This window comes from Kutzneria sp. NPDC052558 (assembly GCF_044547355.1).
Lineage (GTDB): Bacteria > Actinomycetota > Actinomycetes > Mycobacteriales > Pseudonocardiaceae > Kutzneria.
In genome coordinates, this window is record NZ_JBIUAG010000038.1 from 56,324 (window position 1) to 101,844 (window position 45,521).

Genomic DNA, 45,521 nt, shown 5'->3' on the forward strand with positions numbered 1-45,521 from the left:
ACCGAGCGGCACGCCGAGGCCGAGCGGCAGTTCGCCGTGGTCGTGTCCGAGCTGGCCACGCTGCGGGAGAACGTCGGCGAGCGAGCCGAACGGGTTCGGCTGGCTCGTGGCGAGTTCCCGGACGTGGCCGCCCGGCGTGAGCACCTGATCTCCGTGGCCGACTGCGTCGATGCCGTCGCCACGGCCAGGGACGAAGCCGTCGCCGTGGAGAAAAGGCTGGCGGCACAACGGGAAGCCGTCGCCCAGGCCGCCGTCGCGGCCGGGTTTGACGACGTGCCCACGGCCATCGCCGCCGTGCGCTCCGAGTCCGCTGTCGCCGGCCTTGAACGGCGGCTGGACGAGGCGCAGAAGGTCGAGGACGCGGCGCGTGGAGTGCTGGCCGAGCCCGAACTGGCCGGCATCGACCCGACGACGGAAGTCGACGTCGTCACGGTCGAAACCGAGGCGGCGCAGGCTCGCGCCGCCCTGGAGGCCGCCGTGGCCACGCTGCGGTCGGCCCAGCAGCGCCGGACCGAACTGGCCGAACAGGGCGCCCGGCTGCGCTCGACGTGGGCCTCGCTCGGGCCGGTGCTGGCCGAGTACGACGAGCTGGACGCGCTGACCGACGTGGTGATCGGCCGGGGCCAGAACGCCCGGGCCATGTCGCTGCGGTCGTACGTGCTGGCCGCCCGGTTGGAGGAGGTCGCCGTCGCCGCCTCCAACCGGCTGCGCCGGATGAGCCAGGGCCGCTACGAGTTCGTGCACTCCGACGCCGCCGGTCCGCGCGGCACCCGGGGCGGTCTCGGGCTCGACGTGCTCGACGACTACACCGGCCGTGTCCGGCCGGCCAAGACGCTGTCCGGCGGCGAGTCCTTCCTCGCCTCGCTGGCCCTCGCGCTGGGCCTGGCCGACGTGGTCGCCGCCGAGACCGGGGGCGCGTTGCTGGACACCCTCTTCGTGGACGAGGGTTTCGGCACCCTCGACCCGGAGACCCTCGACATGGTCATGGACACGCTCGACGAGCTGCGGGCCGGCGGCCGCGTCGTCGGGCTGGTCTCGCACGTCGAGGAGCTGCGGCAGCGCATCCCGACCCGGCTGCGGGTCCGCAAGGCCCGCGCCGGCTCCCGATTGGAGGTGGTCGCCTAGGCAGCCGGCTCTCAGGGGACCCCTGTCCGCGGAAAGCGCGGACCTAGTCGAGCCTGGGTTGTTTCTGGGGGACGCCCCCCAGACCCCCGACCCGGGCTTCGCCCGGACTTCCGGATGTAGCCTCCCCATGACCTCTGGCAGCGGGCTTCTCGTGGTCGAGCAGCCAGCGCTTGATCTCCGAGCCCCAGCGGAAACCGCCGAGCGTGCCGTCGGTGCGCAGGACACGGTGGCAGGGCACGAACAACGTCGCGGCGTTCTGCGCGCAGGCCCCCGCGGCGGCCCGCACCGCGGAAGGTCGACCGGCCAGCTCCGCGTACTCCCGATAGCTGACCGGCTTGCCGGCCGGGACGGTGCGCAGCACGCGCCAGGCGTGCTCGCGGAACTCGCCGGACCGTTGCAGCACCTCGATGTCGTCGATCACCAGCAGTCGACCCGCGTGATAGTCGCGGACGGCCTTGGTGACGTGGCCGAGCTCGGCCCTCGGTTCGATCTCGGTCGGCCGTAGCGACGGCTGCACCTGCGGGAGCAGGTCGCCGAGATCGGCGGTCCAGCCCGAGGCCAGCACGACGTCGTCGGCGTTGACGACCGTGGTGAACGGCCCGATCGGGGTGTCCACAGTGGACGAGTACGCGGTGGTCACGTCGAACTCCTGGGGATCGGTGGGGTCGAGTGGGCGGCCCGCCACAGGTGCATGCCGGCGTACGAGCGCCAGGGTCGCCAGGCCCGGCCTCGGGTCGCCAGGCCGTCCGGGTCCGAGGGCAGGCCGAGGTTGGCCGCGCCCTTGAGCAGAGCCACATCGGTGGTGAGCAGGACGTCGGGGGCGCCGAGCACGCGCATCAGCACGTAGCCGGCGGTCCACGGCCCGATGCCGGGCAGGGCCTCGAGCTCGGCGCGTAGCTCCTCCGGGTCGCGGCCGACGTCGACGGTCAGCGTGCCGTCGGCCAGCGCCGCGCAGGTGGCCAGCACCGTGTCGATGCGTCGGCGTGGGCCGGTCAGCACCGACGCGCCTTCCTTGGCGATCGCCTCGGGGGTGGGGAACAGCCTGGTCAGCGTGCCGTCCGGGGCTTCGAGCGGCTCGCCGAGCCGTTCGGTGAGCCGGGCCAGCGCGGTGCGGGCGGCGGCCACCGTCACCTGCTGGCCGAGCAGGGCCCGCAGCACGATCTCCGGGCCGTCGACGGCTCCCGGCAGGCGGATGCCCGGCGTCTTCGCCACCGACGGCGCCAGGTCCGGGTCGGCCGCGAGCAGGTCGTCGCAGGCCATCGGGTCGGCGTCCAGGTCGAACAGGCGGCGCACCCGGGTGACCGCGCTGCCCAGGTCGCGCAGGTCGGTCAGGCGCAGGGTGCATTCGACGTGCTGCGGGGTCGGCGTCAGCCGGACGGTCGCGCTGCCGTGCGGCAGCCGCAGCGCGCGGGCGTAGCTGTCCTCGGTCGCCTCCTCCACCCCTGGGATCGCCCGGGCCTGGAGAAACGCGAGCACGCCCGTCGCGTCCATCGGCGGCCGGAACGGCAGCCGCAGCGAGATGACGCCCGGGGTCGCCTGCTGGTGCTTGCGCTTGGCCGCGCCGTCCCGCAGCTGGGACGGGGTGACCGCGAACACCGCCCGGACCGTGTCGTTGAACTGGCGGATGCTGGCGAAGCCGGCCGCGAACGCCACGTCCGAGAACGGCAGGTCGGTGCTCTCGATCAGCAGCCGGGCCGAGTGCGCCCGGTGCGCCCGGGCCAGGGCCAGCGGCGGGGCGCCGAGCTCCGCCGTCAGCACCCGGGTCAGGTGCCGCTCCGAGTAGCCGAGGCGGCGGGCCAGGCCCGGCACGCCGTCGCGCTCCACCACGCCGTCGGCGATCAGCCGCATGGACCGGGCCGCCAGGTCGGCGCGCACGTTCCAGTCCGGCGAGCCCGGGACCGCGTCCGGCAGGCAGCGTCGGCAGGCCCGGTAGCCGCCGGCCTGGGCGGCCGCTGCGGTCAGGTAGAACTCCACGTTCTCCCGCTTCGGGCGCACCGCGGGGCAGGAGGGCCGGCAGTAGATGCCGGTCGTGCGCACCGCGGTGATGAAGTGGCCGTCGAAGCGCGCGTCGCGGGAGGCGACGGCACGGTAGGCGCGTTCCGGATCGATGAGCACGGTAGGAATGCTGCCAGCGTTGACCGCCGCCGGCTGGCGGTTTTCGGACACGAGCGTCGGGCCGCGTAGACTGCTCCGTCGTGAGTCTCACCCTCGGCATCGTCGGTCTGCCCAACGTCGGCAAGTCGACCCTGTTCAACGCGCTGACCCGCAACGACGTGCTCGCCGCGAACTATCCGTTCGCCACCATCGAGCCCAACGTGGGCGTCGTCGCGCTGCCCGACCCGCGGCTGGACAAGCTCGCCGAGCTGTTCAAATCCGAGAAGATCGTGCCGGCCACCGTGTCCTTCGTCGACATCGCCGGCATCGTCAAGGGCGCTTCCGAGGGCGCCGGGCTCGGCAACAAGTTCCTGGCCAACATCCGCGAGGCCAACGCCATCTGCCAGGTCATCCGGGTGTTCGACGACCCGGACGTGGTGCACGTGGACGGCCGGGTCGACCCGTCGTCGGACATCGAGACGATCAACACCGAGCTCATCCTGGCCGACCTGCAGACCCTGGAGAAGGCGCTGCCGCGGCTGGAGAAGGAGGGCCGGACGCACAAGGACCGGCGGCCCGCCTTCGAGGCCGCCGCCAAGGCCAAGGAGATCCTCGACGCCGGCCGGACCCTGTTCCAGGCCCAGGCCGAAGTGGACGTTGCGCTGCTCAAGGAGCTCAACCTCCTGACCGGCAAGCCCTTCCTGTACGTGTTCAACGCCGACGAGGGCGTGCTCACCGACGAGGCCCGGCTGAAGGAGCTGCGCGAGCTCGTCGCCCCCGCCGACGCCGTGTTCCTCGACGCCAAGGTCGAGTCCGAGCTCATCGAGCTCGACGCCGAGTCCGCCCGGGAGCTGCTGGAGTCCATCGGACAGCTCGAGCCCGGCCTCGACGCCCTGGCTCGCGCCGGCTTCCACACCCTGGGCCTGCAGACCTACCTCACCGCCGGGCCCAAGGAGTCCCGCGCCTGGACCATCCCCCAGGGCGCCACCGCTCCCCAGGCCGCCGGCGTCATCCACACCGACTTCGAGCGCGGCTTCATCAAGGCCGAGGTCATCTCCTACGACGACCTCGTCGCCGCCGGCTCCGTCGCCGCCGCCCGCTCCGCCGGCAAGGCCCGCATGGAGGGCAAGGACTATGTGATGGCCGACGGCGACGTGGTCGAGTTCAGGTTCAACGTCTAGCCTCAAATTGGTGTGCTTATAGCGCTCCTGGTTGGAAGTGTCAAATGCGCTGGTCGGGGGGCATTCGAACGGGTCTGTCAAGCCGGTTGGTTCCAGCGGTTTCCCGGTCGTTTTCGGCCCTGTGCTGACTTGGCGCTGACCGCAGAGCCCCCGTTGCCCCAGGTGACGGGTGCTCTGTCCTGTTCGGTGCCGAGGGTGGAGCGTGCACCCCCTGTAGGGTGCCTGACCTGCGGTTACTGCGTACGGGTCGGGTTTATGCGAAGCCATGACTAGGACGGTTGTTGACCTTGCTGGGCATTGGCGACCCTGCGTAGCTTGCTTGGTACCGCTAGAGGTGAGGAGCTACGAATGGCCGAGATGAAGCTGACCAGGCTGGCTGGCACCTGTCAGGAAGACGACTGTCCCACCGTGTACCTCTCCGATCGAGGAACCCTTGTGCTGCAAGGAGATACGGTCACAGCGGCCGCCGGACTGAAGCTTGGATCCGGAGAACAGGCCGTAGAGCTTCCGGTGGCGCTCATTCGGGAGGCCCTGAGTGCCCTTGGACAGTAGCGGCCTGCGTTCACTGCTCGACAACTTCGAGCGTTCGGCGTTCCGGCTCGAAACCCATCAGACTTACACGATTCCATCTGAAGCGGAATCAGTCACGAGGTTCCTTGCTGGTGAACCGAAGCCTGAAGGGCTTTCGCGGCAGTGGCATGAGCGTGTACGAGCCAACGTGGCAAAAGGCAAGACCATGCAGCGCGCAAAGCTCGTAAAGCGGCCATTCACGGATTACACGCTCCTGCTGTTTGAATGGTCCATACCGGGCAATATGGCGGCAGGTGAAGACTATCGGATTGTCGACGTGACCGACCGGATGTTCGACCTGCCCGAGCAGGATTTTTGGATCTTTGACGACTCGGTAGTCGTTACGCTCAACTTCAATCCGGATGGCACCATGCGCGATCGAGATCTGGTCGACTCGGCGGACGTATCCAAGTACATTCACTGGCGCGACGTTGCCCTAACGAATTCTGTGCCGTTCAGTGAGTATCGAACCTGACCGGCAGCAGCAACAACGCAGGGATCTAGCCGAGACGCTAAGGAAACTGCGTAAGGCGGCCGGTCTCTCTGGCGAGAGGCTGGCCGCGCGTTGCGCTATGTCTCAGGCAAAGATCAGTCGCATCGAGCGCGGCAGGAGTACGCCATCGGTCGTTGATGTTGAACGAATCCTAAAAGCTCTCAATGTTCCACCAGAAGTGGCGAACGGGCTACTTGAGCTGGCGCGCGTCGCAAACGTTGAGTACGTTTCATGGCGAACGTATGCGAGTATTGGCATGTGGAAGAGGCAAGCGCAACTGAAGGCGCTTGCCGAATCGTCCGAGATGGTTCGCCACTTTCTGCCTGCAATTCCTTCGGGCCTGCTCCAGGTGCCTGGTTACGCCGAGTTGGCCGTAGCCCCCGCCATACGCAGTGCGCCCAAGCGTGATGTCGCCAAGGCGCTTCGGGCGCGGCTAGATCGCCAGGCGGTTCTAGAGAACACTTCTCGTCAGTTCATATTTTTGATGACAGAGCAAGCCGTGAGATGGCAATACGCCACCAGAACGGTCATGGCTAGTCAATGTCTGCACATGGCAAAGCTTGCTGAGCGCTCAAACGTGCAGATCTCCGTCATCCCTCTCGGTCGGATGATTAGCAACGGTCCGCTCAATATCTTCACGATCTACGATGACCGCCTAGTCTTGGCGGAACTCTTCTCCGGTGGTGTCGCCATGCGTGACCCGCAAGATATCGCATATCATCTCGACTTGTTCGATGACTTCTTGAGCTTCGCCTTACACGGTGATGATGCTACCAACTTCTTGCGGTCGATAGCGGACGAGTTTATGCAAGGCTGCGACTAGCGAGTTTATTCGAGTGCATGACTAAAACTCGCATCGGGCGGTGACCCTCTTCTACATTGGTGATGCGGCTCCGACGGCCGGCCTTCCTGACGCTTCCGTCGTAGCCCTCCACCGACGCGCGGAGAGGGTTTCTTGTGTCTGACGAAGAGGACATGGCGCCGCTCTACCGGCTGCTCATGCTGGGATTCCTGGCGCACACTCCGCAAGGCGTCGACGGCCCACAGGTCATCATGTGCGTCCGTCAGCGCATGGACCTCTACGACACTATCCGTGTCCACAGCCCGGAACAGGCGCAAGCCGTGCGATCCGTCAACGGCACCGTCACCGAAGAGGTGTCAGGGTCATTTGCTGAAGTGGTCGCCGAAGTCGAAGAATGGCCGATGGTCCTCACCGCGCACGGTGAGGGGATCGGGCGCTGACGATGCCGCACACTGACTACGGACAGGAGCAGTACGCCCAAGCGCGTCAGCGACGCGCCTCGTGTGTCCGGTGGATGCGGTCCCAATGCCAGCCAGGCTGTCAATGCCTCAGCGGCCTGCCCGAGTCGGTTCATGTTCCCGGTCAGCGGCAGGCGGCCGCGCCGGAAGACAGCAGTTGACATGTCTGACCTTGCGAACGGACAGGCGCTGACCGTGTTCGGAATCCTCGGTCTCGTCGCGCTGGGAACCACCGTGTTCGCCGCCGTAGGGGCTTACCGCTGGTGGCGTGATGCGCGAAAGCGTCGGCAAGGCGGGAGATGAACATGGCAATCGAGCGAAGCGCCGCTATCTATGACGACGTTATCCAACCCGAGCCGAAGGAGTCCGAGGCGAGCAGCGATGACTAGCACTGGCGAGGAAATCCAGCGCCAAGAGGAGCGCTGGGGAATCGAAGAAGACGACGACTGAAGGGGGAATACATGATGCGGGACTTGTATGACATCGACCTGAGCGGCGTGGTCGCCGTGCGGCTGTGCGGTGGCAACACAGGTGACCAGAGCGACGACACCAACGAATCGTGCGTGACGTTGGCGCTCATCCCCGGCACGGACGGCGCGATGGCGCTCGGTGACAGCAAGCGTCCGGACCTGCCGCCGTTGCGGTTCACCTCCGCTGAGGTGGACGCGTTCATCAGTCAGTATGTGGCCACTCGTGGGTTCACCCAGTAGGAGCGTGCCGCACTGGCACGGCTACGTGTTCAACGTGCACGGCACGGAGTTGAAGGATGCGGAGCGTCGGACGGAAACGCCGACGTTCCGCACCTCCGACCTTCCACCGCTGGCGACCCGTCACGGCCTGCTGAAGGCCCTGAGCCACGTGCGGGGGACGTTCACCAGCGCAGCGGACGCGATGGCCTGGTTTGCTGGCGAGTACGGCACACTGCCGCCGTTGCTGCGTCCAGAGTCGGCGGTGTTTCCAGCGCCGGACACGGCGGAGCGGCTCGCGGACGGCGCGCGGGTGCTCGACAGCGGCGTTGACAAGGTGTGGGGCTTCTGGGTGGTCGGCGGCCGGTTCCACAGCATCATGATCATCTGCTGCCCGAACAAGCTTGAGTCGAGCATCCCATGCCCGGCTCCGCCGTGACGCATGGCCGATGTTGTTCCTTGCCCACAGCGACGAGCCTCCTCCCTGTGAACTGTCCACAAGGGAGGAGGCTTCTTCGGTTGTGCCACAACGGAGGTTCTGTGGTGGGGCCTAATCGCTGGCCCGCGCCGCCCATCCGCGTTTACGGTTGCGGCCGTGCTGATCCGTGACGCCGAGGACCGTGACTGGCCCCTGATCTACCCGTTCTTCGCCCAGATCGTCGCCGAGGGGCGGACCTACGCCTATCCCGACGGTCTCACCCTTGAGCAGGCCCGTGGCTGGTGGATGGAGACCCCTCCCGGCCGCACTGTCGTCGCCGTCGACGGTCCCCACATCCTCGGCAGCGCCAAGATGGGCCCCAACCGTCCCGGCCGGGGCTCCCATGTCGCCACCGCCAGCTTCATGGTCAACCCCGAGCACCGCCGCCACGGCATCGGCCGCGCCCTCGGCCTCCACGTCATCGACTCGTGCCGCTCCGCTGGCTACCGCGCCATCCAGTTCAACGCCGTCGTCGAGACCAACACCACCGCCGTCACCCTCTGGCACTCGCTGGGCTTCCGCACCATCGGCACCGTCCCCGCCGCCTTCGACCACCCCGACCACGGCCACGTCGGCCTCCACGTGATGTGGCTGGACCTCAGCGATTCTTCGGATTGAACAGCGTGGTGAGGTCGATGCCGACCGGAAACGGCACGGGCCGTTCAAGGCTGCCCCGGAAGACGACAGCCGGCACGTAGGTCCTGGTGGGCGTGTCCAGCTCATGGACGTGCACAACCGGCTGGCCGTCCTCTTCCTCGATCAGCCAGTAGTGCTTGATCGACGCCTCCGCGTACTTGCGCAGCTTGACCGTTCGATCGCGGTGCCCGGACTCCGGCGACGTCACCTCCACCACAAGCGCGACATCAGCCGGTTCGAATGCGGTCCGGTCCCGTGCGTGGGGAACCTTGGTCGCGATGATGTCCGGCTCGAACCGGGTCCACTTGTCGAGGCGCACGGTGACCTGGCGATCGACCTCGACCGACGCCGGGGCCTGAGCAGCCAGAGCCGTAGTCAGCGACTGGACGACCAGGCTGTGCCACAGCCGCTGCGGGAACAGTCGGAAGACGAAGTAACCGTCGCACAGTTCGGTGTGGGCGGGAGTTCGGCGACATGGTCCAGATCGTCGGAGTGCCAACCCTGTGGACGTGGAGGGCGCATCCAGTCCGGTAGCGCGGTCATGCGTCAACGGTAGCCGGTGTGTCGGGGCTCAGGGGAGCCCCGACACGGTCGCTCACTGCTCGGAGTCGCGGTGCCGGGCGGCGTAGATGATCACGCCGAAGGCGGCGGCCAGGATGAGCAGGCCGGCCAGGCCGGCGACGATCAGGTCGCCGTAGCCCTGGGAGGACTGGACGGCCTGCGCAGGAGCGGGTGCGGCGGCTTGGGCCTGCACGGCGAACAGGACGGCGAGCACGATGGCGGCGGCGGTGGCGGCTGCGGTGCGAAAGAACTTGATCACTTCGAATCCCCTTGTACGGCTTCACCACAGACGACGCGCGAGAGCGGGGGAACGTTGCCCGGGTCGTGCAGGTCACAACCCGGACGGGTGACGGGGCGCGCGGTTCGATGAGACGGACGGGCGCCGCCCGATGGGTGGCCGGGCGACGGTGGCGGGGCGGATCCTGAGATTCGCCTGTGGAGTTGGGGAACGCGGCACGAAGCGAGGTGGGCTCGGCGTTGAAAGGGGTGTAAGGCCGACAAGGAGGGCCATCATGACCACTGCATTCGCCAACAACGGGGCGGCTTCGGCGCTGCCCACTCCGCCCACCGGCTGGCCGATCGGTTCCTACGACACCTACGAGCAGGCGCAGCGGGCGGTGGACTTCCTGGCCGACCGGGAGTTCCCGGTGCAGGACATCACCATCGTGGGCGCGGAGCCGATGCTGGTTGAGCGGGTCACGGGCCGGCTGACCTGGGGCCGGGTGCTCGGCGCGGCCGCGGCCAGCGGGGCCTGGTTCGGACTGTTCGTGGGCATCCTGCTGTCGCTGTTCACGGTGGGCGGCGGCTGGCTGCCGATCGCCATCGGCCTGGTCGGCGGCGTGGGCGCCAGCATGATCTTCGCGGCGATGAGCTACGCGTCGACCAGGGGCAAGCGCGACTTCGTGTCGCAGAGCCAGCTGGTGGCGCGCCGCTACGACGTGCTGTGCCAGCCCCGCAACGCGGAGGCCGGCCGCAACCTGCTCTACTCGCTCGGCTGACCGAGCACCTCCAGCACCCCGTCGATCTCGCCGGCGAGCGTGACGTCCAAGGACGTGACGCCGCCGGCGCTGTGCGTCGCGCACCGGAAGGTCAGGGTCCGCCAGCGGATGTCGATGTCGGGATGGTGGTTGTCGTTCTCGGCGATCTCGGCCACCCGCACCACCGCCTGGATCGCCGCCGAGAAGCTGGCCAGGTCCACTGTGCGAACGAGCGCGGCGCCGTCCTGCCGCCACTGGGCCAGCCGTCCCAGCGCCTCGGTCACCTGGTCGTCCGTGAGCAATTCCGCCATGTGTCCATGGTGGTCCCGACCCCGCCGGAACGCAGCGTAAGCTCCGGGTGAGCCACGGGAGTCCGGTGATCCGGGCTGAGAGGAGAGCGGGCGAGCTCTCGACCGTAAGCACCTGATCCGGGTCATGCCGGTGGAGGGAGGCACTACGGGCGACCTCGCGCGACGAGGTCACCTGGAGGAGAGTTTGGGCAGGACGGCACGGCTGGCCGCGATGGCGCTGGCCACCACGACCCTGGCGGGATGTTCGCTGGTCGGCGGCGGTGACACGACGGCGAGCCCGCACACGGTCACGCTGGTCACCCACGACTCCTGGGCGGTCGACAAGACCCTCTGGGAGGATTTCCAGAAGACCTCGGGCATCACGGTCAAGGTCAGCATGAACGGCGACGCGGGCGCCCTGACCAACAAGCTGGTGCTGACCAAGGCCAACCCGATCGGCGACATCGCCTACGGCGTGGACAGCACCTTCGCCTCCCGGGCGGTGTCGGCGGGGGTCTTCGCGGCCTACAGCAGCCCGGACGCGAACACGGGCCCGCAGCGCTACCAGTTCGACGACTCGCACCGGCTGACGGCGATCGACGTCGGCGACGTGTGCCTGAACGTGGACACGGCCTGGTACGCGGCCCACCAGCTGCCGGTCCCGACCGGCTACGCCGACCTGGCCGACCCGAGGTACCGGGGCCAGACGGTGGTCGAGGACCCGTCCACCTCCTCGCCGGGCCTGGCCTTCCTGCTGGGCACGGTCAAGCAGTTCGGCCCGGACGGCTGGCCGGACTTCTGGTCCCGGCTCAAGGCCAACGACGTCAAGGTCGACGCCGGCTGGGAGGAGGCCTACAGCCAGGACTTCTCCGGCTCGTCGGGCCGGGGCCCGCGCCCGATCGTGGTGTCCTACGCGTCCTCGCCGGCCGACGAGATCGGCCAGGACGGCAAGGTCAACACCAGGGCGCTGCTGAACACCTGCTACCGCCAGGTCGAGTACGCGGGCGTGCTGGCCGGGGCCAAGAACCCGAGTGACGCTCAGAAGGTGCTGGACTTCCTGGTCTCCCAGAAGTTCCAGCAGCAGGTGCCCAGCAGCATGTACGTCTACCCGTCCCGGTCGGACGTGTCGCTGCCGGACACCTGGAAGAAGGCGGCGCCGCTGCCGGACGCGCCGGCGCAGCTGCCGGCCGACCAGGTGGACGCGAACCGGGAGAAGTGGGTCCAGCAGTGCCGAACGCTGCTGCAAGGCTAGTTCTGCCGCTGCTGGCCCTGGTTCCGCTCGGTTTCCTGGGCCTGTTCTTCGCCTGGCCGGTGGTGTCGATCGTCGGCATCGGCCTGGGCGGCAGCGGCGTGACGGAGATCCTGGCCAGCGCCGACACCTGGCGGCTGGTGGCGTTCACGCTGGGTCAGGCCGCCGCCGCGACGCTGGTGGCGGTCCTGGCCGGCATGCCGTTGGCCTACGTCCTGGCCCGGTGCGAGGTGCCGGGCGTGGGCGTGGTGCGCACGCTGGTGCTGGTGCCGTTCGTGCTGCCGACGGTGGTGGTGGGCCTGGCCTTCCGGTCGCTGCTGCCGGACGGCGGCGTGCTCTCGATCGTGCTGGCCAACGCCTTTTTCAACGTCGCCGTGGTGGCGCGGACGGTCGGCGGCCTCTGGGCGCACACGGATCGGCGTGCGGAGGAGGCGGCCCGCGCGTTGGGCGCGTCACGGTGGCGGGCGTTCACGTCGGTGGTGCTGCCGGCGATCGCGCCGGCCGTCGGGTCGGCGGCGGCAGTGGTGTTTCTGTTCTGCGCCACCAGTTTCGGTGTCGTGCTGATGCTCGGCGGGGCCCGGTACCGGACCCTGGAGACCGAGATCTACCTCCGTACGGTGGATCTGTTCGATCTGCCCGGCGCGGCGGCGTTGTCGATCCTGCAAGTGGTCGCGGTCGTCGCGGTGCTGGTGATCGGGGCGGTCGCGCGCCGACGCCGTGAGACGGCGCTGCGGCTGCGCGGACGGTTCGAGACGGCGCGCCGGCCGGTCGGCGGCGAGTGGGCCGTGGTCGGGGCCGCGCTGCTGGTGGTCATCGCTTTGCTGGTCCCGATCGTCGGCCTCGTCGCCCACTCTCTGACCACAATGGACGGTTGGCGGGCGCTGTCCGGCACGGGTGTCGCCGGCACTTTGGAGGTGTCGGCCTGGGAGGCGGCCTGGAACTCGATCCGGGCCGCGACCGACGCCACGATCCTGGCGATGGTGCTCGGGGTGACCGCGGCCGTGGTGCTCTCGCAGCTGCGGCGGGGCCGTGTGGTGTTGGGCGAGACGCTGGACCTGGCGCTGATGCTGCCGCTGGGCGTGTCGGCGGTGACGGTCGGGTTCGGCTACCTCGTCACGCTCGGGGATCTGCCCTTCGACCTGCGCACATCGCCGTTGCTGGTGCCGTTCGCGCAGGCCCTGGTGATCACGCCGCTGATCGTGCGGACGGTGTTGCCGGTGCTGCGGGCCATCGACGAGCGGCTGCGGCAGGCCGCCGGCACGCTCGGCGCGGGCCCGTTCCGGGTGTGGCGCGAGGTCGACCTGGCCCTGGCCGGGCGGTCGCTGATCGCCGCGGCCGGCTTCGGTTACGTGGTGGCGCTGGGCGAGTTCGGCGCGACGAGTTTCCTGGCGCGGCCGGACGCGCCGACGCTGCCGGTGGCGATCGCGCGGCTGATCGCCCGCCCCGGCGAGCTGAACAACGAGATGGCGTACGCGGCGTGCGTGGTGCTGATGGTGGTCACCGTGCTCGCGGTCGTGCTGATCGAACGGTTGACGCCGGCGGTAGGGGAGTTCTGATGGCGCTGGAACTGCAAGGCCTGTCCGTGCGCTACGGCTCGATCGCCGCGGTGTCCGAAGCGGACCTGACCGTCGCCGACGGCGAGGTCGTGGCGCTGCTCGGGCCCTCGGGCTGCGGGAAGTCGACGCTGCTGCGCGCGGTCGCCGGCCTGGAGCGGCCGGCCGCCGGCCGGATCCGTTGGGACGGCGTCGATCTGGCCGGTGTCGCCGTGCACCGGCGTGACTTCGGGCTGGTGTTCCAGGACGGGCAGCTGTTCCCGCACAAGGATGTCGCCGCGAACGTGGCGTTCGGCCTGCGCATGCACCACGTCGACCGGAGCGAGCGGGCCAAGCGCGTCGACGAGCTGCTGGAACTGGTCGGCCTCAAGGGATACGGCGAACGGCGGGTGACGGAGCTGTCCGGCGGCGAACAGCAGCGGGTGGCGCTGGCGCGGGCCCTGGCCCCCAAGCCCCGTCTGCTGTTGCTGGACGAGCCACTGTCCGCTTTGGACCGTGCCCTGCGGGAGCAGCTCGCCGTCGACCTCGCGGCGCTGCTGCGGGCGACCGGCACCACCGCGTTGGTCGTGACTCATGATCACGACGAGGCATTCACGCTGGCCGACCGGGTCGCGCTCATGCAGGCCGGGCGGATTCGCCAGGTCGGGCCGCCGGACGAGGTGTGGCGGCGGCCGGCCGACGACGTGGTCGCCGGCTTCCTCGGCTGCACCACGTTCGTGCCGGCGCGGGCCGACCATGACCTGGTGACCAGTTCGCTCGGCGCGATCGCCCTGCCCGGGGCCGGCGACGGCACCGTGCTGCTCGGCCTGCGGGCCAATGCGCTGCGCACGGATCCGGGCGGCGTCGTGCACGGCGAGGTCGTGCAGCGCCTGCACCGGCGTGACCACGCCCGGTTGCTGGTGCGGCTCAGCGGCGACGGCGTGCCGACCGACCCGGTCGAGGCTGTCGCCCCGGTGGCCGGCGCGCCCGAGCCGGGCGACGCCATCCGGCTCGCCCTCGACGCCGACGGCATCGCCCTGACTGGCCGCTGACCTGCCCCAAAGCTCGCCAGTGGGTGTGACGCGCTTAACAGAATAGACGGAATGACGAATTTGGTCAGTTGGTCTACCGTGAAGATATGACCACGAGGACGCAACCAGGCCGCCGGGCTCTTGTCGTCGGGCTCGGCATCAGCGGCATCGGGACGGCACTGGGGCTCAAGCGGGCCGGCTGGCAGCCGGTGCTGATCGAGAAGGCGCCGCGGCGGCGCTCCGGCGGCTACTTCGTCGGCCTGTTCGGCGCGGGCAAGGCGCCGGCCGAGCGGCTCGGCATCCTGGAGCGGCTGCACGACCGGACCGCGTACGACGGCGTCAACCACGACATCGACCGCTTCGGCCCGTGGCGGCGCGGCTTCGGGTTCCGCGACCTCCCCGGCGAGCCGTGGATGATGCTGCGCGGCGATGTCGAGCAGGCCGCGTTCGAGGCGCTGCCCGACGACGTGGAGGTCCGCTACTCCACCGTGCCGACCGCGATCGAACAGGACGACGACGGCGTCACCGTCACGCTGGCCGACACCGTCAACGGCACCACCGTCACCGAGCGGTACGACCTGGTCGTCGGGGCCGACGGCCTGCGCTCCACGGTCCGCAAGCTGGCGTTCGGGCCGGACTCGCGCTACCTGCGCCGGCTGAACTACATGATCGCCGCCTTCGAGCTGCCCGGCGGCCTCGGCGACCTCGCCGAGCAGGACGGCTGCACGCTGCTGGAGGACGACCGGTCGCTGTGGGTGTTCCCGTTCGCCGACCACGCGCCGACGGTCCTGATGAGCTACCAGACCGACGATGTGGACGGCGAGTTCACCGAGCCGCCCGCGGTGCGCGTGCGCAAGGCGTTCGGACCCGAGCCGACCGGCGACGTGCTCGGCGCGGCGCTGGAGGCGTTGGAGGCCACCGACGAGCTGCTGTTCGACTCGGTCGAGCAGGTGCACATGGATCGCTGGCACCGAGGCCGGGTCGTGCTGGTCGGGGACTCGGCGTGGTGCGTGACGCTGTACGCCGGCATGGGCGTGTCGGCCGGGCTGGCCGGCGCGGACCTGCTGGGCACCATGCTCGGCCGGTTCGACGACGTGCCGCGGGCGCTGGCCGAGTGGGAGCGCCGGCTGCGGCCGTACGTGCACTACTACCAGCAGATGGGGGTACAGATGCAGGCGATCTTCACGCCCAACCGCAAGCAGATCAGCGTGCGCCGGGTGATGGCGAAGGGCATGACCATGCCCCTGGTGTCCAGCCTGCTGAAGTTCGTGCGCACCCACAACAAGTCCGGGCGCATGAAGGAAATCGACTACGCGCGGGCATAATCCCAGTCCGGCGCGACGGGAGGACGACCATGGCGGCACTGGCGGAGCAGGAATCGGGCAGCGCGGGGCGCATTCTGGCCGCGGCGCGGGAGCTGGTGCTAAAGCGCGGGGTCAAGGGCCTGACCATCGCGGAGATCGCGGAGCGGGCGCATGTCGCCAAGGGCACCGTGTACCTGCACTGGAGCACCCGTGAGGACCTGCTGGTCGGCCTGTTCGCCCGCGACTTCCTGGCCATGCTCGACGAGGTCGGCGTCGTGATCGCCGACGATCCCGACGTCTGCCGGCCCAGTCGGCTGCTGCCGCTGGTCGTCCGGACCTCGGTCGAGCGACCGTTCGTCCACGCGTTGCAGACCGAGGACGAGGACCTGCTCGGCGCGCTCACCACACATCCCCGCAGCACCAGGCTCCGCGAGGACCTCGGTCCGGGAGGAGTGATGTTCGCCGCGCTTCCGGTGTGGCGCCAGCACAATCTCGCCCGCACCGACTGGCCGCTGGACGAGCAGGCCTACGCCCTGCACGCATTGCTGTCGGGTTTTCTGGCCGTGGCCACCAAGCACCCGGTGCTCAGCTCCGTGACTGTCGACGATCCGATCCGGGTGCTGGCCGCCGCCACGACCGCCCTGCTCGGACCGGAAACCCCCACCCCCGAGGACATTCGGGCCACCGCCGACGCGGCACTGGCCGTGATGGCGGCCAAGCGCGAGGCGCTGCTGGAGTCCATCGGCAAACCTCACTGAGGAGAATTCCGTGCCGCACCAACGTTTTGTCCGCGTGAACGGCATCGACCTGCACATCACCGAGCAGGGCTCGGGTCCGCTCGTCGTGCTGCTGCACGGCTTCCCGGAGACCTCGTACTCCTGGCGGCGCCAGATCCCGGCCATCGCCGCCGCCGGCTACCGCGTCGTCGCCCCCGACCAGCGCGGCTACAGCGGCTCCGGCCGTCCCGAGGGCATCGACCAGTACTCGATCTTCCACCTGGTCGGCGACGTGGTCGGGCTGATCCGCGAACTCGGCGAGCAGCAGGCCGTTGTCGTCGGCCACGACTGGGGATCCATGGTCGCCTGGCAGACCGCCCTGATGCGCCCCGACGTCGTCCGCGGCGTCGTCGGCATCAGCGTGCCGCCGCTGCCCCGCGGTTCCCGGCCGCCGCTGACCCTCACCCGCGAGCGGTTCGGCGAAGGCTTCTACCAGAACTACTTCCAGCAGCCCGGCGTCGCCGACGCCGAGCTGAACAAGGACATCGCCGCCACGCTGCGGCTGACCTACGCCGGTGTCCGCAAAGCCGAGCCCGACCCGGGTTTCCTCGGCGGGATCGCCGAACCGGAGACGCTCCCGTCCTGGCTCACCGCCGACGACCTGGCCGTCTTCGTCGACCAGTTCACCGCCAGCGGCTTCACCGGCGGCCTGAACTGGTACCGCAACCTCGACCGCAACTGGGAGCTCACCGCCGCCTGGCAGGACGCCCCCATCACTCCGCCGTCGCTCTACATCAGCGGTGAGGAGGACGGCGTGCGCTCCTTCTACCCCATGGACGACGCCGCCCGCGCCATCGTGCCCAACCTGCGTGGCGTCGTCGACGTCCCCGGCGCCGGCCACTGGACGCAGCAGGAACGCCCCGAGGTGGTCACCGAGGCGCTGCTGGACTTCCTGCGCTGAGCCGTCAGGAATCAGCGTGGGTGGTGAGTAGTCGCGCCTGCGCGGCCGCTCGTTCCCGCTGCCGCCAGGTTCCGGGCGGATCCCCGTGGTGGCGGCGGAAGGCCGCGGCGAACGCGAAGGGCGAGCCGTAGCCGACGGCGTCGGCGACCTGGGTCAGGGTGAGATCGTCGCCGCGCAGGTGGTCGCGGGCCAGCGTCATCCGCCATTCGGTCAGGTACTGCATCGGGGCCTGGCCGAGCGCCTCCCGGAACACCCGCGCGAAGGCGGCCCGGGACAGCCCGCTGATCGCGGCGAGTTCGGGAACCGTCCACGGGTGGGCCGGATTCTCGTGCACGGCCTGGAGCGCGGCGCCCAGCCGCGGGTCCGACGAGGCGCGGTACCAGCGCGGCGCGGCCGCGCTGTCGCGCAGGTCGCTGCGGATGGCGAGCACGAGAAGCAGATCCAGCAGGCGGTCCAGCATGATCTGTTGGGCGGGCTCGGTGCGGAGCAGCTCGCGGGACAACAGCGTGATCACTTCCCGGACCGGGTCGTCGATCGTGGACGACAGGGTCGTCACCGGGGGCAGTGCCTCGAGCACTCCGCTGCCGACGTCGCCGGAGAACTGGTAGGCGCCGCAGAGGAACACCGTGGCGCGGGGGCTGTCCTCGGGGCCGGCCCGGCCGTGGCGGGCCCGGAACTCCGCCGGCTCAAGGCATTCGGCCCCTGGCTCGTGCCCGATGTGGTGGATCGGCCCGCCGCGCACCAGCGTGACGTCTCCCGGCACGAGTTCCACGGCGTCGGCGGGCCGGTCGAACCACAGGTAGCCCCGACCGCGGACGACCGTGTGCAGCGAGAGGTGGATCGACGGGCCCAGCCGCAGTCCCCACGGCGGCTCGGCGACCGTGCGGGCGAACACCGCGCCGGTGGCGCGGGCCCGGATCAAGTGGTCGGAAAGCAGGTCCACGGGCATCAGGCTGGGCGGGGACCGACGGGTGAGTCAAGCGCGCAGCCGAAGAGTTTCGCGTAAAAAATCGAGCGGGGCACGCATGGATCCTCTCGCCTCGAGCCTCAACCATGGAGCCGTGCACAACAACTCCTCTACCGCGCTCATCCTGGGCGGCACCGGCCGCACCGGCTCGCTGCTGGCCGACGCACTCGCCCGGCGCGGCATCGCCACCCGCACCGCCGCCCGCCGCGGCGGCGACGTCCGGTTCGACTGGGACGACCCGGCAACCCATCCCGACGCGCTGGCCGGCGTCGACCGCCTCTACCTGGTGACACCGGTCCTGCGCGTCAGGTACGCCGACCAGGTCGCCGGCTTCCTGGATCTGGCCGAGGCGGCCGGCGTGCGGCACGTGACGTTTCTGAGCGCCCACAACGCCGACCGGGCCCCGGCGGGGATCGACATCGCGGCCGTCGAGGCCGGACTCGCGGCCCGGCCGGCGATCACGCACTCGATCCTGCGCCCGGCCTGGGTGATGGAGAACTTCCTCGACGACCACCTCCCGGTCGTCGACGGCGTGATCACGGCGCCGAGCGGCGGCGGCCGGGAGGCGTTCGTGTCGGCGGGTGACATCGCGGCGGTCGCCGCCGAGACGCTGCTCGATCCCGAAGCGCACGCCGGCGCCACCTATTCGCTCACCGGGCCGCAGGCCCTCACCTTCGGCGAGGTCGCGGACATCATCGCCGAGGTGAGCAATCGTCATATCGTCTACCGCGACATCGACCAGGAGGCATGGATCGGCGGCGCTCTGGCCGTGGGCGTCCCCGCCGACTACGCCGCGATGCTGAGGTGGCTCACCGGCGCCATCATCACCGGCAACGGCGCCGCACCCACCGGCGACATCGAGAAGGTCACGGGCCGGCCGGCCACGAGTTTCCGTGCGTTCGCACAGCGAAACGCCCAGGCCTGGCGGGTGGCGGCCGAATCCGAGGGGACTGTCCGATGATCGACCACGTCTATCTCTCCGTGAGCGATGTCGCCCGCTCGCGAGCCCTCTACGCCGCGGTGCTCGAGTCGCTGGGGTGGCGAGAACTCGGTGGCTACGACTCGGGCGCGGGCCCCGATCTCTTCGGCTTCGGGGACCGGGTCTACGGGTCGGGCCGGGCCGTCGGCAGCAGCGTCTGGCTACGCCGGCGGCAACCGGGCGAGACCGGTCTCTATCTCGGTCTCGCCGCCGACAGCCCGGCCGAGGTCGACGCCGCCCACGCCGCCGCCCTCACGGCCGGCTGGCGCGACGACGGCGGTTCGGGCCCTCGCCCGCATTTCGGGCCCGGTTACTACGCCGCGAACGTGGCCGACTTCAACGGCAACCGGCTCGAAATCGTCAACAAGAGCACGAACCCGCCGCGTCCGGCCTGAGCCACCTAACCGTCCTTTGTGGACAGGCGGGCGTAGGCCGCGCCGAGGCCGATGACGAGGTAGCAGGCGGCCTTGAGGGTGCTGTTGACCAGGCCGTCCCACGGCATGGGGTCGCGCAGCACGTCGGTGACCGTGGGCCAGGTGCTGGTCAGCAGGTACGGCTGGAGCCAGTCGAGCTGGGGGATCACGGTCAGGATGCCGAACACCAGGGCCCCGGCCAGGGTGGCGGCCATGACGACCAGCGGGTGCTCGGTGAAGGCCGACACGGCCAGGGCGATGGCGGCCACGGCCCAGACCTGGAAGGTCACCCACAGCACGGCCAGGCCGATCCGACCCAGGGCGGAGCCGAAGCTCAAGGTGGTGCCGGACAAGGTGATCAGGCCGTCGGTGCCGACGAGCACGACCCCGGTGAGCAGCCCCACCAGCGCGATGGCGACGACGGCGATGAACACGGTGACGCCGACGCCGAAGGCCTTGACGCCGAGCAGCCGAGCCCGGCTGACCGGGGCCATGAGCAGCCCGCGAAGGGTGCCGTGGGCGGCCTCGCCGGCCAGGGCGTCGGCGGCGGCCATGGCCCCGAGCAGCGGCAGCAGCATGGTGAGCAGCAGCGTCAGGGACAGGATCGGCAGCACGAAGCCGTTGCCGATGAGGCTGGCGAACAGGCCCCCGCCCCCGGGGCCGATGCCGGCGCTGCTGGCGATGCGGGTGCCGACGCCGATGAGCACGGGCACCCCGGCCAGCAGCACGATGGCGATGACGGTCCGCGGCCGGCGCAGCACCCAGCGCAGCTCGGAGGCCAGCAGCCGGCCGAGCGGCGCGCGGACGGGGCGGTCCGGCGCGGGCCGGTCCAGGATGGCGGCGGTCATTCGGATTCCCCCTCCGTGAGCTGGGCGAACAGGTCCTCCAGCCCGGTGCGGCGCCGGCGCACCTCGTGCACCTCGGCGCCGGCCTCGACCAGCCGCCGCACGACCTGGGGCGCGGTGGTGCCGATGAGTTCGACGAACAGGCCGTCCTCGGTGGACCGGGCGGCGATGCCGTTGTCCCGCAGGGCGTCGAGAGAGGTCTCGACGTCCGGGGTGGACACCAGCAGGGCCGGCGCGCCGGCCTCCAGCAGCTCGGCCAGCTCGCCCTGGGCGACGACGGAACCCTTGTGCAGCACGGCGACGTGCGTGCAGGTGGCCTCGATCTCGGCCAGCAGGTGGGAGCTGACCAGCACGGTGGTGCCGGCGGCGTGCAGCTCGGCGATCACCCGCCGGATCTCCCGCGTGCCGGCCGGGTCGAGCCCGTTGGTCGGCTCGTCCAGCACGACCAGCCGCCGCGGCAGCAGCAGCACGGCGGCCAGCCCCAGCCGCTGCTTCATGCCGAGCGAGTAGCCCCGGTAGCGGCGGTCGGCGGCGTCGGCCAGCCCGACCCGCTCCAGCGCGTCCGACACCGAGGCGGCGATCGCCGAGGACGCCATCAGCGGCTCGGCGGCGGCGACCCGCCGCAGGTTCTCCCGTCCGGACAGGAAGGGATGGAAGCCGGGACCTTCGACCAGCGCGCCGACGTGCGGCAGCGAGATCTGCGCGCCGGCCGGCATCGGGTGGCCCAGCAGCTCCACCTCGCCCGCCGTCGGCTGCACGAGCCCGAGCAGCATCCGGATGGTGGTGGTCTTGCCCGACCCGTTCGGGCCCAGCATCCCCAGCACGGCGCCGTCGGGCACATCCAGGTCGACCTGGTCCACGGCGACCGTGCTGCCGTATGTCTTGCGCAGTCCCCGAGTCCGCGCCGCGAGGGTGGGGGCGGCCAGCGCCGCCCCCACTCCCGGCTCCACGAGGGAGGTGCTGGTCACTTCACGCTCGCCAGCGCGTCGGTCAGCGCCTGCTCCGGCACGGCTCCGACGGCGATGCGGCCGTCGTCGAGGATCAGCGCGGTGCCGACGGCGGTGCTGATCTCGTAGCCCGAGCCCCACGGACCGGTGACGCGCTTGCCCAGCTCGCCGAGCAGCCGCGACGGGTCGACGCCCTGCTGCCGCCCCTGCTGGGTGGTGCCGGTCTTGTCGGGGCTGGCGCTCAGCGCGCCGGCCGGCAGCTTCTCCACCAGGACGGTGTCCCAGCCGCTGCCCACGAGCTGCGGCTCGGGCAGGTCCTTGGGCGCCTGGCTGCGGTCCTTGGCCACCTGGTGCTCGGTGTCGCCGGTCTCGACCTTGGCGTTGGCCGGCGGCGTGAACGTGAACAGCGCCGGGTCCTGGGCCGCGACCTCCAGCTTGGAGAAGCCGATCTGCGCCACCGGCTGGGCGTTGCCGTTGGCCAGCACGCTCAGCCGCAGCGGGATCTTGGTCTCCGAGTCGACGGCGATGCGCACCTCACGCAGCATCGTGCGCTCGGTCGGCTTGGGCGCCAGCACCAGCTCGTAGGCCGAGCGGCCGGCGACGGTCGCGGTGCCGTCCACCTTGACCGTGCTGTCCTTGCTGATCAGCCCGATGACCTGCTTGGCCGCCTGGGCCGGGTCGGTGGCGACCTCGCCGCTGGAGGGCTTGTCCGGGTGCGCCTTGTCGGGCGCGCCGGTGCTCTTGCGCACGGTGTTGTCGGACGAGTTCCAGTCCCACACCGTGGTCCCGTCGAAGACGACGGTCTCCTCGGAGGTGCCGCTCGGCAGCGACAGCCGGCCCCGGCCCTTGCCGTCGGTCCAGACCTGGGCGCTGGTCGAGCCGTTGGTGAGGAACTTCGACGCCGAGCCGAGGCCCGGCACCGCTGCCAGCCCCAGGTTGTTGGTCGCGGTGACGGTGCCGGCCAGCGCCGGCACCGACTTCGCGGTGAGCACCGACTGCACCAGGTCCTCGGCGCTGACCGTGGGCAGCACGGGGGCGGGCCCCGCGCCGGCCGGCGCCGCGAGCACCCCCAGGCCGACCACGCCGGCCAGCACGCCGGCCGCCCCGACGACCAGACCTGCCTTCTTCCCGCTCATGGCTCCCCTTCCCATCGCGTCCAGTGAACGCTTCGAGCTTGGTCAAGGCCAGCTGAGACCGGGCTGAGGAGCTGAGAGAAAGCTGAGAGCGCAGGTGGGGGCGATGTCGGCGGCGACCGGCCGGGAGCTGGGCCGAAGCTGAGAACGGGAGCCGGCCGCGCCGACGCGGGCGGCTGAGAGATCCCTGAGAGCGGGCGCGGGCGTGGCCATACTGGCCGGGTGAGACCACGGGTGCTCGTAGTGGACGACGAGATGGGGGTGCGTCGGGCGCTGGAACGCGGCCTGACGGCCGAGGGGATGGACGTGGTGTGCGCGGCGGACGGGCCGAGCGGGCTGCGGGCGGCGTTGACCGGCAGCTTCGACGTGGTGCTGCTGGACATCATGCTGCCGGGCCTGTCGGGCTACCGGGTGCTCCAGCACATGCGGGCCGAGAACGTGGAGACGCCCGTGCTGCTGGTGTCGGCCAAGGACGGCGAGGTGGACCAGGCGGACGGCCTGGACCTCGGGGCGGACGGCTATCTGGTGAAGCCGTTCTCCTTCATGGTGCTGGTGGCGCAGGTGCGGGCGGTGCTGCGGCGGGGGGCGTCGAGCGAGGCGGCGGCGGTGCAGCTGAAGGTGGGGGAGCTGGTCATCGACCGCGCCGGGCGCGAGGTGCGCTGGGCCGGGGAGGTGGTGGCGCTGAGCCCCCGTGAGTTCGCGGTGCTGGAGGTGCTGGCCAGCCGGGCGGGGGCGGTGGTCACGAAGGACGAGCTGCTGCGCACGGTGTGGGGCGACGAGCTGGCGGCCACGCGCAACGCGGTCGAGGTGTACGTGGGCTATCTGCGGCGAAAGCTGGAGGCCGTGGGCGCGGGTGACGTGGTGCGCACGATCCGCGGCCACGGATACATGGCCAGCTCGCCGGAGCTGGACGCCGCGCTCCGCCGATGACCCTGGACCCACGCGCGTGGTGGCGACGGCGCTCGCTGCGTTCGAAGATCACGGGCTCGGCCACGCTGTTCGCGATGGCGTGCCTGCTGGTGCTGGCCCACTTCGGCGGCGGCGCGATCGGCTCGCTGCTGGTCGGGGTCGCGGACACGGAGCTGCACCACGCGCTGGATTCCGCGACCGTGCAGGTGGCGCAGGGCAAGCCGGTGGACTCGGCCGGCACCGACACGCAGGTGCGCGTGCTGGACACCGAGGGCACGCCGGTCGACGGCGGTCGGCCGCCGAACCTGAGCGAGCACGACATCGACGCGCTGATGGCGGGTGTGAGCGTGCTGCGCCAGGAGGACGATCCGCCGCACCGATGGGTCGGGCAGGTGGTCTACGACCCCACGGGCCTGCCGCGCCTGGTCGTCGGAAGCGCGGGCCTGGTCGGCTACAACGAGGCGGTGAAGGAAGGCGCGGCCTGGCTGTCGCTGGCGGCGGTGCTCGCGTCGCTGCTGATCGGCGTGGCGACGTGGTTCCTGGTCGGCTGGTCGCTGTGGCCGGTGCGCCGCATGCACGCCGCCGCGGGCGCGCTGCCGCAGGGCGAGCGGCTGCCGGTGCCGGAGGCGCACGACGAGCTGCGCTCGCTGGCCGAAGCGATGAACGGCCTGCTGGCCCGGCGCGACGAGGCGGTCCAGCGGCTGCGGCGTTTCACCGGTGACGCCGCGCACGAGCTGCGCTCGCCGGTGGCGTCGATCCGCGCGCAGGCGGAGGTCGCGGTGACGCACCCCGATCCGGAGTTCGCGCAGGAGGTGTTGGCCGCGGTCGAGGAGGAGTCGGAGCGCATGTCGACCCTGGTCGACGACCTGTTGGCGCTGGCCCGCTCGGACGCGGGGGAGTCGCAGCCGGTGGGTCGGGTCGACGTGAGCGAGGCGGCGATCGCCGCGGCCGAGCGCCTGTCAGCTGACGGCGGCCCGCGCATCCGGGTCGACGCCCCGAGGGCCGGGGCCGTGGTGCTGTGCGCGCCGGGGGAGGTCGCGCTGGTGCTGAACAACCTGCTCAACAACGCCCTCCGGTACGCGCGCGTGCAGGTGCGGGTGTCGGTGCTGCCGGCCGGCGCGACCGTGCGCCTGCTGGTCGACGACGACGGGCCCGGCGTGCCGGTGGAACACCGCAGTCGGCTGTTCGATCGCTTCTACCGCGTGCAGGACGACCGTGGCCGCGGGACCGGCGGCGCGGGTCTGGGCCTGGCCCTGGTGGCCGAGGCCGTGCAGCGCCGCGGCGGCACCGTGCGCGTGACCGACTCGCCCGAGGGCGGCGCGCGGTTCGAGGTCCGTTGGCAGGCCGCCGGCCTGGCGATGTGGGGCAGGATCTGATCGTGACCCAGATCGTCGTCGCCACCGCCATCGTGCGGAACGGACAGGTGCTGGCCCAGCAGCGGGCGTATCCGAGCGCGGACGCCGGTCGCTGGGAATTCCCCGGCGGCCGGGTGGAACCGGGGGAGTCCGAGGAATCGGCGGTCGTCCGAGAATGCCGGGAAGAACTGTGCGTCGAAGTGTCGGTCGGGCGGCGTATCGGTCCCGATGTTCCGCTGCGGAACGGCATGATTCTGCGGCTCTATTCCGCCGAACTGGCGGAGGAAAGCGCCGAGCCGATCGCCGTGGAGCACAGTGCCGTCATGTGGGTGAGCGTCGAGGAATTCGACGGCCTGCCGTGGCTGGACGCCGACCTCGCGTTCCTTCCGGATCTGGCCGAAAATGTTCGATTGGCCAGTCGAACAAACCTCTGACCTGCACGAACAAGACTTCGCACATTTCCGGCTTGAACCGGACGGCCCGGTCGGGCTTGGCTGTGCGCAGCGGATTTCCGCCAGTCACGAGGGGAAAACATGAACAAGGTCATGGCCGTTGTCACCGCCGGCGCGCTGGGTCTGGGCCTGATGGCCGTCGCGGCCCCGGCCGCCGACGCCGCCACCCACGATGCGAGCATCGCTTGCACCTCGCCCAAGGACGCGAAGGCCAACTACTCCTGGGGCGACGGCTTCACCACGGTGACCGTCTACTTCAACAACCACTGCTCGGGCGCGGTCTCGGCCGGCATCGTCACCGAGGACACCGACGACCGGCAGTCCATTTACTGCCTGAAGACCAACGGCGGCACCAAGGGCAAGAAGAAGTTCGACATCGGCGTGGACGAGCACGTCGTCAAGATCAAGAAGGGCTGCTCGCTCTGAGCTGAGCTGAGCTGAGCGGGCGGGTGACATCGGGGGGTGTCACCCGCCCCGCTCGTTCCGTCACGCATCGTTGACATACCCCCGGGTGGTTTATATTCCCGGCCCGTGACCAGTCCTCAGCAGCAGGCTCGGCGAGGGCGCAGGCACATCGTTCCCGACGCCGGCGACGGCCCGGCGGCCCGATTCGCCCGCGACCTGCTGGAGTTGAAGGAGCTCGCCGGCAACCCGTCCTACGACCGGATGCGCGCCGAGCTTGGGGCCGCGGCGTCGAAGTCCACGCTGTCGGCGGCCACCCGGGGCCGCACGCTGCCGTCCTGGGAGACCACCTGGGAGTTCGTGCGCTGCCTGGCCGGCTCGGGCGACGACGTCCGGCGGGAGTGGCGTTTCCGTTGGGAGACAGCCAATGCCGAGCTCGCGAACCCGGAGGAGCCGGTGGCCGAGGAGCCGGAGCCGACCAAGCCTCGACGGCGTCGGCGGGTCGTGTTGGCTGCCGCGGCCGTGGTGCTGCTGGCCGCCGCCGCGGTGCTGGTGCCCAGGCTGTTCCGGCACCTGCCGACCTGGGGCGCGGCCAACCCCTACCCGCTGCCCGGGGACGCCTCCGGCTTCGGCGGCGACGGCCTGTCCGGCGACATGACCTACCCGGACGGCTCGCAGGTGCTGGTCGGCCAGACCTTCACCAAGGTGTGGCGGCTGAAGAACATCGGCACGGTGCCGTGGCACGGCCGGTTCCTGGCCATCGCCGGCGGCACCACCGTGCTGTGCGAGTCGCCGACGCGGGTGCCGGTGCCCGACGCCGAGCCCGGCCAGATGGTGGCGGTGAGTGTCGCGGTCACGCCCAAGGCCGCCGGCACCTGCCACGTGCTCTGGAAAATGGTCGACGCCGAGGGCGCGCTGGTGCTGCCCGACCGCAACGGGGTCTTCTACGACGTCAAAGTGATCGCGCCCACGGGGTGATCAGGTGTGAATCCCGTCACGGGCGGACGGCCGTCCCGGCCGGTCGAACAAGATCGACAAACCGCCGCCCCCGCCGTGGGTCACGCCGCCTTCTTCTTGGCCTTGAGCAGGGCAAGGACCGGGCACCGCTTGCACCTCGGCTTGGACCGGCAGCATTTCTTCTTGACCTTGACCTTGCCCACCCGGCGCGCTCCCGTCCTCGACTCCGGACAGGATAGGTGAGCCTTGCCTTAGTCGGAACCCGCGCGTCCGAAAAGGTATGATGGAGCAGGACACGTGCGGGTATCAGAAGGCCGCCGGTGCCCACCTCCCACCTTCGTAGCTCTAGGAGTTCCGCGTGCCCACGGCCACCGCGAGTCAGATCCGCACGGACCTACGCAACGTCGCCATCATCGCGCACGTCGACCACGGCAAGACCACGCTGGTCGACGCCATGCTGCGGCAGTCGGGCGCCTTCGCCGCCCGGGCCGAGCTGGTCGACCGGGTCATGGACTCCGGCGACCTGGAACGTGAGAAGGGCATCACGATCCTGGCCAAGAACACCGCGGTCCGGCGCAGCACGCCCGACGGTGTGGTCACGATCAACGTGGTCGACACCCCCGGCCACGCCGACTTCGGCGGCGAGGTCGAGCGCGCGCTGTCCATGGTCGACGGCGTGCTGCTGCTGGTCGACGCCAGCGAGGGCCCGCTGCCGCAGACCCGCTTCGTGCTGCGCAAGACGCTGGCCGCCGGCCTGCCGGTCGTGCTGGTCGTCAACAAGGTCGACCGCCCCGACGCCCGCATCGCCGAGGTCGTCGAGGAGACCCACGACCTGCTGCTGGACCTGGCCGCCGAGCTTGATGACGCAGACGGCGCCGGCAGTTTCGATTCCGGGTCCGTGCTCGACCTGCCGGTCATCTACGCCTCGGCCCGCGCCGGCAAGGCCAGCCTGGTCCAGCCCGAGGACGGCGGCCTGCCCGACAGCGAGAACCTGGACCCGCTGTTCGACGTGCTGCTGGGCCACCTGCCCGCGCCGACCGGCGACCCCGAGGCCCCGCTGCGCGCGCTGGTCACCAACCTGGACGCCAGCAGCTTCCTCGGCCGTATCGCGCTGTGCCGCATCCACGCCGGCACCATGCGCAAGGGCGAGTTCGTGGCCTGGTGCCGCGAGGACGGCTCGACCCAGCGGGTCAAGATCACCGAGCTGCTGATCACCGAGGGCCTGGAGCGCCAGCCGGCCGAGCGGGCCGCCGCCGGCGACCTGGTGGCCATCGCCGGCATCCAGGACATCACCATCGGCGACACGCTGGCCGACGCCGAGAACCCCGAGCCGCTGCCCCGGATCACCGTGGACGAGCCGGCCATCTCCATGACCATCGGCGTCAACACCTCGCCGCTGGCCGGCCGCAACGGCGGCACCAAGCTGACCGCCCGCCTGGTCAAGGCCCGGCTGGACAGCGAGCTGGTCGGCAACGTCTCGATCCGCGTGCTGCCCACCGAGCGCCCCGACACCTGGGAGGTGCAGGGCCGTGGCGAGCTGGCGCTGGCCATCCTGGTCGAGCAGATGCGCCGCGAGGGCTTCGAGCTGACCGTGGGCAAGCCGCAGGTGGTCACCCGCACCATCGACGGCGTGCTGTGCGAGCCGTACGAGCGGCTGACCGTGGACGCCCCCGAGGAGCACCTGGGCGCGATCACGCAGCTGCTGGCCAACCGCAAGGGCCGCATGGAGCACATGGACGGCCACGGCACCGGCCGCATCAAGCTGGACTACGTGGTCCCGGCCCGCGGCCTGATCGGCTTCCGCACCGACTTCCTCACCGAGACCCGCGGCACCGGCATCGCCAACCACGTGTTCGAGGGCTACCACCCGTGGGCCGGCGAGATCCGCACCCGGCACTCCGGCTCGCTGGTCGCCGACCGCACCGGCCCGATCACCGCGTACGCGATGATCCAGCTGGCCGACCGCGGCACCTTCTTCGTGGAGCCCGGCCAGGACTCCTACGAGGGCATGGTCGTGGGCGAGAACCCGCGGGCCGAGGACCTGGACATCAACGTGGCCCGGGAGAAGAAGCTCACCAACATGCGGCAGTCCTCGGCCGACGTGATGGAGACGCTGGCCCGTCCGCGCAAGCTGTCGCTGGAGGAGGCGCTGGAGTTCTGCGCCAGCGACGAGTGCGTCGAGGTGGCCCCGACCGTGGTCCGGGTGCGCAAGCTGGTGCTGGACGCCACCACCCGCGGCCGCGAGCGCTCCCGCGCCAAGACCCGCGACGCCGCCGCCAAGTAGCGCCTTCCAGCAACCCCGGGTACCCCGAGCACGTCTTATCACCCGTGTGGTCCATAGTTGACGGCTGTGGACCACACGGGGCGTCGCCCCTGACTTTTCGGCGTCTGGAGGGGGATTCGTGCGCGGCAGGTCGGTGCTGCTCGCCCTCGCGGCGGCGGTCTCGCTGCTGACGGCGTGCACCGACTCCCCGCCGCCCCCGTTGGTTAGCGCCCCGCCGACCACGGTCACGCCCACGCATCCGACCGATCCCACCCAGCTGGTGGTCGGCGTGGACAGCGTGAAGGGCGGCTACAACCCGCATCTGCTGGCCAACCAGACCACGGTCACCCGGGCGCTGGGCGAACTCGTGCTGCCCTCGGTTTTCCACACCGGGCCGGACGGCTCGCCGGTGCTGGACCAGACGCTGATGGCCTCGGCCGAGGTGACCAAGGTCGCCCCGTACACGGTCACGTACACCATCCAGCCGCAGGCGGCCTGGGGTGACGGCGCGCCGATCGCCGCCGAGGACTTCGCCTACCTGTGGCAGAACATGCGCAGCCAGCCCGGCGTGGTCGACCCGGCCGGCTACCGGCTGATCACCGGCGTGTCGGCCCGGGACGGCGGCCGGGTCGCGGACGTGACCTTCAGCCAGCCCTACCCGGGCTGGCGGTCGCTGTTCAACGACCTGATGCCGGCTCACCTGCTCAAGGACGCCCCCGGCGGCTGGACCGGCGCGCTGAGCACCACGTACCCGGTGGCCGGCGGCCCGTTCTCGGTCCGGGACATCGACCAGGAGCGCGGCGAGATCCTGTTGCAGCGCAACGACCGCTACTGGGGTCAGTCGACCAAGTTGCAGCAGGTGCTGCTGCGCCAGGCCGGCGCGGCCGACCTGGTCGGCGCGCTCAAGGCCGGCGACGACCAGCTGGCGGTGCTCGACCCGAGCGACAGCACGATGCGGGCGCTCACCGAGCTGGGCAAGTCGGCGCAGCTGACCACCGTGCCCAACCCGGTGGTGGTCCAGGTGTTGCTGCGCCAGTCCAGTCCCCGGCTGTCCGACCCGACGCTGCGGGCCGCGGTGTTCGCCGCGATCGACCGCGAGGCGTTGGTCTCCATCGGCTCGGCCGGCGGGCCCTCGGCCGCGCTGCGGGCCGACTCGCTGGTTGTGGCCCCGTCGCAGCCCGGCTACCAGCCGACCATCCCGGCCGGCGTGGGCACGCCCAACGCCGACACCGTGTCCCAGCTGCTCACTCAGCTGGGCTACACCAAGACCAACGGATCGTGGGTCCGTGACGGAGTGCCACTGAACCTCGTGATCGGCGCGCCCAACGACCGTGCTCCCTACTCGCAGCTGGCCGGGGTGTTGCAACAGCAGCTGATGGCGGCCGGCATCGGGGCGACCATTCTCAACACGTCGGGTGACCAGCTGTTCGGCACGGTGCTGCCGTCGACCACCACGACCACGGTGACCGGGAGTAGCGCGACCAGCGCCAGCCCGACCACCGACGCGGGCGGGGACGCCGCCTCGACGGTGGACATCGCCATCGTCCCGCAGGCGGTCAGCGGGGACGCGGCGAGCGTGCTGGCGACCTCGTTCGGCTGCCGGGGCCCGTTGCCCGACGGCACGACCGCGCTGCCCGCGGCCAATCCGGACGGGTTCTGCGACCACGGCCTCCAGCCGACCATCGACGCCGCGCTGACCGGCGCGATGTCGCTGTCGGACGCCCTGGCCACGGTCGAACCGGCGCTGTGGCAACAACACGTGGCGTTGCCGTTGTTCCAACTCGCCGATGTGCTCGCAACCGGTCCCGAGATCACTGGGGTGAACGGCGGACCCCCCTTGGTCGGTCCCTTTGCCGGCGCCCCGACGTGGCGCCGATCAGTTCGGAAGTGACCCGTTCGTGTTGTTAATTGCTGTTAATTCGGTCAGCGCGGCGACACTCGCCGATTTCAACTCTTGACAGATTTTTCGCCCGTTCGGGTACCGGACGATCCCGGCCGGTAACGAGTCAATCGCTACGCGCTGTCACCGTGTCACCCTTTGGTCACGATCGCCGTGTCCCTGGTGACCGCCGGGTATTCCCCTTCTTACGGTGCCTGGCACAGGCGCGCAGGTCGAGTAGCTTGTGGCGCGCTATGGTCCCCGGGTGTGCACGTCGACTGATCGAGTCGCGGCCGCCCTGTGCTAGGAGGGCACGTGTCAATGAGGAGATCCAAGGCGATCCCCGCGATCCCCGCGATCGCGGTGATCGCCGGCGCCGCGCTCATGCTGACCGCATGTGGCGGCTCTGGTGGAGGCGATCAGAGCAACGGGGCGGGTTCGGGCAACTCGAACACTGCCATTGCCAAGGGTGAATCCGGTGACACGTACACCGCCCCCAAGGTCGCCGACATGGGCCCGGTCGTCGTTTCCACCGACAAGCCCTTTACCGCGTACAACAACGCGGAGGAGAGCGCGGTCCAGTCGTACAACACGTACGCCTTGATCCAGGTCCTCGCCCGTCCGTTCATCCTGGACGGCAACAACAAGGTCCTGCTGAACAAGGACGTCATGGACTCGGTCGACGTCACGTCGTCCAGCCCGCAGACGGTCACCTGGAAGATCAAGCCGGGTGTCGAGTGGTCCGACGGCGCGCCGTGGAACTGCAAGGACTTCTACCTGGCCTGGCTGTCGCAGAGCGGCCAGGACAAGAAGCCGGACGGCTCGGGCACCTACTTCCTGCCCGGCAGCACCACCGGCTACAGCTCCATCAGCTCGGCCAAGTGCGAGAACGACACCACCTTCGTGACGACGTTCTCCGAGCCGTTCGGTGACTACAAGGGCCTGTTCGGCATCGGCGACGACCTGCTGCCGGCGCACATCCTGGAGAAGCAGACCGGCGTCTCGGACATCACCCAGGTGACCCCGAAGAGCCCGGCCGACGTGCTGGACAAGGTCTCCAAGTTCTGGAACGAGGGCTGGAACGGCTGGAAGTCCGACCTCGGCCCCGCCTCCGGCGCGTACATGATCAAGGACTGGCAGCAGGGCACCTCGATCACGCTGGTGCGCAACCCGAAGTGGAAGGGCAACGCGGGCGGCCCGTCGCAGATCACCCTGAAGGCGATCCCCGACTCCAACGCCCAGGTCCAGGCGCTGCAGAACAACGAGGAGCAGGTCATCTCCTCGGCCCAGCCGGACAACAACGCGGCCCAGCAGCTGCAGCAGCTGGCCTCCTCGGGCATCACCTACGGCGCCACCTCGGGTCTGAACTACGAGCACCTCGACCTGAACCTGAAGCGGCCGATCTTCCAGGACGAGGCGGTGCGCAAGGCCTTCGGCCAGTGCATCAACCGCAACGAGCTGGTGGACAAGCTGATCAAGCAGGTCCAGCCGGACGCCAAGCCGTTCAACAGCGTCGTGTTCTTCCCGAACCAGACCGGCTACACCGACAACTACTCGGACAAGCTGATCAACAACCCGGCGACGGCCAAGTCGACCCTGGAGGCCGACGGCTGGAAGCTCGGCGCGGACGGCATCATGGCCAAGAACGGCCAGCGCCTGTCGTTCAAGATCAGCCACACCGACATTCCGCGCCGTAAGTCGACCGTCGCGCTGCTGCAGCAGGAGTGCAAGGCGGCCGGCATCGACATCCAGGACGACACCGACGCCAACTTCCTGGACAAGCGGGTCAGCCAGAGCGACTACGACGTCGCCCTGTTCGCGTGGTCGGTCCAGCCCTTCCACTCCTCGGGCCTGGCCACCTACACCACCGACGGCGGCCAGAACTGGAACGGCTGCGGCACCGCGGCCTCGGACGCGTCCTTCAAGAAGGCGGCCACCGAGACCGACGACACCCAGTCGATCGCCGACTACCAGGCGGCCGACAAGGCGATCGCGGCGACGTACTGCACGTTCCCGCTGTTCCAGCCGCCGAACATGTACGCCTACACCGGCGACATCGACCGGGCCTACTTCCAGTCGTACTACGGCGCTCTGTGGAACGCCAACGAGTGGCAGAAGCCCAACGCCTGATCAGTTTCTGATCGGCACTACGGTTGAAGGCTCCCCGGCGTCGGTCGCGGTCGCGATCGGCGCCGGGGCGCGCCCGTGCTGTACTGACCCCGTCCCCACCCGTCCAGGCAGACCTCGCTCCAGCCGGCTACCCGACCAGCGTCGGCGTGAGGTCGTCGAGGAGCAACCCGTGTTCCAGTACCTGATTCGACGGTTGCTGATCTCCATACCCATCCTGCTGATCGGCAGCTTCCTCGTCTTCATACTCGTGGCGTCCGCCGGTGACCCGCTGGCCGCGCTGAAGACCAAGCCCGGCGTGACCGCCGAGCAGATCCACTCCCTGTCCATCCAGCTGGGCCTGGACCAGCCGATCCTGATCCGCTACTGGAACTGGCTGACCGGCTTCCTGACCGGCAACTGGGGAGTCAGCGTCGCCCTGGGCGAGGCCCAGGCCCCCGTGTACACCACCATCACCAACGCGCTGTGGGTGACGCTGCGGCTGGTCATCGGGGCCGAGCTGCTGGCGCTGGTGCTGGGCGTGGCCGTGGGCGTGTTCTCCGCCGTCCGGCAGTACTCGATCTTCGACTACATCATGACCAGCGTCGCGTTCCTGATGTTCTCGATGCCCATCGCGTGTGTCGCGGTCGTGGTGAAGAACTACGGCATCCAGTTCAACGACCTGCTGGTCTCGCTGCACCTGCAGCGCTGGCTGACCACCGCGGGCCCGCCGACCAACGGCTTCGGCCACAACCTCGGCCAGGTCATCGTCAACTACACCGGCACCTTCCTGCTGCCGACGATCTCGCTGATGACCATCAGCTTCGCCGCCTACAGCCGGTTCCAGCGCGCCTCCATGCTGGAGACGCTCAACGCCGACTACGTGCGCACCGCCCGGGCCAAGGGCCTGTCGCAGGCCCGCGTGATCTTCCGGCACGCCATGCGCAACGCGCTGATCCCGGTCAGCACGCTGTTCGCGCTCAACATCGGGGCCATCATCGGCGGCGCCATCATCACCGAGCGGGTGTTCGGCTGGAACGGCATGGGCACCGTGCTGGTGAAGTCGGTCGGCAACTACGACCCACCGACCCTGATGGGCTGGTTCGCCGTGACGGCGACGGTGGTCGTCATCTTCAACCTGATCTCTGACCTGCTCTACGGCCTTCTCGACCCGAGGATCCGCCTTGGCTAACGCTACCCAGACCACCGCGGACGGCGGCGCCGCCGCCGACGCCGTGCGCCACGAGTTCGACGCCAAGGCGCGGTCCCAGACGTCCATCATCCTCGGCCGGTTCGTGCGCCACCGGCTGGCCATGGTCAGCCTGGGCGTGCTGGTGCTGCTGGCCGTGGTGGCCGTCGTGGTGCCGTTCTTCCTGCCCTACAACTTCGCCGACACCAGCTCCGGCGGCTACCTGCCGCCCAGCGGCCGGCACCTGCTCGGCACCGACCAGCTCGGCCGGGACGGGCTCGCGCAGCTGCTGCGCGGCACCCAGTTCTCGCTGGCCATCGCCTTCTCGGTGGCGATCAGCTCGACCGTGGTCGGCGTGCTCGTCGGCGCGGTCGCCGGCTACCTGCGGGGTTTCATCGACAACGCCCTGATGCGGCTGGTCGACCTGTTCCTGATCGTGCCGCAGATCGCCGTGGTCGCGCTGCTGGTGCACGCGCTGACCCCGAGCTGGTACGTGGTGGCCGGCGTGCTGGCCATCTTCAGCTGGATGCAGATCGCCCGCATCACCCGCGGCGAGGCGCTGTCGCTGGCGGCCCGCGAGTTCGTCGAGGCCTCCCGCGCGGCCGGCGCCGGCACCTGGCACATCGTGTTCAAGCACCTGATCCCGAACATGATCGGCACGATCACCGTGAACGCCACGCTGTCGGTGTCGGCCGCCGTGCTGACCGAGGCGGCGCTGTCGTTCATCGGCCTGGGCGTGCAGCTGCCCGACACCTCGCTGGGCCTGATCGTGCAGGACAACTACACCCAGGTGCTGCTGCGGCCGTGGCTGTTCTGGGGTCCGTTCCTGGCCATCGTGCTCATCTCGGTGACCATCAGCTTCATCGGCGACGGACTGCGTGACGCGTTCGACCCGAGGCAGACGAAGGTGCGTGCGTGATGACCGACTCGATCGACACGAACGAGCCGCTGCTGCGGGTGTCCGACCTGACCGTCGAGTTCCCCACCGACGACGGCGTGGTGCACGCGGTCCGCGACCTCAGCTTCGACCTTCGGCCCGGCGAGGTGCTGGGCGTGGTCGGCGAGTCCGGCTCCGGCAAGTCGGTGTCCTCCATGGCCATCCTGGGCCTGCTGCCCCGGACCGCGCGCATCTCCGGCTCCATCGCCTACCGCGGCCAGGAGCTCAACGGCCTGAGCTACAACGAGATGCGCAAGTTCCGCGGCAACTCGATCGCCATGATCTTCCAGGACCCGATGACCTCGCTGAACCCCGTGTTCACCGTGGGCGCGCAGCTGGCCGAGGCCTACCTGGAGCACCACAAGGTGTCCAAGAAGGTGGCCTGGGCCAAGGCGGTCGAGTCCCTGGAGCAGGTCGGCATCCCGCAGCCGGACCGGCGGGCCAAGCAGTACCCGCACGAGTTCTCCGGCGGCATGCGCCAGCGCGTGGTGATCGCCATGGCGATCATCAACGACCCGGACGTGATCATCGCCGACGAGCCGACCACCGCGCTGGACGTGACCGTGCAGGCGCAGATCCTGGAGACGCTGCTGCGCATCCGGGACGAGACGAGCGCGGCCATCATCATGATCACCCACGACCTGGGCGTGGTCGCCGGCATGGTCGACAAGGTGCAGGTGATGTACGCCGGCACCGTGGTCGAGGCCGGGGCGGTGGACGAGGTGTTCGACACCCCGCGCATGCCGTACACGGTCGGCCTGCTCGGCTCCAACCCGGACCCGAGCCTGATCGGCCAGCGGCTGACCCCGATCTCCGGCGCGCCGCCCTCGCTGGTCAACCTGCCCAGCGGCTGCGCGTTCTCGCCGCGCTGCCCGCTGGTGGCCCCGGTCTGCCACGAGGCGGAGCCGGAGCTGGCCGAGGTCGGCGGCGCGGTCGCGCACCTGACCCGGTGCCACCGCTGGAACGACCTGGCCGGCTACGAGGACCCGAAGAAGCTGTTCGCCCGCAAGGAGATCGGCGCCGAGGAGCCGATCGCGGCGCTCCTGATCGACAACCCCGAGGTGGTCGTCGAGGAGCACCTCGCGGACGGCGCCGACTCAACGAAGGAGGCCGCGTCGTGAGCACCGGCACCGAGACCAAGCCGGCGACCGGCGGCGCGGACACCACCGGCACGCCCCTGCTCCAGGTGAAGGACCTGTACAAGTCCTTCCCGGTCCGCGGCGGCGGCATCATCCCGCGCACCGTCGGCCAGGTGCAGGCCGTGCACGGCGTCAGCTTCGACCTGGCCGCCGGCGAGACGCTGGGCCTGGTCGGCGAGTCCGGCTCGGGCAAGTCCACCACCGGCCGGGCCATCCTCCAGCTGCACAAGCCCACCTCGGGCTCGGTGAAGTTCGAGGGCCGCGAGCTGACCACCATGGCCGGCAAGGAGCTCCAGGCGATGCGCCGGGACCTCCAGATCGTGTTCCAGGACCCGTACGCGTCGCTGGACCCGCGCTGGCAGGTCAACGACATCATCGCCGAGCCGCTGCGCATCCACCGGTTCGGCAGCCCGGACGAGATCCAGGCCCGGATCAACCAGCTGATGGAGATCGTCGGCCTGAACCCGGAGCACCGCAACCGGTACGCCCACGAGTTCTCCGGCGGCCAGCGGCAGCGCATCGGCATCGCCCGGGCGCTGGCGCTGAACCCCAAGTTCGTGGTGCTGGACGAGCCGGTGTCGGCGCTGGACGTGTCCGTGCAGGCCGGCGTGGTCAACCTGCTGGAGGAGTTGCAGCAGGAGCTCAACCTGGCCTACCTGTTCGTGGCCCACGACCTGTCGGTGGTGCGGCACCTGTCGCACCGGGTGGCCGTCATGTACCTGGGCACGCTGATCGAGGTGGGGCCGCGGGAGCTCATCTACAGCCGGCCCATGCACCCGTACACACAGGCGCTGCTGTCGGCCGTGCCGGTGCCCGACCCCAAGCGCGAGCGGGAACGCCAGCGCAACCGGATCGTGCTCACCGGTGACGTGCCCAGCCCGGTGAACCCGCCATCGGGCTGCCGGTTCCGCACGCGGTGCTGGAAGGCCCAGGACATCTGCGCCACCGAGGTGCCGGAGCTGCGCAAGCGCGGCGACAGCGAGCTGCTGTCGGCCTGCCACTTCGCCGAGGAGATGCCCGTCGCCTGAGCCTGCCGCTCACGCGGATGGCCGTCGGACCCCGGTCCGGCGGCCATTTCCTTTGCTGGGCCGGCCCGGCGCGGGAGCCCCAGAAAGCACACCGAGAGATCAGGCGAGCGCTCTCCACGAGCAGACCTCGCCCAACCTCTCGGCATTTACCGGTTCCTCCCCACGGTGTCTTCGACCCTAGCGAGGGGGTCTGACATTTTCGTGACGCCGTCGCGTCATGACCACACCGTGCCGCCGCTGTAGTCCGACGCCAGCGTCGAGTGCACCGAGGACAGCACCGCCGCGTCGGTGGTGATCAGGCCCAGCTCCCGGTTGGAGTTGAGGGAGGCATTGGAGAAGTTCTCCGAGCCCAGGAACACCTTGGCCCCGGTGCGGCCGTAGTCGGCGACGATGGCCTTGGCGTGGATGTAGAGCGAGGCGTCGGCGGCGTAGGTGGCGACCTTGGCCCCGGCGGCGGTGAGGGCGTCGAACTCGGTGGCGTAGTCGTCGGCGGTGTTGGTCATGACCACCTGCACGGCGACGCCGCGCTTGGCCGCGTTCTCCAGCGCGGTGGTGACGGCCGGCAGGCCCATCTCCTCGTTCTCCACCTGGAGCGTGGCGGTGGCCCCGTTGATCAGGGCCAGCAGGTGGGACTGGGAGTCGGTGGGGCTCCACACCAGGTCGGCGCCGTCGCCCGGGGTGACCGCCGAGTGGGCGTAGTCGGCGTTGAACACCTTCTCGATGGCGGCGACATCGGCGGCGGTGGTGTCGAGGACCGAGAAGTCGCGGCTGGTGGCGTAGTACTGGCTGGTCAGGTTGCCGGTCATGATCGCCGACGTGACCCCGTCGACGGTCAGCGTCTTCTGGTGGGTGGCGGCGTAGGTCGTGTTGGCCCAGACCACGTGCACCCCCTTGCCGGACAGCAGCGTGTAGGCGGCCTGGTTGTGTGACTTCTCCCGGTTGACGTCCAACACGACCCGCACCGTCACGCCGCGCGCGGCGGCGTTCACGAGGTCGTTCTCCGCGGTCGTGTCGGTCAGCTCGTACATTGTCAGGTCGAGGGTTTTTTGCGCGCTGTTCATCAGGTCGTATATGGCGGTGTAACCCTGTTGTGGCTGTGTGACCAGCGTCAACGCTGATTGTGGGGCTAAAGGTAATGTCATGGACAAGGCGGCGGGAATGGCGAGTAAAAGGCTCGTCTTCATGTCTTGTTGATAGCGCGAATCGTATTCTCGCGCGGGGCCGGTAATTCACGGTTGACCGGCCCGGGCCGCTGCGCCGCCACCGCGTCACGGAGACGTCACGCCCCCTTGGTTAGCTGTGACTCGTCGACGAAGGGCGTACCGAGTCGCTGCCGGCCTCGCGGCAGGGGGGAACTCGGTGCGCCCGGGTTGTCGACGCAAGGGGGGAAACGAGGCCGCGTTCGCAGATTCCCCAGTCCCCGGACGCGGTCTCGGCCTCCCCGCCACCGGCCCTTGTCGGGCCGGGCAACTACCCTGGGCCGGTGACCCTGACCGCCCCTCCCCGGCTCGCGCTGGTGCACGCGCACCCCGACGACGAGAGCCTGTGCACGGGGGGAACCATCGCCCACTACGCCTCCCTCGGCGTGCACGTCACCGTCGTCACCTGCACGCTCGGCGAGGAGGGCGAGATCATCCCGGCCAGCCTGAACGAGCTGCGGGCCGAGGCCGCCGACCAGCTCGGCGGGTACCGGGTCGGCGAGCTGCGCTCGGCCTGCGCCGCGCTGCGGGTCAACGACCACCGCTTCCTGGGCGGCATCGGGCGCTGGCGGGACTCGGGCATGGCCGGCACGCCGTCCAGCAAGCATCCCCGGGCCTTCGTCGGCGGTGACATCGCCGTGCAGACCGAGCAACTGGCCGAGGTGCTGCGCCAGGTGAAGCCCCAGGTCGTCGTGGGTTACGACAGCTTCGGCGGCTACGGCCACCCCGACCACATCCGCGCGCACGAGATCACCACCGCGGCGGCGGCCATGGTGCCCGAGGTGCTGCGCGTGTTCCACACGGTGTCCTCCCGCGACGCCGTGGCCGAAGGGATCGAAAAGCTGCGCGGCGTCGAGGGCGTGCCGTGGCGGATGCCCGAGCCGGGCGAACTGGCCGTGGTGGACGACGACATCATCACCACCCGGGTGTCGGTCGAGGACCACGTGCCGGCCCGGCTGAGCGCGCTACGGGCCCACGCCACCCAGGTCGGCGTGTGGCAGAACGGCGAAGGCGCGGCCTGCTACGCGCTGTCCAACGGCATCGCCCAGCCGGTCATCGGCACCGAGTACTTCGTGCTCGCCGCCGGGCCGGCCGAGGGAGCCGAGACCGACCTGTTCGGCGGCCTCAACGACGTGGAACGCTCGCGATGAGGCCCGGCGACTGGGCGGTCCTCGTCGTGCTGGTGCTCGACGCGATCCTGCTAGCGGTCGTCGACCTCGTGTTCCTGCCGGCCCGGTTCGACGGCACGGTGCTGCCGGACCTGGGCGGCTTCCCGTTCCCGATCACCATCGTGATCGCCGCCCTGACCACGCCGCTGCTGGTGCGGGCGGCCGCCCGGCTGCGGCCGGTGACCTGGGTCGGCGGCCTGCCGGCCTTCGCCTGGCTGGCAGTCACCCTGTGGCTGACCGTCGGCGGCCCCGGCGGCGAGTTCCTGGTCTATCCCGACTGGCGGATCCTCGCGCTGCTGGCCGCCGGCTCGCTGCCGTCGGCCGTCGTGCTCGGCAACGCGCTCGGCCGGGCCGCCCGCGCGTCCCTGGCCCAGCAGCCGGTGGGCAGTGGATGACCCGGAGGTCGTCGCCGCGCTGCGCCCCTTCGCCCGCGCCGCGACGCAGCTGCTCGCCGTCCTGACCGAGCCCGACCCGTTCCGGCTGCACGGCCGGGCCATCGGGGCCGTGGCCAACATCGACGGCGTCGACCCCAAGTACCTGGCCCGACTCGGCTCGCTGCCCGACGAGCTCAGCCACCGGGTCGCCGCCCTCATGCCGCTGCTGGTCGCCTCCACCGGCGTCGACCGCCGCGCCCTCGGCCTGGCCGGCGAGGCGCTGGTGGTGTGCGCCGAGGCCGACACCCTGGAGCTGCGGGTGCGGGTGCTGGCCGCCGTGCTCTACGACCGTGACGTGAACGCCGCCCCGGTCGGCGGCGACGAGGAGGGCCAGACCGCCTGGCTGCTGGCCGAGCTGGCCGAGGCCAGCCGCCGCCACGGCCGGGTGACCGTGCGGGCCCTGGCCGTCACCATCCAGCGGCTCGGCGACCTGTTGGCGACCATCGACGGGCGCGCCCGGCCCCTGATCGGTGGCAGGCTGGGGTTGTGGCGCCTGCGCTCGCGGGCGCGGCGCTGGATCCGGGAGCAGAGCGCGGTCCGCTGGGACCCGCGTGGGAGGAATTCATGAGTGTGCAGCGCAAGGACGACCGGCACTCCAACGACCCGGTCGACGCGATCAAGGCCCTGGTCGACGGCAAGGAGGGGGAGGCCAAGCCCAGCGTGAAGGGGCCGCAGTTCCGCATCGTCGGTGACCAACGTCACACCGACAAGAAGAAGCCGCGCTAGGGCTTCCAGTAGCCGTACCGATGGTGCTCGGTGAAGCCGAGCCCCTCGTACAGCCGGATCGCCGCGGTGTTGTTGACCTCCACCTGCAACACCGACCGGTCCGCGCCGCACTGCCGTGCCCACTCGCCCAGGGCCGCCAGCAGTCGCTTGGCGACGCCCTGACGCCGTGCCCCGGGGTCGACCGCCAGCCGGGCGATGTGCAGCGTCGAGCCGACCACACAGCCCCGGACCACGGCGGTGTCCTCGACGTACCCGAAGCCGAGCTGTGGACCCGTGCCGAGCACGTGTCGCTGCGCGGCCGTGGGCTCCCCGACGCTGAATTGCCACCACTGCCGTGACGGCTTGTCCAGGACCTCGCCCAGGGGCTCCCCCTCGGGCACCGGACCGGTCATCACCTGCGACACGGCGCCGCCCGGATGGTCGGTGGCCCGCTGCCATCCCTCGTCCCGGATCCGCCGTTCGGTCTCGGACCCTTGGATGACGTGTGCCTTGGGCTCGATGCCGTGCCGCGCCGCGAAGGCCGCCGTGGCGGCGAGGGCCTCGGCCACGGGCATGCCGGGATCGCCGATGGTCAGGGCCGTGTTGGCCCGGCCGGTGAAGCCGCCGGCGGCGCGCAGACGCCACTCGCCGAGGCGCTCGTCGACCAGCGCCGGCCACGCGTCGGCGCACAGCGATTCCAGCTCGGTGACGGTGTCCACGGGGTGACTGTGCCCGGGCCCACATGGCCGATCCAGCAATTTTCCCGGCTTTCGGGACGTACCGTTGCGGTTGGGGTGACCAGGTGCGAGCCGGACCGGCCGGCCGGGGGATACTGACCCGGTGCGCGCGGACCCCTGACGGTGTCTCGCGGCGGATGAACGAAGAGGGAAGCAGGAGAACGCAGTGACCTACGTGATCGCCGAGCCCTGCGTCGATGTGCTCGACAAGGCGTGCATCGAGGAGTGCCCCGTCGACTGCATCTACGAGGGTGACCGGATGCTCTACATCCACCCCGACGAGTGCGTCGACTGCGGTGCCTGTGAGCCGGTGTGCCCGGTGGAGGCCATCTACTACGAGGACGACGTCCCCGACCAGTGGAAGGACTACACCAAGGCCAACGCGGACTTCTTCGACGAGCTGGGCTCGCCCGGCGGCGCGGCGAAGATCGGCAAGACCAGCAACGACCCGTCGTTCGTGGCCCAGCTGCCGCAGCAGGCCGCGCACGAGTGAGTGGCTTTACGACGGGGCCGGCGCTGCCGGACTTCCCGTGGGACTCGCTGGCCGACCACACCGCCACGGCGCGGTCGCACCCTGACGGTGTGGTCGACCTGTCCGTCGGGACCCCGGTCGACCCGGTGCCGGAGCTGATCCGGGACGCCCTCGCGGCCGTCTCCGACCAGCCCGGCTACCCGACCACGCATGGCACTCCCGAACTGCGCCAGGCCGCCGTCGAGGCGATGGCCCGGCGGTTCGGGGTCACCGGGCTCGACCCGGTGGCCGTGCTGCCGACGATCGGGTCCAAGGAGATGGTGGCCTGGCTGCCCACGCTGCTCGGCGTGCGCGCCGGGGACCTGGTGGCCATTCCCGAGCTGGCGTATCCGACCTACGAGGTCGGGGCCCTGCTCGCCGGCGCCGAGGTGGCGCGGGTGGAGGGCCTCACGGCGCTCGGTCCCCGCACGCCGGCCCTGTTGTGGCTCAACTCCCCGTCCAATCCGACCGGCCGGGTGCTGCCCGTCGAGCACCTGCGCAAGGTCGTGGACTGGGCCCGGGAGCGGGGCGTGGTCGTCGCCTCCGACGAGTGCTACCTGTCCCTGACCTGGGACGCTTCCGCCGTGTCGATCCTGGACCCGCGCGTGAGCGGCGGCAGCACCGAAGGCCTGCTGGCTGTGCACTCGCTGTCCAAGTCCTCCAGCCTGGCCGGCTACCGCGCGGGGTTCGTCACCGGCGACCCGGTCCTGGTCAAGCGGCTGCTGGAGACCCGCAAGCACGCCGGCATGATCGTGCCTCGGCCCGTGCAGTCGGCCATGACCGCCGCCCTCAGCGACGACCAGCACGTCGTCGACCAGCGGGCCCGCTACGAGGCCCGGCGCAAGGTGCTGCGAGAGGCGCTGCTCGGCGCCGGCTTCCGCATCGACCACTCCGAGGCCGGTCTGTACCTGTGGGCCACCCGTGACGAGGACGCCTGGAAGACCGCCGGCTGGCTGGCGTCGCTGGGCATCCTGGTCGCGCCGGGCACCTTCTACGGCCCGTCCGGCGACCGGCACGTCCGCATGGCGTTGACGGCCACCGACGAACGCATCGCCGCCGCAGCCTCCCGCCTCACCGCCTAGGCGAGGCTAGCGCCCCCGCCACCGGGCACCCCAGCTTTTTGCCACATGCGCTTCCTACTTGGCGTCTGATGCCACATAGGAAGCGCATGTGGCAAAAGAGGGGGTGTCAGCGAAGGGCGGCTTTACCCTGGCGGTCGACCGCCAGCCAAGCCGCCTGCCAGAGGTCGCGGGTAGCCAACCGGCGGACGTGCTCCCGCTCGACCAGGCGTCCGGCGACGAAGACCAGGTCCCAGTCGACGACGTCGCCCTGGGCCGCCACCAGTCGCCGGACCTCCTGCTCGGCGACGCAGGCGTCTTGGTGCTCGCCCAGCACCTCCTGGAGCTCCTTGCTGGCTCGCACCAGCTCCTTGAGCCGCTTGCCGGTGATGGGCCGGACCAGCTCGGCGGCGTACCGCAAACGCTTGCCGAGGATGCGCAGCCGGTGCAGCTGCTCGTCGGGCGGATCGGCCGGCAGGGCCTGCACGGCCCGGCGGAGCTTCCGGTAGGGGGCGCGGACCAGGTCGAGCAGCTCCGGCTGCGGGGCATCGGGGTCGATCTCGGAGTTGGCGGCCTGGGCGAGGTGGGTGAGCAGCGTCCGGTAGCGCGGGCTGTTCAGCGCGGCGGTCAGGCGTTCGCGGGCGGCGAGGCGTTCGGCGACGAGGCCGTCGAGCAGCGTGGCCGCGACGGCCCGCTCGTCCTCGGGGAAGTCGTCGGCCTCGGCTCGCAGGCGGTCGATGAGCACGTCCAGATCCCGCACCGGCCCGAGCGCCCCGCCCAGCCAGCCCAGTTCGGTCCGCAGCCGGTCACAGTCGGGCACACTTCCGGGCGCTGATTTGAGGACGGCTCGCAGCCGCCGAAGGGCGACGCGCATCTGGTGCAGGTCCTCGGGGTCCTCACCGGTGCGGGTGCCGGGTTCGTAGTGCAGCATGGCCAACGTCTGGGCGTGCAGGGCGGCTCGGACGTGGCGGGCCACCGGATCCTTCGCGGTCGCCGGGACCGGGAGCGGGGCCAGGCCCAGCCGCTCGGGCGTCACGGGCCGGCGAGCTGCGGCGATGGTCCGAGGGCTCATCGAGTGAATGGTAGGTGAAGAACGTATGAATGGCTCCCCTGAAGGGATGCCGAGATCGTCGGACGCCGGGCTGCTCGATGCGGCGGTGCGGGAGGCGCGTGCGGGTCGCGCCGAGGGCGGAATCCCGATCGGGGCCGCGCTTTTCCACGTCGACGGCACGCTGTTGGGCAGCGGTCACAACCGTCGCGTGCAGGACGGTGATCCGTCGATGCACGCCGAGACCGCCGCCTTCCGCAACGCCGGCCGGCGCGCCACCTACCGTGACACGATCATGGTGACCACGCTGTCGCCATGCTGGTACTGCTCCGGTCTGGTGCGCCAGTTCAACATCGGCCGGGTGGTGATCGGCGAGGCGCGGACCTTCCACGGCGGTCATGACTGGCTGGCCGAGCACGGCGTGGCCGTGACCGTGTTGGACGACGCCGAGTGCGTGGGCATGATGACGGAGTTCATCGCGGCGGAGCCGCACCTGTGGTTCGAGGACATTGGGGAGACGCCGTGAGCGCAGTGCCGAGTATCGATCTCCAGGCGTGGTTCCACGGCGACGACCGGGACCGGGCCGAGGTCGCCGCCCGTGTCGACCAGGCCTTGCAGACCGCCGGCTTCCTGCTCGTCACCGGGCACGAGGTGAGCACCGAGCTGCGCGACGCCACCCGCTCGGTCGCGCGGGAGTTCTTCGCCCTGCCCGAGGAGACCAAGCAGCGCTACGCCACCGCCGTCGGCGGCCGGGGCTGGCTGCCGCCCGGGGCCGAGGCCAACGGCTACGCCGAGGGCACGCCCACGCCGCCGGACATGAAGGAGTCCTTCACCGCCGCCTGCGACACCCCGACCGGCGATCCCGCCGTCGACGCCGAGTGGTTCGCCCCCAACGTCTGGCCCGACGCCGAGCTGCCTCGGATGCGCGACGTCGTCGGCGAGTACCTGGACGAGATGCACGCCCTGTCCGACGAGCTGATGGCCCTGTGCGCCGTCGCCCTGGGCCTCGACGTGGACTACTTCGAGCCGTTCCTGAGCGAGCCCACCTACGGCTTCAACATCAACTGGTATCCGCCCCTGACCAGCGTCGGGCCCGCCGCCGACGGTCAGTTCCGCATCGGCCCACACACCGACTTCGGCACCGTCACCGTGCTCGATCGCGAGCCCGGCCTCGGCGGCCTCCAGATCTACACCCAGGACGGCCAGTGGGTCGACGCCCCGTACGACCCTGCGGCGTTCACCATCAACATCGGCGACCTCATGGCCCGCTGGACCGGCGACCGCTGGCGCTCCACCCGGCACCGTGTCCTGCCTCCATCCCCGGATGCGCCGAGCGAGGACCTGGTGTCCCTGGTCTTCTTCTACGAGGCCAACCACGACGCCGTCGTCGAGTCCATGGCCCCGCCCATCGGCCGCCGCAGCTACCCGCCCACCAACTGGGGCCAGTACCTGAAGGAAAAGCTCGCGGCGATCAGCGTGGGGTGATCGGCTGGGGGATCCGGCGTAGTCCGGTGGCCTGGTGGTGGGTGTGGTTGTGGTTCTGGTGCCCGCGCCGCGCGGTTGCCGGGGGTGGGGTTTGCGGTGAGGGGTTGGGCGTTGTTCGGCTGAGGGGTGGG

50 protein-coding genes and 1 riboswitch (1 of these 51 cut by a window edge) are annotated in these 45,521 nt (G+C 70.4%); of the genes, 38 read left to right on the forward strand and 12 right to left on the reverse strand.

Annotation, left to right across the window (positions count from 1 at the left end; translation table 11 throughout):
• On the forward strand, positions 1–1,125 hold the 3' portion of the coding sequence (locus ACIG5F_RS41990) for an AAA family ATPase (RefSeq protein WP_396525792.1). 1,797 nt of this gene lie to the left of the window's left edge; 1,125 of the gene's 2,922 nt are visible here — the last part of the coding sequence; its start codon lies beyond the left edge, outside the window; the stop codon is at positions 1,123–1,125.
• 43 nt (positions 1,126–1,168) lie between these two features.
• On the opposite strand, the gene ACIG5F_RS41995 is transcribed toward ACIG5F_RS41990, so the two are convergent.
• Both ACIG5F_RS41995 and ACIG5F_RS42000 read right to left on the reverse strand, forming a co-directional pair.
• A complete protein-coding gene (locus ACIG5F_RS41995; RefSeq protein ID WP_396525793.1) occupies positions 1,169–1,765 on the reverse strand; it encodes a methylated-DNA--[protein]-cysteine S-methyltransferase in 597 nt (198 codons plus the stop codon).
• The gene (locus tag ACIG5F_RS42000) at positions 1,762–3,240 is read right to left on the reverse strand and encodes an AlkA N-terminal domain-containing protein (protein WP_396525794.1); all 1,479 of its coding nucleotides are present in this window, start codon (positions 3,238–3,240) and stop codon (positions 1,762–1,764) included. The genes ACIG5F_RS41995 and ACIG5F_RS42000 overlap by 4 nt, the downstream gene beginning before the upstream one ends.
• Before the next feature lie 80 nt (positions 3,241–3,320).
• Between ACIG5F_RS42000 and ychF the strand changes: the two genes are divergently transcribed.
• From ychF to ACIG5F_RS42040, 8 genes are all read left to right on the forward strand, one after another.
• Positions 3,321–4,400, forward strand: a complete 1,080-nt coding sequence (gene ychF, locus ACIG5F_RS42005; protein WP_396525795.1) for a redox-regulated ATPase YchF — start codon at positions 3,321–3,323, stop codon at positions 4,398–4,400.
• A gap of 348 nt (positions 4,401–4,748) precedes the next feature.
• Complete coding sequence (locus tag ACIG5F_RS42010; protein ID WP_396525796.1) at positions 4,749–4,952, forward strand: hypothetical protein; 204 nt, start codon at positions 4,749–4,751, stop codon at positions 4,950–4,952.
• Positions 4,936–5,445, forward strand: a complete 510-nt coding sequence (locus ACIG5F_RS42015) for a DUF6879 family protein (protein ID WP_396525798.1) — start codon at positions 4,936–4,938, stop codon at positions 5,443–5,445. Before ACIG5F_RS42010 ends, ACIG5F_RS42015 begins: the two co-directional genes overlap by 17 nt.
• Complete coding sequence (locus ACIG5F_RS42020) at positions 5,429–6,286, forward strand: helix-turn-helix domain-containing protein (RefSeq protein ID WP_396525799.1); 858 nt, start codon at positions 5,429–5,431, stop codon at positions 6,284–6,286. Before ACIG5F_RS42015 ends, ACIG5F_RS42020 begins: the two co-directional genes overlap by 17 nt.
• Positions 6,287–6,438: 152 nt before the next feature.
• Positions 6,439–6,705 (forward strand): hypothetical protein, encoded by a 267-nt coding sequence (locus ACIG5F_RS42025; protein ID WP_396525801.1) that lies wholly within the window; start codon positions 6,439–6,441, stop codon positions 6,703–6,705.
• 482 nt (positions 6,706–7,187) lie between these two features.
• A complete protein-coding gene (locus ACIG5F_RS42030; protein ID WP_396525802.1) occupies positions 7,188–7,433 on the forward strand; it encodes a DUF397 domain-containing protein in 246 nt (81 codons plus the stop codon).
• Positions 7,434–7,437: 4 nt separating this feature from the next.
• On the forward strand, positions 7,438–7,848 hold the full coding sequence (locus ACIG5F_RS42035) for a hypothetical protein (RefSeq protein WP_396525804.1): 411 nt from the start codon (positions 7,438–7,440) through the stop codon (positions 7,846–7,848).
• 156 nt (positions 7,849–8,004) lie between these two features.
• A complete protein-coding gene (locus ACIG5F_RS42040; protein WP_396525806.1) occupies positions 8,005–8,505 on the forward strand; it encodes a GNAT family N-acetyltransferase in 501 nt (166 codons plus the stop codon).
• Here ACIG5F_RS42040 and ACIG5F_RS42045 read toward each other — a convergent pair.
• Together ACIG5F_RS42045 and ACIG5F_RS42050 are read right to left on the reverse strand one after the other, a co-directional pair.
• Positions 8,486–9,073: a Uma2 family endonuclease gene (locus tag ACIG5F_RS42045; RefSeq protein WP_396525808.1), complete on the reverse strand. Its 588-nt coding sequence runs from the start codon at positions 9,071–9,073 to the stop codon at positions 8,486–8,488. The genes ACIG5F_RS42040 and ACIG5F_RS42045 overlap by 20 nt on opposite strands.
• Positions 9,074–9,118: 45 nt before the next feature.
• Complete coding sequence (locus tag ACIG5F_RS42050) at positions 9,119–9,343, reverse strand: hypothetical protein (protein ID WP_396525810.1); 225 nt, start codon at positions 9,341–9,343, stop codon at positions 9,119–9,121.
• Positions 9,344–9,596: 253 nt separating this feature from the next.
• Here ACIG5F_RS42050 and ACIG5F_RS42055 point away from each other — a divergent pair, with 253 nt between their 5' ends.
• Positions 9,597–10,082, forward strand: a complete 486-nt coding sequence (locus ACIG5F_RS42055; RefSeq protein ID WP_396525812.1) for a general stress protein — start codon at positions 9,597–9,599, stop codon at positions 10,080–10,082.
• Here ACIG5F_RS42055 and ACIG5F_RS42060 read toward each other — a convergent pair.
• Positions 10,067–10,372 (reverse strand): 4a-hydroxytetrahydrobiopterin dehydratase, encoded by a 306-nt coding sequence (locus tag ACIG5F_RS42060; RefSeq protein WP_396525813.1) that lies wholly within the window; start codon positions 10,370–10,372, stop codon positions 10,067–10,069. The genes ACIG5F_RS42055 and ACIG5F_RS42060 overlap by 16 nt on opposite strands.
• A 44-nt stretch (positions 10,373–10,416) precedes the next feature.
• Positions 10,417–10,528, forward strand: a riboswitch (TPP riboswitch).
• 55 nt (positions 10,529–10,583) lie between these two features.
• Here ACIG5F_RS42060 and ACIG5F_RS42065 point away from each other — a divergent pair.
• From ACIG5F_RS42065 to ACIG5F_RS42090, 6 genes are all read left to right on the forward strand, one after another.
• Positions 10,584–11,603 carry a thiamine ABC transporter substrate binding subunit gene (locus ACIG5F_RS42065; RefSeq protein WP_396525855.1) on the forward strand — a complete coding sequence of 340 codons (1,020 nt, stop codon included), beginning with the start codon at positions 10,584–10,586 and terminating at the stop codon, positions 11,601–11,603.
• Positions 11,579–13,156: an ABC transporter permease gene (locus ACIG5F_RS42070; RefSeq protein WP_396525815.1), complete on the forward strand. Its 1,578-nt coding sequence runs from the start codon at positions 11,579–11,581 to the stop codon at positions 13,154–13,156. Before ACIG5F_RS42065 ends, ACIG5F_RS42070 begins: the two co-directional genes overlap by 25 nt.
• Positions 13,156–14,184 (forward strand): ABC transporter ATP-binding protein, encoded by a 1,029-nt coding sequence (locus ACIG5F_RS42075; RefSeq protein ID WP_396525817.1) that lies wholly within the window; start codon positions 13,156–13,158, stop codon positions 14,182–14,184. The genes ACIG5F_RS42070 and ACIG5F_RS42075 overlap by 1 nt, the downstream gene beginning before the upstream one ends.
• Positions 14,185–14,270: 86 nt before the next feature.
• Positions 14,271–15,488 (forward strand): FAD-dependent monooxygenase, encoded by a 1,218-nt coding sequence (locus ACIG5F_RS42080; RefSeq protein WP_396525818.1) that lies wholly within the window; start codon positions 14,271–14,273, stop codon positions 15,486–15,488.
• 29 nt (positions 15,489–15,517) lie between these two features.
• The gene (locus tag ACIG5F_RS42085) at positions 15,518–16,225 is read left to right on the forward strand and encodes a TetR/AcrR family transcriptional regulator (RefSeq protein WP_396525820.1); all 708 of its coding nucleotides are present in this window, start codon (positions 15,518–15,520) and stop codon (positions 16,223–16,225) included.
• Positions 16,226–16,235: 10 nt separating this feature from the next.
• Positions 16,236–17,144 carry an alpha/beta fold hydrolase gene (locus ACIG5F_RS42090; RefSeq protein ID WP_396525821.1) on the forward strand — a complete coding sequence of 303 codons (909 nt, stop codon included), beginning with the start codon at positions 16,236–16,238 and terminating at the stop codon, positions 17,142–17,144.
• A gap of 4 nt (positions 17,145–17,148) precedes the next feature.
• Here the strand turns inward: ACIG5F_RS42090 and ACIG5F_RS42095 are convergent, their stop codons facing one another.
• Positions 17,149–18,087, reverse strand: coding sequence for a cupin domain-containing protein (locus ACIG5F_RS42095; protein ID WP_396525822.1), 939 nt, complete (start codon positions 18,085–18,087; stop codon positions 17,149–17,151).
• An 82-nt stretch (positions 18,088–18,169) separates the two neighbouring features.
• Here ACIG5F_RS42095 and ACIG5F_RS42100 point away from each other — a divergent pair, with 82 nt between their 5' ends.
• Together ACIG5F_RS42100 and ACIG5F_RS42105 are read left to right on the forward strand one after the other, a co-directional pair.
• On the forward strand, positions 18,170–19,072 hold the full coding sequence (locus ACIG5F_RS42100) for an NmrA family NAD(P)-binding protein (protein WP_396525823.1): 903 nt from the start codon (positions 18,170–18,172) through the stop codon (positions 19,070–19,072).
• The gene (locus ACIG5F_RS42105; protein ID WP_396525824.1) at positions 19,069–19,485 is read left to right on the forward strand and encodes a VOC family protein; all 417 of its coding nucleotides are present in this window, start codon (positions 19,069–19,071) and stop codon (positions 19,483–19,485) included. The genes ACIG5F_RS42100 and ACIG5F_RS42105 overlap by 4 nt, the downstream gene beginning before the upstream one ends.
• A 5-nt stretch (positions 19,486–19,490) precedes the next feature.
• Here the strand turns inward: ACIG5F_RS42105 and ACIG5F_RS42110 are convergent, their stop codons facing one another.
• The 3 genes from ACIG5F_RS42110 to ACIG5F_RS42120 are packed head-to-tail and all read right to left on the reverse strand — an operon-like array spanning position 19,491 to position 22,431.
• Positions 19,491–20,351, reverse strand: coding sequence for an ABC transporter permease subunit (locus ACIG5F_RS42110; protein WP_396525825.1), 861 nt, complete (start codon positions 20,349–20,351; stop codon positions 19,491–19,493).
• A complete protein-coding gene (locus tag ACIG5F_RS42115) occupies positions 20,348–21,316 on the reverse strand; it encodes an ABC transporter ATP-binding protein (protein ID WP_396525826.1) in 969 nt (322 codons plus the stop codon). Before ACIG5F_RS42115 ends, ACIG5F_RS42110 begins: the two co-directional genes overlap by 4 nt.
• On the reverse strand, positions 21,313–22,431 hold the full coding sequence (locus ACIG5F_RS42120) for an outer membrane lipoprotein carrier protein LolA (RefSeq protein WP_396525827.1): 1,119 nt from the start codon (positions 22,429–22,431) through the stop codon (positions 21,313–21,315). The genes ACIG5F_RS42115 and ACIG5F_RS42120 overlap by 4 nt, the downstream gene beginning before the upstream one ends.
• A gap of 219 nt (positions 22,432–22,650) precedes the next feature.
• Here ACIG5F_RS42120 and ACIG5F_RS42125 point away from each other — a divergent pair, with 219 nt between their 5' ends.
• From ACIG5F_RS42125 to ACIG5F_RS42180, 12 genes are all read left to right on the forward strand, one after another.
• Entirely contained in the window at positions 22,651–23,358 is a 708-nt protein-coding gene (locus tag ACIG5F_RS42125; RefSeq protein WP_211763712.1) for a response regulator transcription factor, read from the forward strand.
• Positions 23,355–24,713 carry an ATP-binding protein gene (locus tag ACIG5F_RS42130; protein WP_396525829.1) on the forward strand — a complete coding sequence of 453 codons (1,359 nt, stop codon included), beginning with the start codon at positions 23,355–23,357 and terminating at the stop codon, positions 24,711–24,713. The genes ACIG5F_RS42125 and ACIG5F_RS42130 overlap by 4 nt, the downstream gene beginning before the upstream one ends.
• 2 nt (positions 24,714–24,715) lie before the next feature.
• Entirely contained in the window at positions 24,716–25,126 is a 411-nt protein-coding gene (locus ACIG5F_RS42135) for a (deoxy)nucleoside triphosphate pyrophosphohydrolase (RefSeq protein WP_396525830.1), read from the forward strand.
• A 99-nt stretch (positions 25,127–25,225) separates the two neighbouring features.
• Entirely contained in the window at positions 25,226–25,570 is a 345-nt protein-coding gene (locus tag ACIG5F_RS42140) for a hypothetical protein (RefSeq protein ID WP_396525831.1), read from the forward strand.
• A gap of 105 nt (positions 25,571–25,675) precedes the next feature.
• Entirely contained in the window at positions 25,676–26,524 is an 849-nt protein-coding gene (locus ACIG5F_RS42145; RefSeq protein WP_396525832.1) for an NBR1-Ig-like domain-containing protein, read from the forward strand.
• A gap of 337 nt (positions 26,525–26,861) precedes the next feature.
• A complete protein-coding gene (gene typA / locus ACIG5F_RS42150; RefSeq protein WP_396525833.1) occupies positions 26,862–28,787 on the forward strand; it encodes a translational GTPase TypA in 1,926 nt (641 codons plus the stop codon).
• Between the two features lie 118 nt (positions 28,788–28,905).
• Positions 28,906–30,657 carry an ABC transporter family substrate-binding protein gene (locus tag ACIG5F_RS42155; protein ID WP_396525834.1) on the forward strand — a complete coding sequence of 584 codons (1,752 nt, stop codon included), beginning with the start codon at positions 28,906–28,908 and terminating at the stop codon, positions 30,655–30,657.
• 309 nt (positions 30,658–30,966) lie between these two features.
• Positions 30,967–32,775 (forward strand): ABC transporter family substrate-binding protein, encoded by a 1,809-nt coding sequence (locus ACIG5F_RS42160; protein WP_396525835.1) that lies wholly within the window; start codon positions 30,967–30,969, stop codon positions 32,773–32,775.
• 169 nt (positions 32,776–32,944) lie between these two features.
• Complete coding sequence (locus ACIG5F_RS42165; protein ID WP_396525836.1) at positions 32,945–33,943, forward strand: ABC transporter permease; 999 nt, start codon at positions 32,945–32,947, stop codon at positions 33,941–33,943.
• Positions 33,936–34,859: an ABC transporter permease gene (locus ACIG5F_RS42170; protein ID WP_396525837.1), complete on the forward strand. Its 924-nt coding sequence runs from the start codon at positions 33,936–33,938 to the stop codon at positions 34,857–34,859. Before ACIG5F_RS42165 ends, ACIG5F_RS42170 begins: the two co-directional genes overlap by 8 nt.
• Positions 34,859–35,998 carry an ABC transporter ATP-binding protein gene (locus ACIG5F_RS42175; protein ID WP_396525838.1) on the forward strand — a complete coding sequence of 380 codons (1,140 nt, stop codon included), beginning with the start codon at positions 34,859–34,861 and terminating at the stop codon, positions 35,996–35,998. Before ACIG5F_RS42170 ends, ACIG5F_RS42175 begins: the two co-directional genes overlap by 1 nt.
• Entirely contained in the window at positions 35,995–37,044 is a 1,050-nt protein-coding gene (locus ACIG5F_RS42180) for an ABC transporter ATP-binding protein (protein WP_396525839.1), read from the forward strand. The genes ACIG5F_RS42175 and ACIG5F_RS42180 overlap by 4 nt, the downstream gene beginning before the upstream one ends.
• A gap of 215 nt (positions 37,045–37,259) precedes the next feature.
• On the opposite strand, the gene ACIG5F_RS42185 is transcribed toward ACIG5F_RS42180, so the two are convergent.
• Positions 37,260–38,105, reverse strand: a complete 846-nt coding sequence (locus tag ACIG5F_RS42185) for a phosphatidylserine/phosphatidylglycerophosphate/cardiolipin synthase family protein (RefSeq protein ID WP_396525840.1) — start codon at positions 38,103–38,105, stop codon at positions 37,260–37,262.
• 422 nt (positions 38,106–38,527) lie between these two features.
• Between ACIG5F_RS42185 and mshB the strand changes: the two genes are divergently transcribed.
• From mshB to ACIG5F_RS42205, 4 genes are read left to right on the forward strand one after another with little or no spacing between them, the layout of a single operon-like run.
• A complete protein-coding gene (gene mshB / locus ACIG5F_RS42190) occupies positions 38,528–39,394 on the forward strand; it encodes an N-acetyl-1-D-myo-inositol-2-amino-2-deoxy-alpha-D-glucopyranoside deacetylase (protein WP_396525841.1) in 867 nt (288 codons plus the stop codon).
• Positions 39,391–39,807: a hypothetical protein gene (locus tag ACIG5F_RS42195; protein WP_396525843.1), complete on the forward strand. Its 417-nt coding sequence runs from the start codon at positions 39,391–39,393 to the stop codon at positions 39,805–39,807. The genes mshB and ACIG5F_RS42195 overlap by 4 nt, the downstream gene beginning before the upstream one ends.
• Positions 39,800–40,414, forward strand: coding sequence for a hypothetical protein (locus tag ACIG5F_RS42200; protein ID WP_396525844.1), 615 nt, complete (start codon positions 39,800–39,802; stop codon positions 40,412–40,414). Before ACIG5F_RS42195 ends, ACIG5F_RS42200 begins: the two co-directional genes overlap by 8 nt.
• The gene (locus tag ACIG5F_RS42205) at positions 40,411–40,572 is read left to right on the forward strand and encodes a hypothetical protein (RefSeq protein WP_396525845.1); all 162 of its coding nucleotides are present in this window, start codon (positions 40,411–40,413) and stop codon (positions 40,570–40,572) included. Before ACIG5F_RS42200 ends, ACIG5F_RS42205 begins: the two co-directional genes overlap by 4 nt.
• Here ACIG5F_RS42205 and ACIG5F_RS42210 read toward each other — a convergent pair.
• Positions 40,569–41,270: a GNAT family N-acetyltransferase gene (locus tag ACIG5F_RS42210; RefSeq protein ID WP_396525846.1), complete on the reverse strand. Its 702-nt coding sequence runs from the start codon at positions 41,268–41,270 to the stop codon at positions 40,569–40,571. The genes ACIG5F_RS42205 and ACIG5F_RS42210 overlap by 4 nt on opposite strands.
• 184 nt (positions 41,271–41,454) lie before the next feature.
• On the opposite strand from ACIG5F_RS42210, the gene fdxA reads away from it, so the two are divergent.
• Together fdxA and dapC are read left to right on the forward strand one after the other, a co-directional pair.
• On the forward strand, positions 41,455–41,781 hold the full coding sequence (fdxA, locus tag ACIG5F_RS42215) for a ferredoxin (RefSeq protein WP_396525847.1): 327 nt from the start codon (positions 41,455–41,457) through the stop codon (positions 41,779–41,781).
• Entirely contained in the window at positions 41,778–42,881 is a 1,104-nt protein-coding gene (gene dapC / locus ACIG5F_RS42220) for a succinyldiaminopimelate transaminase (RefSeq protein WP_396525848.1), read from the forward strand. The genes fdxA and dapC overlap by 4 nt, the downstream gene beginning before the upstream one ends.
• Positions 42,882–42,987: 106 nt before the next feature.
• On the opposite strand, the gene ACIG5F_RS42225 is transcribed toward dapC, so the two are convergent.
• The gene (locus ACIG5F_RS42225; protein WP_396525849.1) at positions 42,988–43,929 is read right to left on the reverse strand and encodes a CHAD domain-containing protein; all 942 of its coding nucleotides are present in this window, start codon (positions 43,927–43,929) and stop codon (positions 42,988–42,990) included.
• Positions 43,930–43,975: 46 nt separating this feature from the next.
• Between ACIG5F_RS42225 and ACIG5F_RS42230 the strand changes: the two genes are divergently transcribed.
• Complete coding sequence (locus tag ACIG5F_RS42230) at positions 43,976–44,431, forward strand: nucleoside deaminase (RefSeq protein ID WP_396525850.1); 456 nt, start codon at positions 43,976–43,978, stop codon at positions 44,429–44,431.
• Entirely contained in the window at positions 44,428–45,390 is a 963-nt protein-coding gene (locus ACIG5F_RS42235) for an isopenicillin N synthase family dioxygenase (RefSeq protein ID WP_396525851.1), read from the forward strand. The genes ACIG5F_RS42230 and ACIG5F_RS42235 overlap by 4 nt, the downstream gene beginning before the upstream one ends.
• The last annotated feature ends 131 nt before the right edge of the window (positions 45,391–45,521 follow it).

Excerpts from the sequence above, each read along its gene's own strand:
- ACIG5F_RS42010 (WP_396525796.1), top strand. The coding sequence starts at position 4,749 with ATGGCCGAGATGAAGCTGACCAGGCTGGCTGGCACCTGTCAGGAAGAC.
- ACIG5F_RS42025 (WP_396525801.1), top strand. The coding sequence starts at position 6,439 with ATGGCGCCGCTCTACCGGCTGCTCATGCTGGGATTCCTGGCGCACACT.
- ACIG5F_RS42030 (WP_396525802.1), top strand. The coding sequence starts at position 7,188 with ATGCGGGACTTGTATGACATCGACCTGAGCGGCGTGGTCGCCGTGCGG.
- ACIG5F_RS42055 (WP_396525812.1), top strand. The coding sequence starts at position 9,597 with ATGACCACTGCATTCGCCAACAACGGGGCGGCTTCGGCGCTGCCCACT.
- ACIG5F_RS42060 (WP_396525813.1), bottom strand. The coding sequence starts at position 10,372 with ATGGCGGAATTGCTCACGGACGACCAGGTGACCGAGGCGCTGGGACGG.
- ACIG5F_RS42065 (WP_396525855.1), top strand. The coding sequence starts at position 10,584 with ATGGCGCTGGCCACCACGACCCTGGCGGGATGTTCGCTGGTCGGCGGC.
- ACIG5F_RS42075 (WP_396525817.1), top strand. The coding sequence starts at position 13,156 with ATGGCGCTGGAACTGCAAGGCCTGTCCGTGCGCTACGGCTCGATCGCC.
- ACIG5F_RS42080 (WP_396525818.1), top strand. The coding sequence starts at position 14,271 with ATGACCACGAGGACGCAACCAGGCCGCCGGGCTCTTGTCGTCGGGCTC.
- ACIG5F_RS42085 (WP_396525820.1), top strand. The coding sequence starts at position 15,518 with ATGGCGGCACTGGCGGAGCAGGAATCGGGCAGCGCGGGGCGCATTCTG.
- ACIG5F_RS42100 (WP_396525823.1), top strand. The coding sequence starts at position 18,170 with ATGGATCCTCTCGCCTCGAGCCTCAACCATGGAGCCGTGCACAACAAC.
- ACIG5F_RS42105 (WP_396525824.1), top strand. The coding sequence starts at position 19,069 with ATGATCGACCACGTCTATCTCTCCGTGAGCGATGTCGCCCGCTCGCGA.
- ACIG5F_RS42110 (WP_396525825.1), bottom strand. The coding sequence starts at position 20,351 with ATGACCGCCGCCATCCTGGACCGGCCCGCGCCGGACCGCCCCGTCCGC.
- ACIG5F_RS42120 (WP_396525827.1), bottom strand. The coding sequence starts at position 22,431 with ATGAGCGGGAAGAAGGCAGGTCTGGTCGTCGGGGCGGCCGGCGTGCTG.
- ACIG5F_RS42130 (WP_396525829.1), top strand. The coding sequence starts at position 23,355 with ATGACCCTGGACCCACGCGCGTGGTGGCGACGGCGCTCGCTGCGTTCG.
- ACIG5F_RS42140 (WP_396525831.1), top strand. The coding sequence starts at position 25,226 with ATGAACAAGGTCATGGCCGTTGTCACCGCCGGCGCGCTGGGTCTGGGC.
- ACIG5F_RS42160 (WP_396525835.1), top strand. The coding sequence starts at position 30,967 with ATGAGGAGATCCAAGGCGATCCCCGCGATCCCCGCGATCGCGGTGATC.
- ACIG5F_RS42175 (WP_396525838.1), top strand. The coding sequence starts at position 34,859 with ATGACCGACTCGATCGACACGAACGAGCCGCTGCTGCGGGTGTCCGAC.
- ACIG5F_RS42185 (WP_396525840.1), bottom strand. The coding sequence starts at position 38,105 with ATGAACAGCGCGCAAAAAACCCTCGACCTGACAATGTACGAGCTGACC.
- ACIG5F_RS42195 (WP_396525843.1), top strand. The coding sequence starts at position 39,391 with ATGAGGCCCGGCGACTGGGCGGTCCTCGTCGTGCTGGTGCTCGACGCG.
- ACIG5F_RS42205 (WP_396525845.1), top strand. The coding sequence starts at position 40,411 with ATGAGTGTGCAGCGCAAGGACGACCGGCACTCCAACGACCCGGTCGAC.
- ACIG5F_RS42225 (WP_396525849.1), bottom strand. The coding sequence starts at position 43,929 with ATGAGCCCTCGGACCATCGCCGCAGCTCGCCGGCCCGTGACGCCCGAG.
- ACIG5F_RS42230 (WP_396525850.1), top strand. The coding sequence starts at position 43,976 with ATGCCGAGATCGTCGGACGCCGGGCTGCTCGATGCGGCGGTGCGGGAG.